This is a genomic window from Nocardia sp. NPDC004711, assembly GCF_053601595.1.
In genome coordinates, this window is the sequence record NZ_JBSGCB010000065.1 from 1 (window position 1) to 47,233 (window position 47,233).

The 47,233-nt window shown below is 66.7% G+C and carries 48 protein-coding genes; 17 read left to right on the forward strand and 31 right to left on the reverse strand.

Translation table 11 applies throughout. The features are described from left to right. Positions 1-110: 110 nt before the first annotated feature. Entirely contained in the window at positions 111-332 is a 222-nt protein-coding gene (locus ACWEKS_RS41215) for a DUF397 domain-containing protein (RefSeq protein WP_354851270.1), read from the reverse strand. A gap of 1,147 nt (positions 333-1,479) precedes the next feature. Beyond that, positions 1,480-3,471: an NAD-dependent DNA ligase LigA gene (ligA, locus tag ACWEKS_RS41220; protein ID WP_452345148.1), complete on the reverse strand. Its 1,992-nt coding sequence runs from the start codon at positions 3,469-3,471 to the stop codon at positions 1,480-1,482. A gap of 285 nt (positions 3,472-3,756) precedes the next feature. Between ligA and ACWEKS_RS41225 the strand changes: the two genes are divergently transcribed. Continuing rightward, a complete protein-coding gene (locus ACWEKS_RS41225) occupies positions 3,757-4,083 on the forward strand; it encodes a YciI family protein (protein ID WP_452345149.1) in 327 nt (108 codons plus the stop codon). 69 nt (positions 4,084-4,152) lie between these two features. Continuing rightward, positions 4,153-4,929: an SDR family oxidoreductase gene (locus ACWEKS_RS41230; protein WP_452345150.1), complete on the forward strand. Its 777-nt coding sequence runs from the start codon at positions 4,153-4,155 to the stop codon at positions 4,927-4,929. Positions 4,930-5,430: 501 nt separating this feature from the next. Here ACWEKS_RS41230 and ACWEKS_RS41235 read toward each other — a convergent pair. The 5 genes from ACWEKS_RS41235 to ACWEKS_RS41255 all read right to left on the reverse strand — a co-directional run bounded on the left by ACWEKS_RS41235 (position 5,431) and on the right by ACWEKS_RS41255 (position 10,454). Continuing rightward, positions 5,431-5,868: a GNAT family N-acetyltransferase gene (locus ACWEKS_RS41235; protein WP_452345151.1), complete on the reverse strand. Its 438-nt coding sequence runs from the start codon at positions 5,866-5,868 to the stop codon at positions 5,431-5,433. Between the two features lie 265 nt (positions 5,869-6,133). Continuing rightward, positions 6,134-7,597 (reverse strand): wax ester/triacylglycerol synthase family O-acyltransferase, encoded by a 1,464-nt coding sequence (locus tag ACWEKS_RS41240; RefSeq protein ID WP_452345152.1) that lies wholly within the window; start codon positions 7,595-7,597, stop codon positions 6,134-6,136. A 100-nt stretch (positions 7,598-7,697) separates the two neighbouring features. Continuing rightward, a complete protein-coding gene (locus ACWEKS_RS41245) occupies positions 7,698-7,988 on the reverse strand; it encodes a DUF4342 domain-containing protein (protein WP_452345153.1) in 291 nt (96 codons plus the stop codon). 481 nt (positions 7,989-8,469) lie between these two features. After that, on the reverse strand, positions 8,470-9,381 hold the full coding sequence (locus tag ACWEKS_RS41250) for an alpha/beta hydrolase (RefSeq protein WP_452345154.1): 912 nt from the start codon (positions 9,379-9,381) through the stop codon (positions 8,470-8,472). Continuing rightward, positions 9,378-10,454 carry a saccharopine dehydrogenase NADP-binding domain-containing protein gene (locus ACWEKS_RS41255; RefSeq protein WP_452345155.1) on the reverse strand — a complete coding sequence of 359 codons (1,077 nt, stop codon included), beginning with the start codon at positions 10,452-10,454 and terminating at the stop codon, positions 9,378-9,380. The genes ACWEKS_RS41250 and ACWEKS_RS41255 overlap by 4 nt, the downstream gene beginning before the upstream one ends. Positions 10,455-10,517: 63 nt before the next feature. Here ACWEKS_RS41255 and ACWEKS_RS41260 point away from each other — a divergent pair, with 63 nt between their 5' ends. Next, entirely contained in the window at positions 10,518-11,126 is a 609-nt protein-coding gene (locus ACWEKS_RS41260; protein WP_452345156.1) for a TetR/AcrR family transcriptional regulator, read from the forward strand. A 323-nt stretch (positions 11,127-11,449) separates the two neighbouring features. Here ACWEKS_RS41260 and ACWEKS_RS41265 read toward each other — a convergent pair whose 3' ends face one another. The 4 genes from ACWEKS_RS41265 to ACWEKS_RS41280 all read right to left on the reverse strand — a co-directional run bounded on the left by ACWEKS_RS41265 (position 11,450) and on the right by ACWEKS_RS41280 (position 15,150). Next, positions 11,450-12,181, reverse strand: coding sequence for a hypothetical protein (locus tag ACWEKS_RS41265; RefSeq protein ID WP_452345157.1), 732 nt, complete (start codon positions 12,179-12,181; stop codon positions 11,450-11,452). Positions 12,182-12,431: 250 nt separating this feature from the next. After that, entirely contained in the window at positions 12,432-12,677 is a 246-nt protein-coding gene (locus tag ACWEKS_RS41270; protein ID WP_452345158.1) for a hypothetical protein, read from the reverse strand. Positions 12,678-12,964: 287 nt separating this feature from the next. Further along, positions 12,965-13,408 (reverse strand): hypothetical protein, encoded by a 444-nt coding sequence (locus tag ACWEKS_RS41275; protein ID WP_452345159.1) that lies wholly within the window; start codon positions 13,406-13,408, stop codon positions 12,965-12,967. A gap of 257 nt (positions 13,409-13,665) precedes the next feature. Further along, positions 13,666-15,150 carry an FAD-dependent monooxygenase gene (locus ACWEKS_RS41280; protein WP_452345160.1) on the reverse strand — a complete coding sequence of 495 codons (1,485 nt, stop codon included), beginning with the start codon at positions 15,148-15,150 and terminating at the stop codon, positions 13,666-13,668. Positions 15,151-15,243: 93 nt separating this feature from the next. Between ACWEKS_RS41280 and ACWEKS_RS41285 the strand changes: the two genes are divergently transcribed. Continuing rightward, complete coding sequence (locus ACWEKS_RS41285; RefSeq protein WP_452345161.1) at positions 15,244-15,891, forward strand: TetR/AcrR family transcriptional regulator C-terminal domain-containing protein; 648 nt, start codon at positions 15,244-15,246, stop codon at positions 15,889-15,891. A 145-nt stretch (positions 15,892-16,036) separates the two neighbouring features. On the opposite strand, the gene ACWEKS_RS41290 is transcribed toward ACWEKS_RS41285, so the two are convergent. Next, complete coding sequence (locus ACWEKS_RS41290) at positions 16,037-16,480, reverse strand: MarR family winged helix-turn-helix transcriptional regulator (protein ID WP_452345162.1); 444 nt, start codon at positions 16,478-16,480, stop codon at positions 16,037-16,039. A gap of 115 nt (positions 16,481-16,595) precedes the next feature. Here ACWEKS_RS41290 and ACWEKS_RS41295 point away from each other — a divergent pair, with 115 nt between their 5' ends. Together ACWEKS_RS41295 and ACWEKS_RS41300 are read left to right on the forward strand one after the other, a co-directional pair. Beyond that, positions 16,596-17,723, forward strand: a complete 1,128-nt coding sequence (locus ACWEKS_RS41295) for an NADH:flavin oxidoreductase (protein WP_452345163.1) — start codon at positions 16,596-16,598, stop codon at positions 17,721-17,723. Between the two features lie 194 nt (positions 17,724-17,917). Then, entirely contained in the window at positions 17,918-18,160 is a 243-nt protein-coding gene (locus tag ACWEKS_RS41300; RefSeq protein ID WP_452345164.1) for a hypothetical protein, read from the forward strand. Positions 18,161-18,856: 696 nt separating this feature from the next. Here ACWEKS_RS41300 and ACWEKS_RS41305 read toward each other — a convergent pair. From ACWEKS_RS41305 to ACWEKS_RS41320, 4 genes are all read right to left on the reverse strand, one after another. Next, the gene (locus ACWEKS_RS41305) at positions 18,857-20,983 is read right to left on the reverse strand and encodes a serine/threonine-protein kinase (protein ID WP_452345165.1); all 2,127 of its coding nucleotides are present in this window, start codon (positions 20,981-20,983) and stop codon (positions 18,857-18,859) included. 631 nt (positions 20,984-21,614) lie between these two features. After that, positions 21,615-21,764, reverse strand: coding sequence for a hypothetical protein (locus tag ACWEKS_RS41310; protein WP_452345166.1), 150 nt, complete (start codon positions 21,762-21,764; stop codon positions 21,615-21,617). 396 nt (positions 21,765-22,160) lie between these two features. Beyond that, positions 22,161-22,580 (reverse strand): hypothetical protein, encoded by a 420-nt coding sequence (locus ACWEKS_RS41315; protein ID WP_452345167.1) that lies wholly within the window; start codon positions 22,578-22,580, stop codon positions 22,161-22,163. A 651-nt stretch (positions 22,581-23,231) separates the two neighbouring features. Further along, positions 23,232-23,438 carry a LysR family transcriptional regulator gene (locus tag ACWEKS_RS41320; RefSeq protein ID WP_452345168.1) on the reverse strand — a complete coding sequence of 69 codons (207 nt, stop codon included), beginning with the start codon at positions 23,436-23,438 and terminating at the stop codon, positions 23,232-23,234. Between the two features lie 105 nt (positions 23,439-23,543). Between ACWEKS_RS41320 and ACWEKS_RS41325 the strand changes: the two genes are divergently transcribed. Continuing rightward, the gene (locus ACWEKS_RS41325; protein ID WP_452345169.1) at positions 23,544-23,876 is read left to right on the forward strand and encodes a putative quinol monooxygenase; all 333 of its coding nucleotides are present in this window, start codon (positions 23,544-23,546) and stop codon (positions 23,874-23,876) included. Then, on the forward strand, positions 23,873-24,334 hold the full coding sequence (locus ACWEKS_RS41330; protein ID WP_452345170.1) for a nuclear transport factor 2 family protein: 462 nt from the start codon (positions 23,873-23,875) through the stop codon (positions 24,332-24,334). The genes ACWEKS_RS41325 and ACWEKS_RS41330 overlap by 4 nt, the downstream gene beginning before the upstream one ends. 739 nt (positions 24,335-25,073) lie before the next feature. On the opposite strand, the gene ACWEKS_RS41335 is transcribed toward ACWEKS_RS41330, so the two are convergent. Then, on the reverse strand, positions 25,074-25,910 hold the full coding sequence (locus ACWEKS_RS41335; RefSeq protein ID WP_452345171.1) for a MurR/RpiR family transcriptional regulator: 837 nt from the start codon (positions 25,908-25,910) through the stop codon (positions 25,074-25,076). A gap of 32 nt (positions 25,911-25,942) precedes the next feature. Continuing rightward, complete coding sequence (locus ACWEKS_RS41340) at positions 25,943-26,242, reverse strand: antibiotic biosynthesis monooxygenase (protein WP_452345172.1); 300 nt, start codon at positions 26,240-26,242, stop codon at positions 25,943-25,945. Positions 26,243-26,319: 77 nt separating this feature from the next. Here ACWEKS_RS41340 and ACWEKS_RS41345 point away from each other — a divergent pair, with 77 nt between their 5' ends. Both ACWEKS_RS41345 and ACWEKS_RS41350 read left to right on the forward strand, forming a co-directional pair. Further along, positions 26,320-27,555 carry an amidohydrolase family protein gene (locus tag ACWEKS_RS41345; RefSeq protein WP_452345173.1) on the forward strand — a complete coding sequence of 412 codons (1,236 nt, stop codon included), beginning with the start codon at positions 26,320-26,322 and terminating at the stop codon, positions 27,553-27,555. A 117-nt stretch (positions 27,556-27,672) separates the two neighbouring features. Then, the gene (locus ACWEKS_RS41350) at positions 27,673-29,025 is read left to right on the forward strand and encodes a threonine/serine ThrE exporter family protein (protein WP_452345174.1); all 1,353 of its coding nucleotides are present in this window, start codon (positions 27,673-27,675) and stop codon (positions 29,023-29,025) included. A gap of 289 nt (positions 29,026-29,314) precedes the next feature. Here ACWEKS_RS41350 and ACWEKS_RS41355 read toward each other — a convergent pair whose 3' ends face one another. After that, positions 29,315-29,506, reverse strand: a complete 192-nt coding sequence (locus tag ACWEKS_RS41355; RefSeq protein WP_452345175.1) for a DUF397 domain-containing protein — start codon at positions 29,504-29,506, stop codon at positions 29,315-29,317. After that, positions 29,503-30,408: a helix-turn-helix domain-containing protein gene (locus ACWEKS_RS41360; protein ID WP_452345176.1), complete on the reverse strand. Its 906-nt coding sequence runs from the start codon at positions 30,406-30,408 to the stop codon at positions 29,503-29,505. Before ACWEKS_RS41360 ends, ACWEKS_RS41355 begins: the two co-directional genes overlap by 4 nt. A 317-nt stretch (positions 30,409-30,725) precedes the next feature. Between ACWEKS_RS41360 and ACWEKS_RS41365 the strand changes: the two genes are divergently transcribed. After that, entirely contained in the window at positions 30,726-30,962 is a 237-nt protein-coding gene (locus tag ACWEKS_RS41365) for a hypothetical protein (protein ID WP_452345177.1), read from the forward strand. A gap of 245 nt (positions 30,963-31,207) precedes the next feature. Here ACWEKS_RS41365 and ACWEKS_RS41370 read toward each other — a convergent pair whose 3' ends face one another. Then, positions 31,208-32,956 (reverse strand): proline--tRNA ligase, encoded by a 1,749-nt coding sequence (locus ACWEKS_RS41370; protein WP_452345178.1) that lies wholly within the window; start codon positions 32,954-32,956, stop codon positions 31,208-31,210. 58 nt (positions 32,957-33,014) lie between these two features. Between ACWEKS_RS41370 and yaaA the strand changes: the two genes are divergently transcribed. Together yaaA and ACWEKS_RS41380 are read left to right on the forward strand one after the other, a co-directional pair. Next, entirely contained in the window at positions 33,015-33,761 is a 747-nt protein-coding gene (gene yaaA / locus ACWEKS_RS41375) for a peroxide stress protein YaaA (protein ID WP_452345179.1), read from the forward strand. A 62-nt stretch (positions 33,762-33,823) separates the two neighbouring features. After that, positions 33,824-34,216: an ankyrin repeat domain-containing protein gene (locus ACWEKS_RS41380; protein WP_354850838.1), complete on the forward strand. Its 393-nt coding sequence runs from the start codon at positions 33,824-33,826 to the stop codon at positions 34,214-34,216. 164 nt (positions 34,217-34,380) lie between these two features. Here ACWEKS_RS41380 and ACWEKS_RS41385 read toward each other — a convergent pair whose 3' ends face one another. The 3 genes from ACWEKS_RS41385 to ACWEKS_RS41395 all read right to left on the reverse strand — a co-directional run bounded on the left by ACWEKS_RS41385 (position 34,381) and on the right by ACWEKS_RS41395 (position 37,069). Then, a complete protein-coding gene (locus ACWEKS_RS41385; RefSeq protein ID WP_452345180.1) occupies positions 34,381-35,202 on the reverse strand; it encodes an ABC transporter permease in 822 nt (273 codons plus the stop codon). After that, entirely contained in the window at positions 35,199-36,221 is a 1,023-nt protein-coding gene (locus ACWEKS_RS41390) for an ABC transporter ATP-binding protein (RefSeq protein WP_452345181.1), read from the reverse strand. Before ACWEKS_RS41390 ends, ACWEKS_RS41385 begins: the two co-directional genes overlap by 4 nt. Positions 36,222-36,385: 164 nt before the next feature. Then, complete coding sequence (locus tag ACWEKS_RS41395; RefSeq protein ID WP_379384158.1) at positions 36,386-37,069, reverse strand: PadR family transcriptional regulator; 684 nt, start codon at positions 37,067-37,069, stop codon at positions 36,386-36,388. Positions 37,070-37,287: 218 nt separating this feature from the next. Here ACWEKS_RS41395 and ACWEKS_RS41400 point away from each other — a divergent pair, with 218 nt between their 5' ends. Further along, entirely contained in the window at positions 37,288-38,562 is a 1,275-nt protein-coding gene (locus ACWEKS_RS41400) for an alkaline phosphatase family protein (protein ID WP_452345182.1), read from the forward strand. Beyond that, positions 38,562-39,650 carry an alkaline phosphatase family protein gene (locus tag ACWEKS_RS41405; RefSeq protein ID WP_452345183.1) on the forward strand — a complete coding sequence of 363 codons (1,089 nt, stop codon included), beginning with the start codon at positions 38,562-38,564 and terminating at the stop codon, positions 39,648-39,650. Before ACWEKS_RS41400 ends, ACWEKS_RS41405 begins: the two co-directional genes overlap by 1 nt. 57 nt (positions 39,651-39,707) lie before the next feature. On the opposite strand, the gene ACWEKS_RS41410 is transcribed toward ACWEKS_RS41405, so the two are convergent. Together ACWEKS_RS41410 and ACWEKS_RS41415 are read right to left on the reverse strand one after the other, a co-directional pair. Beyond that, a complete protein-coding gene (locus tag ACWEKS_RS41410) occupies positions 39,708-40,199 on the reverse strand; it encodes a carboxymuconolactone decarboxylase family protein (RefSeq protein WP_452345184.1) in 492 nt (163 codons plus the stop codon). Further along, on the reverse strand, positions 40,196-41,272 hold the full coding sequence (locus ACWEKS_RS41415) for an NAD(P)H-dependent amine dehydrogenase family protein (RefSeq protein ID WP_452345185.1): 1,077 nt from the start codon (positions 41,270-41,272) through the stop codon (positions 40,196-40,198). Before ACWEKS_RS41415 ends, ACWEKS_RS41410 begins: the two co-directional genes overlap by 4 nt. Before the next feature lie 56 nt (positions 41,273-41,328). Between ACWEKS_RS41415 and ACWEKS_RS41420 the strand changes: the two genes are divergently transcribed. Continuing rightward, positions 41,329-41,817 (forward strand): nuclear transport factor 2 family protein, encoded by a 489-nt coding sequence (locus ACWEKS_RS41420; RefSeq protein ID WP_354850854.1) that lies wholly within the window; start codon positions 41,329-41,331, stop codon positions 41,815-41,817. Between the two features lie 64 nt (positions 41,818-41,881). Here ACWEKS_RS41420 and ACWEKS_RS41425 read toward each other — a convergent pair whose 3' ends face one another. The 4 genes from ACWEKS_RS41425 to ACWEKS_RS41440 all read right to left on the reverse strand — a co-directional run bounded on the left by ACWEKS_RS41425 (position 41,882) and on the right by ACWEKS_RS41440 (position 45,481). Continuing rightward, complete coding sequence (locus ACWEKS_RS41425) at positions 41,882-42,640, reverse strand: hypothetical protein (RefSeq protein WP_452345186.1); 759 nt, start codon at positions 42,638-42,640, stop codon at positions 41,882-41,884. Positions 42,641-42,648: 8 nt separating this feature from the next. Continuing rightward, positions 42,649-43,347, reverse strand: a complete 699-nt coding sequence (locus ACWEKS_RS41430; protein WP_452345187.1) for a hypothetical protein — start codon at positions 43,345-43,347, stop codon at positions 42,649-42,651. A gap of 86 nt (positions 43,348-43,433) precedes the next feature. Further along, positions 43,434-44,024 carry a hypothetical protein gene (locus tag ACWEKS_RS41435; RefSeq protein WP_452345188.1) on the reverse strand — a complete coding sequence of 197 codons (591 nt, stop codon included), beginning with the start codon at positions 44,022-44,024 and terminating at the stop codon, positions 43,434-43,436. Between the two features lie 38 nt (positions 44,025-44,062). Further along, a complete protein-coding gene (locus ACWEKS_RS41440) occupies positions 44,063-45,481 on the reverse strand; it encodes a DUF1254 domain-containing protein (RefSeq protein ID WP_452345189.1) in 1,419 nt (472 codons plus the stop codon). 228 nt (positions 45,482-45,709) lie between these two features. On the opposite strand from ACWEKS_RS41440, the gene ACWEKS_RS41445 reads away from it, so the two are divergent. Then, a complete protein-coding gene (locus ACWEKS_RS41445) occupies positions 45,710-46,954 on the forward strand; it encodes a PucR family transcriptional regulator (RefSeq protein WP_452345190.1) in 1,245 nt (414 codons plus the stop codon). Positions 46,955-47,003: 49 nt separating this feature from the next. Here the strand turns inward: ACWEKS_RS41445 and ACWEKS_RS41450 are convergent. Continuing rightward, positions 47,004-47,233 (reverse strand): hypothetical protein (locus tag ACWEKS_RS41450; protein ID WP_452345191.1); only part of this gene is annotated, 230 nt, incomplete at its 5' end.

A 47,233-nucleotide genomic window follows, 5' to 3' on the forward strand; every position in this document is an offset into this window, starting at 1 on the left:
TTGTCTTTTTTAGTTTAATTTTTGGAGTTGTCCCGGGGTCGGCGGGGGGGGGCGGGGGGGGGGGGTGGTGTTTGCTCCCCGCCCACCGCGCCCCCCCACCACCTTTCCCGTCAGAGGCCGAAATCGAATTCGCCGGCCCGCACACCTGACATGAACGCTCGCCATTCAGATTTCGTGAACCACAGTGTCGGGCTGTGCCGATCCTTGGAATCACGCAATGCGATCCGGCCTTCGTGGTACGCGACCTCGACGCAATCGCCGCCACCGTAACTGAAACTGCTCTTGGCGAACCTCGGGCCGCGATGCTCCCCGCGAATCATATTGCGGTTCATGGCATTCATTCCTTCCCCCGGAGGGCCACTCCCCATGGCCCTTCGTCCGAATCACTTACGACAAACACAGTGCTATCCGAACCACCGGCCGCGCAACCGAATTCGTCCCCGCCCGCGCCCCGGCACATCGAAATGCTCATGAACGCAACTCTACGGCGACCCACCGACAAACCACCGTGGCGCACGGATCGCAGGTACGAGATGCCTCTGCTGCAGGCGGGCCGCTCCGTGGCTACCAGCCGCCAGTTCAGGCTGATATCAGCGGAAGGCCGCAGGTCACGACCGCGTAGGTTCGAACCCACTCACCGAGACCCAACGCAGAACCGGCACCCGGCCACACCCGGATACCGCATCGACAAGACCCCCACCCTGGTAACAGCGCAGACCGACGCCGGCAAACAGCAGGCACGATCGGCCCCGTGCCACCAACCACCGGTCGGATACCCTCAGCGAGTCGATCCCGCGCGGACCCGACGGTCGGTCAGCGGTGCCAGCGGCCCTTCCGCCCGCTGCCGACAACCCAGCACCCGTCCGAGTTGCCCTCGGAGCGTTGACCTTCCGACCGAACCACGTGCCCGATTCCAACTGCGCAGCATGCGGCGGAATGGGGAGTTTCGTCGATTGAGGAACAGTTCGAACGCCGCAAAGATCAAGTGTGAGCAGGAGATCGACTGCCTCGCGGGTTCTACCCGTCGCCGGCCGACCCGGTCGGGACAGTGCAGCCGCCCTGCTGGCGGGTGCCCCAACTGTACGGCGGTTCCAGGTTCCGCCCGGCCTTCCGATGGGCGGGGACGGCCCGGACGCTGCGGAGACGGCGTCCGGGCCGTAGGGCCCTGGCACTGCATGCGCTGCCCAGCGCTACCGCTGGGCACCGGAGGTCCTACGGAGAGTCACCGGGGTGACGGGAGTCTGAGGTCCGCCACCGGTGACCCGAGGGGTGTGTATTTCCTGCGCGGTGCCGCGCGCGGTGCGCCGCACAGTGCCCGGGCGTTCCCGGCAGCACCGAAGTACGGCCGGTGCCAACGAGTTTCACGTATCCGATCCGGCCGTGCATTTCGGAAACCCTGGTAGGCACGGGAGGTCGCCAGTCTGGCACAACCGGTCGGCCTGCAATGCTGCGGCGCGCATCGCCCCGCAATTGGAGGGTCTAGACGACCTTCGCGGCGATGAGCAGATTCCAGATTTCTGCTTGGTCGACGACCGCGACACCGAGTTTCTCCGCCTTGGCCAGCTTGGCCTCACCGACTCCCCCACCGGTGATGAGCATGTCGGTGTTGGCCGAGACCGACGACGCGGCTGTCGCGCCGGCTTTCTCGCACAGGCGCTGGAATGTCGGGCGCGCGACTTTCTCTCCGGAGCGCGGGTCGCTGATGGCGCCGGTGATCACGACCGTTTTGCCTTCCAAGGGCGCGCCTGCCGCGACGACGGGGGGAAGGTCTTCCTCCCGAACGTCCAGGCTGACACCGGCTTCTCGGAGCCGCGCCAGTTCCGGGCGCAGGCGGGTGAGGTGCGCGGCCAGGGAGGCAGCGACTTTCGGGCCGATGTCCTCGACCGCCACCAGGCGTTCCTCGCCTGCGTCGGCGACCTCTTCCAGGGAGCCGAACCCGGCTCGGGCCAGGCGCGCGGCGGTGCCGTCGGAGGCCATGGGGATGGCCAGGCCGATCAGTGCGCGGCGCAGGCCAACCTGGCGGCTGGCGTCGATCGAGTCGATCATGCGCTGCGCCGAGATCTCGCCGACGCGGTCGAATTCGAGCAGGCGTTCCTTGGTCAGCGTGTAGAAGTCCGACGGGCGCTCCAGGATTCCGGCCTCGGCGAGACGTTCGATCCACACCTGCCCGATGGCGTCGATGTCGGCCGCCGCGCGCGACGCCCAGTGGATGAGCCTGCGCACCGCCTGCGCGGGACAGGAAACGTTGGTGCAAAACAGTTCTCGGCTATTGCCCTGCTCGGTCACCGGCTGCCCGCAGGACGGGCACACGGTGGGCGGCACGATCTCGCGCTCGGCGCCCGTGCGCTGGGAGGCGTCGAGTACGCCCGCCACGAACGGGATCACGTCGCCCGCGCGGCGCACCAGCACTGTGTCACCGATCTTGATGTCGCGGGCGCGGATCACCTCCTGGTTGGCCAGCGTGGCCTTGGTGACCGTGGTGCCGCCCACGAACACCGGCTCGAGCCAGGCGACCGGGACGATCTTGCCCGTCTTGCCGACGTCCCAGACCACGTCGTCGAGCACCGTGGTCTTCTCCTCGGCGGCGAACTTGAACGCCAGCGCGCCACGCGGGGAGTTCGACCGAGTCCCCGCCGCCGCGTAGGCGCCGCGGTCGGCCAGCCGCAGCACCGCGCCGTCGAGGTCGTAGTCCAGCTCGTTGCGGCTCTGCTCGATCGCGGTGATCGCTGTCTGCGCCTGTTCGGCATCGGCGCAGTGCCGCATCTGCGCGCCCGCGATGCCCAGCGCCCGCAACCCCTCCTCCAGATCGACCGCGGCGCTGTCGGGCGAGGTGTCCAAGTCGAAGCCGAAGAACTGCAGGCGCCGCTCGGCGACCGTGGCCGGGTCCTTCGCCCGCAGCGTGCCCGCAGCGGCGTTGCGCGGATTGATCAGCGGCTTGTCCGGATGCGCGGTGTTGTAGGCGGCGAAGGTCGACCGCAGCATCACCGCCTCGCCCCGCACCTCCACCCGCCCCGGGACGTCGATGCGCTCGGGAACACCATCGACCAGCGCACGGACCAGCACGGTCACATCGTCACCGGTGGTGCCGTCACCCCGGGTCACCGCACGCACCAGCCGCCCGTCCTCGAAGACAATGGCCAGTGACAACCCGTCGAGCTTGGGCATCACCACGACCGGCTGCCCGGGAAAGCGGGCGAAGAACGCCGCGACCTGGTCGGGCTTGGTCGCCTTCTCGAGTGACAGCATTGGACGCGAGTGCCGGATCGGGGCGTGCAGCACCGCGGGCGCGCCGACCTGCTCCAGCGGATTCGGGTCGGGCGTGAGGTCGGGATGCGCCTCGATCAGGCCACGCAGCTCGTCCTCGACCGCGTCGTACTCGGCGTCCGCGACCAGCGGCGCACCCTGGTAGTAGGCGTCGCGCAGCGCGACGATCCGGTCCGCGAGTTCTTGGATACGTTCCCCAGTTTCCACGACCCCCGACGCTACCGACACTCACCGACACCAGAGACTCGCAGTAGGTCACCACCATCCGGACGGCCGTCGTGGCTGAGCACAATATCTGCCGCAGAGGTTGGTTTCATGGTGGCGATCTCGAAGACGAGCAGTACCGCGAAGGCCTCCCGGCTCAACTTGTCCAGCTCGCTGGAGTCCGAGGGCTCTCCGGTGGTGACCCGGTACGGGAAGCGGGGGTTGTCTGCGGCGCGTGAATTGGCGCACCGTTGACAGGGGTCGCACCCGAGTACCGAGGAGGCTGAAATGTGGTACTTGACGTTGCACCGATGGCTTGGCGATCGAGACACGGCGACCGACAGCAGCCTCGACGATCACCTGGCCTGGATACGCGAGCAGCAACTGGCCGGCAAGGTGTTGTTTTCCGGCCCGAGCCTCGACGGCGAACTCGGAATCATCGTCTTCGGGCATATGTCCAGGGCCGAGCTCGATGACCTGTGCCGCAAAGAACCGTTCGTCGCCCGTGGATATCGCGGCTTCGAAGTAATCCCGTGGGAAGTCCACCAGATTCTTGGGATCGGCGGATTCGACGTCAAGACGCTTACGGCGATGACCCGTTCCGAGCGAGCGTAGGGATAGACATCGAACGTCCTGCTCTAGAGCCGAATCATTCGTCCGAACGATTTCGTTGAGGAGTGAACCATGAGCGATTCTCCACGTCTGGCCGGCAAGCGCGCACTGGTTACTGGTGGCGGGCGCGGCATCGGGGCCGCGATCGCGCGCCGGCTGGCCGCCGATGGTGCCGCGGTCGCGGTCAACTACGTCTCGAACCGGTCGTCCGCAGACACGCTCGTCGCCGAGCTGACCGACAAGGGCTACCAGGCAGTGGGATTGCGCGCCGACGTCAGCGACCCCGACCAGACCCGGGCGCTGGTCGATCAGGTGGTCGCGGCGTTCGGCGGGCTGGACATCTTGGCCAGCAACGCGGGTATCGAGCATTTCGGAGCGCTGGAGTCGATCACTCCCGCAGACTTCGAACGAGTGTTTCGCACCAATGTGGCCGGCCAGCTGTTTGCCACTCAGGCGGCAGCCGCGGCGATGACCGCCGGGGGGCGCATCCTGCTCACCTCGTCGATCAGCGCGCGCATCGGTGTCTACCAGCACACCTTGTATGCGGCCAGCAAGGCGGCGGTCTCGGCGATGGTACTCAACCTGGCGCCCGAACTCGCCGAGCGCGGCATCTCGATCAACGCGATCGCCCCGGGTGGCACCGCCACCGACATGGCTGCCGAAGTGGCGAGCCGCTACATCCCGCCGGCGCTGCGCGACGCGCCCGCCGAGGCGGTCATCAAATCGATGACCGCGCTCGGCCGCCTAGCCGAACCCCATGAAATCGCCGCGGTCGCTGCGTTCCTACTCTCCCCCGACGCCTCCTACCTCACCGGCACCACAGTCGAGGCCGCCGGCGGCCAGCGATAATCGCGCTCTCCGAGAAGCCGCATTCGCAGCACCGCCGCTCGGTAGCTCGCTTCCGGCGCAACGTAAGCCGTTGCGCCGGAAGCACATTCACCCGACCCGTTGAACCGAGAACACTCAGCCGTTTCGAAGCCTTCTCGCTCAATCGCCAAGGCGTATCGGCCTTCTCGTCGTATCGAGCAGGTCCACCGCGGCCCTGGCGGGGGCAGCCGAATAGCCGCCTGCCGCAGCGCACTTGCTCGCGTAGGAGGTCAGGCCCTCGTTCGCGAATACACCATCTCCCGCGCACCTGGGCCGTCAGCCGCGTCAGACGTATCTACTGCGGCGCCAACGAAAGCATGAAAGACATCATCGCCCGCACCCCTGTGACAGGGCTGCACTCGCCTCGGCAGTTGTGGAAGGTCTGCACCGCACCAGGTTCCGGCTGCCGACGCCCCGCGTTGGCTGGTTCGGTCAGGGCGCCATGTGGCTAGGTAGTGCGCTTGTCGAACTGCCCGCGCGGGATCAATCGGTCGGTGCGAAGCGATAGACCCGTGATTCGCGCGGTTGGAATCCGAGCCGCTCATAGAGGCGGTTGGCGGCCGAGCGCGAAGCTCGCGAAGTCAGATCCAGCGTCCGTGCACCGGCGGCACCAGCCCGCGTCTTGGCCTCCTCGATCAAGGCCGCAGCGATGCCTTGACCGCGGGCCGAGTCATCGACCACCACATCTTCCACTCGCGCTCGGATGCCCGACGGGATCGGGAACATCACCAAACTCAACGTCCCGACAATCTGTCCATCGCTCCGTGCGACCAGGACAGTGGTCGACTCCGCAGAGGCCAACTGCGCCAGCGCTTCTCGACTCAATCGTTTCGCCGTCGCCGACAGTTGAGGCAGCAGTCGGTCGAAAGCCTCCACGATCTCGTCGTCGACCTCGGTCAGTGTTTCCACAGTGACAGCCACCACGGCACTGTACTGCGGGCCCACACCTTCCGTCCTCTTCGAGCCCAGCGAGCGACACTTGCTTCGCGCACTATGCAACACGAGCGGATGTTCGCGCCGATCGCCGCTGGATCCTCGATGACCCCCGGTGCCGCGACAATGCACTCGGCCGACCACAGGTAACCGAGCAGCAACTCGGCGTCACCCTCTGACAGCGTGTCCGGTGCGGCGTCGAACCTTGCCCGTCGTTGCCGCTGGCATCGTTGATTCGATAAGGCGGGATCAGTCACCGCGGTGACCGACGCGGGGTAACCGGTGCGTCAGGTGTCGGTACCGACACCATGGCACCAGCCCGACCGCCCGTCTCAGACCCGAGGATCAGATGCTCGATGTCATCGAGTGCATCGCGCACTCCGCGGGCGAAGACCTCCACGTCCGGGCAGCTGTCCTGGTCAGCGGCGGCAGTGAAGTTGAGCTGGCCGGCGTACGACAGGGCGGCGACGACAAGCGTCAGGTTGCCCATGGGCGGCAGCACGGGGAACACCTCCAGCAGCGGCGCGCCGGCGAGATACAGCCGCATCGGCGGACCCGGGACGTTGCTCACAACCAGGTTCACTGACCGCTGCCGCGGAAACAGCCGGTACCAGACGCGCTGGCCGGCAACGAATCTGAAGATTCCGCTGCCCGCCTCGGGGCGAGCCTTGTCCCTCCGTGCGCTTGTCTCTGCGGCGATCAACGTGAGCCTGCACGACGAGTCCGGCTCACCGACCGGCAGCGGGACCATCATCCATCCGGGCGTGTTGCCTTGCGCTTCCCCGGGCCGCGCATCGTGGTGCGAGATGGTCACCATCGCGCGCTGAACGAGCCCGTGGACATCCTCGCCGCGGCTCGCCAGCAGCTGGCGCAGGCCACCGGCAACCGCGGTCAGCACCACGTCGTTGACCGTGGCGTGATGTACATGGGCGACGAGTTTGATGGCGTCGAGGCGGCCGCGGACAATGGCCAGTCGGCGCTCGTGGCCTACGGGGTGGTTGAGACTCGTTCGTGGGGCGGGCTTTTCGGTAAGCACCTCCCGCCAGGCCGGCAACGCGCGGCGTGCAAGGCGCAGTGTTCTGCTCGGATGGACAAGGCCCGACCACCCAAGCCCCAGTTCGTGTCTGCGGCGTCGCAGGTTGTCGCGAAGCAGTTCACCGGTGGACGGGGTGGGTGTCGGCGTCCACGGCGGTGCACCCTCGACGGGCGCGTCGGCGGTCCGGTCGAGCAGCGCCCCGAATGCGGCCATCGCGGCCGGGCCATCGGCGAGGACGTGATGCAGCTTCAAGAACGCGCCGACCCGTTGGTCCGGCAGGCCGGGCAGCAGCCACAGCTCCCACAGCGGCCGGGCGGGATCGAACGGTCGCCCGGCCAGTTGCTGGCATATCTGGAGCAACTGGCCCTGGTCGCCGGGCGCGGCAAGCGCATGGACGTGGATGTGCTCAGCGAGGTCGAAGTAGGGCGCGTCGATCCACAGCGGCCAGCCCAGCCCGAGCCGAGGCCGGCACAGCAGCTGCCTGAAGCGAGGCACCAAGTGCATTCTCGGCTCGAGGTGTCGCCGGACCACGTCGAGCCGGACGCTGCCGTCCTCGTCGAGGAGGCTTGTGCCGTCGAGGATGGCGAGCCCGCCGATGTCGGTGGACCAGTCGTAGTCGTCCCAGAGCAGCAGGAACAGGTCCGAAGCGGTCACCCGTTCCAGCAGACGGGTCTCGGCCATGACCTCACGTCCCTTCCTCGTGGCCTGGACAGCCGCCGCGGTTCCGAGACCTTGGAGGAACGAGTCGGCATCATCCACCTCCGGCCACCGCCCGCATTTCCTACGCCGGCGCAGTGATGCCGGTCTCTGTCGAGTCGGGAGTCTCTCGTTCGACTTCGATCGAGTAGTCCGCGGCCAGCGCGGCGAGCGCTCCGATCGCGGCCACTGTGGGCGCGAGCAGGAAGCCGACCACACCAACCGTCACGGGTATCTCCATCACGGTCTTGCCGTCGGAGTCCTTGATGATGATCCGACGAACGTTGCCCTCATGGACCAATTCCTTGACCCGCTCGACAAGGTGGCCGCCCTTCACGTCGATCTTCTCTGTCGATGTCGCCGCTTGCTGCGTCATTCCGTTCACCGCCTCCGCTGCGCTGTCCGGCGGACCGCGGCCTCTCCGTTCCCGCGGCTCAGCCTCGATGTCCGGCTCATGACCGGACCCCCTCTTTTCTTCACATCGTCGTCTTCGGGACCGCCTCGCGGCAGGGCCGAAGGTCCACCCCTGACCGGGCCGAACCGCCTGACTGCCGGGGTCCGATTTGCGACCCGTTGATCGGTACCGCGCCGAACATCACCCTCTGGCGCCTCGGGCTGGCCGGTTCGGTCAGCGCGGCATCGGCTACTTACCGTGCGTGTCCGGCGCGGGCAGAGAATCGACGGCGGTTTCGCGAGGCGCCGAGAGCCAAAATGGGTGCGCAGCGGACACTCCATAATCGTGGGCTACGACCGCGACCGATAATGACGCCCACATCATCCTCGACCGCCGCAAACCAGATGACCGGAACAGTCGCCACTGCGTCGGGCTGCAGCTATCGAGAGGAGGATCGGCGTGGTCATCGGGCGCGGTGGGCGGCGTGCCTCGTGAGGAATTCCAGCTCTACTCGGAGCACGTCGGAGTGGTCGATCCCGCCGTCATAGACGTCGTAATGCCCGCCGCGGCTGCGGTAGAGCTCGCCTCGGGGCGCTCGTGCGGCGGCCTGGGTGGCGGGTCCGGTGGGGGCCATGGTGTCGGATTCGGCGACGACCATCAGTAGAGGGCATTGGATTCGGTGGGCCGTTCGGACAGGGCGATGGACAGCGATGTCGAGCAGTGATCGTGCGGTGATGCGGTTGGGCCAGGGCTCGCCGTCGGTTGGGGTGAGTCGATGTAGTCCAGTCAGTGAGTCGTTTGTCGCGATCACGCCGAGGCTGTCGGGTCCGACACTGAGCGGCAGGTATTTCGGCGGGTTGCCGACGACGCCCGAGAGCGCGTCTGCCACTGCGGTAGCGGTCAGGCGCAGTGCGCGCAGTGGAGCCACATTCCCCATCCCGGCCAGGCCGTCGACGAGGGGGCATTGTGCGATGGCTCCGGCCAGTGCCGGATCGGTGGCGGCGATATCGAGGATGTGCATGCCGGCGAAGGATGTTCCCCAGATGAACAGGCGAACGTTGTCGAGCGAGTCGTGGCGACGTGCCCAGGCCAGGGCGGTGCGGTAGTCCTCTCGCTGGCGGCGGATCGAGAGGAGCTCGCGCGGTGTGCCGCCGGATCGACCCCAGTGGCGGTAGTCGAATACGAGGGCGGCAAAGCCGTTGTCGGCGAAGAACTCCGCGAACGGGGCCAAGCCGGCGGCTTTGACTCCGCCGATGCCGTGGGCCATCACCACCGTCGGGTGCGGCGCCGGTGACGACGGGAGGTAGAGCCAGCAGTCCAGTTCGGTGCCTGCACCTGCCGGGATACGCACGTGCTCTCGGGTGGTGTCGGTCATCGCAGGTCCTTCGCGGTCGAGTCGAGGGTGATGGTGGCGCCCGCCGATCGGGCAAGATCGGCGCCGAACAATGCGCCAGGGGTGAACGCACCGGGGCGGGCATCGCCTTCGGCCAGGCGGGCCGCGACCAGGGCCGCGACGCGGCTGGTGAACGCATAACCCTCACCGGTCTGCAGCCACGCCCGGCGTGTTTCCCCGCCCTCCCATTCCGCGCACGCGTATGCCCACGACACTTCACCGAGCGTGGCCGGTGGTGTCAGTTGCCAGCGGTCGATGAGTCGGATCACGATGCGCCGCAAGGCTTCTACCCTCAGTATCGCGCCCACGATCGGTAGGGCGGCCCGGGCCACCCGGCCGGTGGGGACCTCACTGGAGGTCGCGATCACGTCACCGGCATTCGAGGCGCGGAGCGCGGCTTCCAGCTCGCCGGTGGGTACCGCCACCGTGGCACGCGTCGTGCCGTCGGGCCGCGGAATGCGTTGCAAGTGAGCGCCGAGCCGGGTCCGCACGAGGCGGCCGTCTCGGTAGACCAGCCCGCCGGTCGCCGCCGCATCCACCACGCTGGCCAGCACCGCCGGTCCCAGGCCGTCCACGACGGGCATCGCCGCCACCCGGACGCGGATCGGGGACGGGCGCCCCGCGCACAGCTCGTACACCAGCGCCTCGTTGGCCAGGGTGCCGAATCCTGCGCCGGTGACCAGTGTCGACCCCGCGGCCCGGGCCGCGGAATCCATCTCCAGCAACGACCGCACGGGCTGGAATTCGTTGGCCAGATCCACGTAGTGACTGCCCGCGGCCACACAAGCCTGCGCGGTCGGGACCGTCGTCGCACCGAACGGCCCAACCGTGTTGACGACGACATCCGGTCTGCCCGCAGCGATTTCGGCGAGCGGATCATCGGTGACCAGCGTCCGTAGCGGCACCCCGCCCGACGCCTCGATCGTCGCGGCGGCCTCGGCCAGCCGCTGAGCATTGCGGCCGACCAGCACGATCCGATGCCCGCCGCCGCGTAGTTCGGCACTGATATTTCGCCCGGCGCGGCCGGTCGCGCCGACGATCCAGATTTCACCCATGCACATACGCTACGTTCTGTAGCGTATGTCTGGCAAGAGTCAATCCGATACAATCCGTAGCGTATGTCTGACAAAGGTAAATCCGCCGGGATGGGCCGCCCCCGCAATGCGGCCCTGGACACCGCCATCGCCACCGCCGTCGAACAGCTGTTGCTGACAGACGGTTACAGTGCAGTCACCATCGACCGCGTCGCTACCGTGGCCGGTACCACTCGCACCGCGCTGTACCGCCGCTTCCCGGGCCGCGTCGCCCTGATCGCCAGCGCCCTGGCCGAGCATTTCGGCACCGATCCAGCGCCCGACACCGGCACCCTGCGCGGCGACCTGATCGAGCTGCAACGCCTACAGGTCGAGTTCTTCCGCACCCCGGTCGTCGCCGCAGGCATCGCCGGCCTGCTCGGCGACCTCAGCGGCGACCCGCAATGGAGTGCGTTGTTCCACGAAGCCTTCATGGCGCCACGCCGCCGATCGACCCAAGCAATGTTCCAACGCGCCGTCGACCGCGGCGAGATCCCGCCGTTCACTCATCCCACCGTCGTCTCCGACATCCTGACCGGCCCCCTGCTGCTGCACGCAATGCTCCCAGCCACCGGCCCCCTCGATGACACCCTCGTCGCCGCCACCGTCGACGCAGCCCTGCACCTCCTCAACGTCGGCATTCGCGACGCGTAACCCGCCACACCCCGGAGCGTTCGGTCCCCGGCAGCCCAATACGCGAGCCGACTCGCCGCTGCCTACGCCTGTCGAGCAACTGAGCCGCGCGTGGCCTTGTATGCGGCGCGACAGGTCGAGCCGAACCAAAGGGGAACCGGCAGAAGAATGCGTTCGGACCGGCTTGCACCAGCCGGTGAGGCAGGTTCATCAGTCATGGCAGATTTCGCTGATGCCAAAGGGTCTCGGCCTTGTCTGGCGACGAGGGTGCAGGCAAGCACCGAGAAGTTTCCTGGTCAGTACACGGTCATCGCTGTTTCACACCCGGCGTGACCGGGGCAGCCTCAGGCAGGGCTGAGTTCTTGCTGGAGGACGAGAGTGGGGCTCCAGGGTGGGGTGTCGAGGCCGGCCCGGTGGGCCAGGACGAGCATTCCGGGGAGGTCGGATTCCAGGGTGAGGGTGGATCCCAGACGTGCTGTCGCTGTGACGAATTCGGTGAGGGCTGTCATGGAGAGGGTGCCGTGCTCGGCGTGGTGGACGAAGCGGTCACAAAGCGCCAGGGCCTCGGGGAAGGACTCGGTGCGGACTTCCAGATCGGCTGCCATGTCGTGGACGAGGTCGGTGCGGGTGACAAAACGAGAGACGCCGCAGTCGAGGCCGTCGTCGGTGAGGTCGTCAGGGTAGGGGGCGCGATGCCAGGCCGCGTTGTCCCACCAGTAGACGCAGCCGAGCATGTCATCGATCTCCTCGAGGTCCGCCCGCGGCAGCCAGTCGGGCGCTCCGGCGAGCATGTCGATCGCCGGGTGCTCGGACTTGTAGTTGTACGAGCGGATATCGCTGGATTCGTCCTCACCGAACAGCACCGCTCGACCCTCACCCAGCCAGGCGAGCGTCCACCAGGTGCATCCGCAGTCGTCCCAGTGCAACCCGGTGTCGTTGAGCCAGATGCCCGTTCGATCCGACTGCCGCTCCGTCTCCCGGTCGTACCCGGCCACGGCGAGAGCTGCCCACCGAGCCCACAACGTCCAGGCGTCCGGCAGATCCGCTGGCCGGCCTGGACGATGAAGGTCCCCCATGGTCGCTGTCCTCTCTGACTGTCGGCACACATCGTCCGAGCCTACGGCGCAGTGTAATACGGTGAAGCTGCATCCACTGCGATCGGCGAAGCGATGTCAGATCAGCGCGATCAGCGGTGCAGGATAGGTCGTTCTCCTAGACAGGCGGATGGAGCTCGCCGTCAACCTAGTCCGTACCGGTTGGAGCGAAGCTATCGCACTTTTGGACATATCACCGCTCCGTCCGTGCATCGATCAGGGACGAATACGCTCAAAAGTCGTTGAGTCGGAGAACTTTCGCACGGTAGACGAGGGCATCCATCAGCCAATGGAGGCTGGGCTGCGGCTCGATCGCGGGGCTGTCACGCACCATCTTGATTGCCTGCATCCGGTTTCCATGCTGAAGCAAACGATCGAACTCGCCACGTACCCCAGCGGGCAGCGCTGGCCACTCGGCAGGTACCGCACATACGCTGCAGATTTCAGAGAACTTGGCCTTGAGAGACGTTTGCAGCACACCGCATTCCGGGCAAGGGGACATGACCGTATCGCTAGCGTCGGCACATACTGGGCGCGAATGAGTTTGCTGTGCCTGGGTCTGAAACCTAAGGCTCGCAAGGCTCTTCGTCATTGGTGAGCACTACCAGTGGCTGTACGGCGCTGAGCCCGTATATCTTTCAACACACGCGCTCGCCGCTCCAGACAGCACGATCAGCGGCATTTCACGAATTGCCCGTAAAGACGATTGGCGGTGGCGACCATTCGCGATCGGACCGAATGGGTCTGATGCTCGGGACGAGGCGGCTAGGGATGGGCTCGGCGGAAGCCTTGGTGTTCGGATCTTTCGATGACCAGGCCAGGGTTTCTGCTGTGCAGTTCCGCGGCAGTGTCGTCCAGCGATGTCGGGCGCAGCCAGCGCTCCGAGATGGTCAGTGGGTAGCCGACCGCGATCTTGCCTATCGGGCCGTAGATCCATCTGAGCCAACGCCTTTCGGTGATCTTCGGGCTGGGCTCGACCAGTTCGATGGCCAGATACCTACTGCCATGGGCGGTTATCAGATGGATACGCGATATCGCAGCCCACGGAATTCGGCCGAAGGGGCTGAACGTCACGCCCTGATCGTCGACTGTCACCTCGAGTGAGGGACGGACGATGTGGTCCAGTCCGACAAGAAGAGAAAGGATTCCCGCGACGATCGGCGCCACCACGGGGAACGTCAGCCGCGAGCCGGTGGTCGTGGTCGTCACGAGTAGCAACCAGCCGCCCGCGATCCCTAACGGGCCCAGCGACAACATCTCTACCCAACGGACCCACGAAGATCGAAAGATCGCCGGTGGTGCTGAGACTTCCCGAGGCTGGTCCACAATCGTGGACTGTAGCGGTCAGCATGATAGGGCCCTCCCGTAGATCTCTCTGCTGAACCATTGCCAAGCGCCCGATTTCGTCGTGGCGTCGTCTACGTGCCTTCGTCCAGGAGGGCGCAACGCCGAGTTGTCGATTTGCCCTACACGCAGGCCGGTTCGCCGACCCAGGTTGTCAGAGCATCGATCAGACCGGCCGTGCTCGACTCATCGGTCGCCCACGCGACATAACCGTCGGGGCGAATGAGTACGGCGGCCGGGGCCGGGACGGTTCCGACTGCGGGGACGGCCCACTGCGCGGTGTGGGTTTCGGCGGTGACGATCTCGAGCCGGTTCTGCCACCGCGCCACGTCGGGGACGGCATTCCCGTTGAGCACGAACAGGACCGGGCGAGCCTGCTGAAGCAACCGGTGGAGCCGGGTTTCGCCGTCCGCGGTGGTGAGGCCGGCGTCGGGTACGCGGCGTCCGGCCAGCGGGTGGTCGCTCTTGGTGTCGTAGCGGATGTCCAATGCGGTGATCATGAGGCCGAGCCGCGTGCGGACCGCGTCCATGTCGATCAGATCGCTCACGGTGTCGCGCAGTGCGTCGGTGTGCGCACCCGGGCGCATGAGGGCCGTCTGGGCGCGGGTGTTGTGCAGGACGCGGGCCGCGATGGGGTGGCGCTCGGTCTCATAGGTGTCGAGCAGTTCGTCGGATGCGTTGCCGCGCAACACCGCTGCCAGCTTCCACCCGAGGTTGACCGCGTCCTGGATGCCCAGGTTCTGGCCCTGACCACCGGCCGGGTAGTGGATGTGGGCGGCGTCCCCGGCGAGGAATACCCGCCCGGCGCGGTACTGCTCGGCCTGGCGGGCGGCATCGCCGTAGTGCGTTACCCAGCGCGGGCTGTGCATGCCGAAATCGGTGCCCGCGAGCTCCATGAAGTGCTCGCGGAAGGCTTCGAAGGTCAGCTCGGCGCCACGTTCCAGCACCATGTCGTGCCGCTGGACGATCAACCGGTACCAGCCGGGCTGCAATTGCACCACCGAGAAGTCACCCGGGTCGCTGCGGTGGGCGAAGAAGGGCTGCGCCGGCGGATCCGCCAGCTCGACATCGGCAATCATTCCGGTCACGGTCGCATCCGTCCCGGTGAAGGCGATGCCCGCCAGCTTGCGCACCGCGCTGCGGCCACCGTCGCAACCGACGAGATAGGCCGCGCGAATCCGGCGGGGGTTGGCTCCGCCGATCTCGACCTCGACGCCCGCGCCGTCCTGGCTGAATCCGGTGATCGGCGAACCCCACTGTGTGTCCGCGCCCAATTCCGTAGCGTGCGTGTCGAGTTCGCGTTCGATAATGGACTGGAGGATGGCGAGCATGTAGGGGCGGCGGGTGGGGAAGTCGCTGAAGTCCAGCGACAGTCCCCCGAAGTGCCCGGCCTGCATGATGCGGCCCTGCGGCAGCAGCCGATCAATCAGTCCGCGCTGATCGAGGATCTCCATGCTGCGGGCGTGGATACCACCGGCCCGTGATTCGCCGGTGCGCGCCGGAAGTCCGTCGACCAGGACGACATCGACGCCCGCGAGCCTCAGTTCGGCGGCCAGCATGAGCCCGGTCGGCCCGGATCCGGCGATGACTACCTCGGTGGTTTCCATGACGCTCTCCTTAACAACGTTAAATCGCTTAACGATGTTAAGGAGAGCAGAACGTTGTTAAGCTGTCAAGGAATCGGACGAAAGGGGTGGTCGATGAAGAAGCTCGACGCCGACGTGATCGCCGAGGCTGCGCTCGGATTGCTCGACGAGCTGGGTCTCGACGGCCTGACCATGCGCAAGGTGGCCGCGGCGCTGGATGTGCAAGCGCCCGCGCTGTACTGGCATGTCAAGAACAAGCGCGAATTGCTCGATGTCATGGCGCGTTCCGTGTTCACCTCCGCCGTCACCGATGTCGAAGCACCACGGCAGGGAGAGAGTTGGCAGGACTGGGTGGCTGCGGTGGCCGGGCGGCTGCGGCGGTCGATGCTCCGCTACCGCGACGGGGCGAAGGTCCTAGCGGGCACCTATGTGAGCGACGAATCCATGTGGCGCACGGTCGAATTGACGCTGCGCACCTTGGAAGATGCCGGCTTCGCGCTGCCCGAAGCCGGCCGGGTCTTCCCGATCCTGCTGCACTACACCGTCGGTTTCGTCATCGAGGAACAGTCGCGCACCGGCGCGGAGTACGTCGACGGCAACCCCTACGAGCTCGAACATATCGGCCAGGGGATCGACTCCGACCGCTATCCGCGCACGGCGCGCATGGTGGCCGACACCTTCACCGCGGATCCGGACGCGGAGTTCGACCACGGGGTGCGCGTCATTCTCGCCGGAATCCTCGCCACCACACGAGCGGGGTGATTCGACCAGCTCGGCCGACCAGCACTACCTTTCACAGTTCATCGCCGCCGCCGGGCGGCGGGGTCGGTCTGGGCTCGCCACTGGATCAGCGCCTCCGCGGACGGCCGCGCGCACTTACCGAGAGACCGCACCGAGGTGTGCCCGCTCACTCCGGCCGGGCGGCGAGCTGGGAGACGAAGACCCGTTTCAGCAGGGCATACAGGTGGTCCTGATCTTCGGCGCTGAGGCTGTTCAGGCCCTCTTGAGTGGTGTGCATCTTCGCTCGGATGGCGTCGGTGACCTGCTCGCCCTCGACCGTGATGACGAGGTTCGTGACGCGCCGGTCGGATGCGCTGGCCTCGCGGCGCACGAGCCCGCGCTTCTCCAGCCGGTCGATGATCCCTGTCACGTTCGAGGCGTCGCAGACCATGATGTGAGCCAAGGCGCGCATCGCAATCGGGCCTCGGCGCAGCACGGTCAGCGCCTTGCCCTGAATCGCGGTGAGGTTCTCGCTCGCCGCCGCGAGCGTGAAGTCTCCGTAGTAGGCGCCGAGCGACACCGAGAGCAGCTCCATGAGCTGAGCGGTGTCGACGCGGGGAGCTGCTGCCATATGAACCAGCCTATCCACAGAAACTTGACTACCTCAAATATTTACCACTAGCGTTTGCCATATTGCTTGAAGTTCTCAACCATCTAGGTTGACAAGTAACCACGAGGAGTGCCCAGTGACCGTCACCGCGTCCGACGCCGTTCGCACGGCTCAGGTTCTGTCACGACCCGTCACGCTGAACGGACTGACCGTTCCGAACCGCATCGTGATGGCGCCGATGACGCGCATGTTCTCCCCCGGCGGCGTTCCCGGGGAGGACGTGCGCGCCTACTACGCCCGCCGCGCTGCAGCCGGCGTGGGGCTGATCGTCACCGAGGGGACCTACGTCGGCCACGATTCGGCCGGGCAGAGCGATCGGGTGCCTCGATTCCACGGTGAAGAGCAGCTGGCGGGATGGGCGAAGGTGGCGGCGGATGTGCACGCCGCAGGCGGCAGGATCGTGCCGCAGCTGTGGCACATCGGCATGGTCCGCAAGCATGGCGAGGAGCCCTACGCCGATGCCCCCGCCGTCGGCCCCTCCGGCATTCGCGTCGACGGCACCGAGGGCACCGGCAAGGCGATGACCCAGGGTGACCTGGACGACGTCATCGGCGCCTTCGCGGATGCCGCTGCGGCCGCCGAGCGCATCGGCTTCGACGGCGTCGAAGTGCACGGCGCCCACGGCTATCTCCTCGATCAGTTCCTGTGGGAACGGACGAACCGCCGAACCGATTCCTACGGTGGCGATTCCGTGGCCCGGACGAAGTTCGCGGCCGAGATCGTGGCGGCGATCCGGGCGGTCGTCTCACCCGGGTTCCCGGTGATCTTCCGCTACTCGCAGTGGAAGCAGGAGGCCTACGACGCGCGGCTCGTCGAGACCCCGCAGGAGTTGGAAGCGATCCTGGCCCCGCTCGCCGCGGCCGGCGTCGATGCCTTCCACGCCTCCACCCGCCGCTACTGGCGCCCGGAATTCGAGGGCTCGGACCTGAACCTGGCCGGCTGGACCAAGAAGCTCACCGGCAAGCCCACCATCACCGTCGGTTCGGTCGGCCTCGACGGCGACTTCCTGCGTGCGTTCACCGGCGAGGGCGCCGAACTCGGCAGCCTCGACAACCTCCTCGACCGGGTGGAGCGTGACGAATTCGATCTGGTCGCTGTCGGCCGAGCCCTGCTCCAGGACCCGGAGTGGGCGTCCAAGGTCCTGGCGGGGCGGATCGACGAACTGAAGCCGTACGACGCGGCCGCACTGAAGACACTGAGCTAGCCGTCGGCGGTAGCGACGCGTCACGAGCTGGTGGGCGACTCCGTGTCGTCGGCTGGTGCATCCGCCACGGATGCGTCACTTCGGCGGTGATCCACGTCGCCCTCTCCGCCCAGTCCTGAATCCTGTACTCGACGGCTGGAGCTGTGCCAGCCGAAGTTGTTGTCGGGAAGCAACTTACGGGCATTGTGGAGCGCGTGAACGCACTCGACTCGGCAGTAGCGTGCGCTCTGCCGACGTCGAAGACTCAGGGCCCGTTGATTTTCAATGGGGATGTCGATCGTGCGGGGTTCGACGTGACCATCGAATCGGTCACGGCAGGAGTGGCCCTGTTCCAATATCCGATCGGCCGGCTGGTCAGGGAAGGTGCGGGTTTTCACCCTGGGGTGGGTGTTGCGCGATCCGTTCACAGACGAGGATTGACCCTGTTCACGTCGTGAGCGATACCGGCCCCCAGGGAAGTGATGCAGATGCCTCTTGCTGTTCAGTTTCTGTCTTCTCGTCCCGGGACCCCCGGCAGGCGAATGCGCTTGCGTACCCGGCGCCGCGTCCTGCTCTCGATGGCCCTTACCGGCGGACTCATGCTGCTCGGCCCCAGCGTCTTGGGGATGTCGGGGTCGCTGGCGCTAGCGGCACCACCGGTGACATCCGTGTCGTCGTTCGATGCCGCCTCGCAAAGCTACTGGCATCCGCCGATACTTCGGTGCCCTCACTTCGACTGCTAACTCAGTTCCCCACCGGGCGGCGGGCTCTCCAGGACACGGAGGGGCGGAGGCTCCTGCCAGATCTATCCGGGGTGTTCCAGCCCCGGACCAGGGCGGACTGGCTGCGGCGCCCGGGCAGCCCACCTGTGACATGAACGAGCGGCTGGCGAAGCCGGACACGGTGGCCCCAGGGAGCAACCGAAGCCCAAGGATCCATGGCCAGAGCCACAGCCCCTGCCTCAGCCGGGGCTGTGCTGGTGCTGGTGCTGGTGAGGATCGCAAACGGAAAGCAACCACCGCCCGGACTTACCGAGTTCGCACGTCGCATCGGCATCGAAGACCAGTTGACTTCGTCAGTCGGCATGACGCGAGTTATCGACGAATCGACGTGCGGTCGACGCTGCTCAGCCGACGCGGCGGAGACATCGGCGCCTACAGCGGGTTCTTTTTGAACCAATCGATCAAACCCTGATCGGTCTTGGGACGGTTCGAGGGGGAATCGGGACCGACGGCTTTGACTCGAATGGCGATGTCGCTGCTCTGATCCAACGCAACGAGCGTCGGCACAGGATCGGTGGTGCAGGTGAACCGACCGACGGTAGCGCCATTTCGAATCGACGGTTGCTCGGGAACCGTTGCACCGGCGCACGCGCGCCCGCCGGACTTCCTCATGACACCATCGAAAAACTGGGTCGCGATCGGATGGTCGGGAAATTGGAAAAAGGTTGCTGTCGGCGCACCAGATTCGTTGCCCAAGCATACGACGACGGCGGTCGCATCGCTCTCGGGTGACTCGTGTCGACAGTATCGTGGGTTGTAGGTTTTGGGCAGTTTGGTGAGCAGATCGCGGTCGGCCTGAGTGGTGTAATCCGGGTCCTTCGGTTTGGTCCGGAATTGCGAATTCCCCTCTCCCGTGTCGCTCAGTGTCCAGAACAAGCCTGCGCTACCGCCCACCGACTCGGTGAAGTAGAAAACCGCCATGCTCATGGCCGCGTCGTCGGTTTGGATCACCCCCGACGTCGGTGGTGTCGTAGTGGCATCCATGAAGCAGGCCGTCCGCCCGACCTCCCTGCCGTCTCTCGTCGCGGGGCCGTCCGGGCCGGCTGGATAGCCCGGACAGCTGCTGGTCTGTACCGGTAAGCCGTGATAGGCCTTGCCTAGCGCGTCGGCGCTGGGAAACAGGTGGAACTCCGCTCTGGGCACGCGGATTTCGGGAATCTCGTCGCAGGCGAGACGGGCTTTCTCCCCCAGAATCGCCTCTGGCTTCCAGTGATGACAGATGCTGCGGTTGTACGGGCCTTGCGCGTTCATCAGCAGAGTGATGTCGTCGTCGGTGAACTCGGATTTCGCCGCCCCGGGGGCCGGTGGTGCGGGCTTGTAGAGCAGCGACCAGGCTCCGACGGCCACGACGGCCACGACGGCCACGGCAGCGGCGATCCAGAGGCGGCGTGGCCGGCGCCTGGGCCCAGGGACGGATCTCGCCTCGGGCGTGGAGGTCGCCCGGGATGCGGGATGCGCCGCCATGGTCGGATCGTATTCGAATACGGCAAGGGGACTATCGTCTGCGGCGTCGCCGGTTGACGGTGCAAGTGCGGCGTGAGCGGCGGCGGCCAGTTCGCCGGCGCTGGCGTAGCGTTCATCAGCCGACTTCGCCATGCCGCGCGCGACGACAGCGTCGATCGCGACCGGGATTCCCGGTGCGTAGCTGCTCGTTCGGGGTGGAAGTTCGTACATGTGGGCCCGCATGATGGCGGCGTCGCCCCCATCGGTCGCGTAAGGGCGGGTGCAGGTCAGGCATTCGTGCAACACGCACGCCAGGGCATACACGTCGACAGCCGGGGTGGCCGGGCCGGGTTGGAAACGTTCGGGTGCCATGTAGTTGAACGACCCGATCGCCGATCCGGTCTGGGTCAGGCGTTCGTCGGTGTTCGTGTTGGCCAGGCCGAAGTCGGCCAGGTAGGCGAACCCGTCGTGGGTGAGCAGGATATTGTCCGGCTTGACGTCACGATGGACCAGGCCGTCGTGGTGTGCCGCGTCGAGTCCGGCTGCGATCTGGCAGATCACCGAGACAGCTTGCTCGGGCGGCAGCGGGCCGCGGGTTCTCAGCACGGTGCGGAGGCTTTCGCCGTGCACGAGTCGCATGTCGATGTAGAGCAGCCCGTCGATCTCGCCGTAGTCGTGGATCGGGATGACGTGGGGCTCCTGCAGCAGCGCGGCGATGTGGGATTCGCGCCGGAACCGGGCCCGATAGACCGGGTCGTCGGCCAGCTGTTCGGGCAGCACTTTCACCGCGACTACCCGGCCCTTGGTGGTGTCGAGTGCCTCGAATACCCGGCCCATCCCGCCGGAACCGATCAGCCGCCGCAGGCTATATTTCCCGAACGTCGACCCTGGCATCAGTGGCGGCCGTAGGTTGTTCACGACTGCCTTGCCTGCGTTGTCGGCAACCTGCGCAGGTTGATCAGAATCGAGAATCGGCGCTTGAACATTGTCGACCTGCCAGCTGGACGACGATGCGGCCTCGGCCCCTTCGGCGAAAGTGCGACCCCACTGCCACACGATCTATGCCCCCTCACATTCTAGTCCGACGGTATGGGCCGGCGTGCTACGACTGCTCGGGGATCGACCGGCTCTCGCGCCGACACATCGAGCGAATGCTGATGACTCACTGCTGATGGGGGTGCCGTCTCGTTCCACAGACTCGTCTGGAGGATTGTGGTTCGCTGCATGCTGCGAGCAGCGTGCGGCACGCGGCCGGTACGGCGGCCGGCCCCCCACTGCCCGTGTGTCGGAGTCGAGTGCACGGTGGTTCACCGCCTCCGCGACCAGTTCGCGGCCCACCTCACGGAAAAAGGTGTAGCGCGGTAGGCATCGGCTCGGTCGCGAACATCCGCGACAAAGGTAAACGGCATTCGTGAACTCCTGGAGAGCTGGTTCGTGTATCGGCGCGGCGCGCGATGGGTGAGGTCTGCCGCTTCGTTGGTAACAGCCTTGACAAGAATCTTCGGCGTCGGCGCTCGTCCCGAATAGCCACCATAGGTGGCGATCGTTTTCACCCCTGGGCAATATCTCACGCCCTGGGTGCCGACACAGCACTGCTGGTCGGCCCCGATTCCACCGCGGTTGTACAAAGCCCATGGCCGCGACCGGGCGGTCATGGACCAGTCGGGACCGAGATCGGTCGCGGGCGTCACCGATAAGCCGGCCTGGAAACCGGGTCGATGCCCGGCACGCCGGTCATGCCGACATCCTCGCCGAACAGGTTCAGGCGAACGAGCAATCGGAGCGCGAGCAAACGAATAGCGCACAGGTCTCCTCCCGGCTCCTCGACGACGCCCACTGATCACGGGATCCAAGCGACCCCTGCACGGGATTCGGTCGACTACGCTGCACGCTTCGTGCCGCCGACCGGTCGGGGTGGCGAAGGCCGAGGCGGGTGGCGAGTTTCCCTTTGCTGACCCGCCACCCACGCCGGCAGACGACGGTTATGCCGAGGGGCTGGCGATAAAGCACCACAGGGCGAGAAGGGGGTCGGCGTTGCACAAGCCGCCGGCGACGGGTTCGGTTGTTGCCGGAGCGGGCGATTCGAGCGGGAGGGGGTTGGCTGTGGCGGTGCCGGCGGCGGACAGGGTTGCGGCGCCGATCAGGAGGGCGGCAGAGATTCCGCGGCGTGCGAGCATGTGTAACTCCTCAAAGCATCGGGGGTGGGGCGAGAAGAGGTCGGGTGGTGGCCGGATCAGATTGCTACGCAGGCGGATCCGAGGTTGATGCCGGTGCCGACATCGACGGGCTGCCTGATTTGAGCTGTCGCGTTCGGCTGGATGGCGTAGATGTAGGTGATTTTCGTCGAGGACGGGGTCCAGGTCGCCTTCGCTACGCCGTTGGAAGGCTTCGCCTCGGCGAATCCGCTGGGGCCCTGGCCCTCCTCGAAGAAGTAGACGGTCTGGCTGTTGTCGTCCACCGCGACGGTGACGGTGTACGAGCAGGTCGTTCCGTACGTGTGGGTGCCGAGGGTGAAGGCGGGCGCGATCGCGATGCTGGTGACGGTCGCCGAGGCCGACGGCGCGGTCAGTGCGGTCACGCTTGCGACGACGCCGAGTGCGGCAGCACCCGCAGCGATCCGTTTCGTCTTGGGCGAGTTCAGAATTCGCGTCATGGTGTATCGATCTCCTGTCAGGGTCGAAATCGGTTCGGCCGGACGGTCTGCCGCCGGCCGAGGGTGAGAGCCGCGGTGCCCTTGCCGGCGATCACGCCGTCCGTCGCATTGATGACGTAACAGCGGCGGGTCCGCCGGCCCCGACCAGCGTCGCGATCGCAACCGCCGCCAGGACACCGATCCGCGCCGAGAACTGTTGAACCTTGCGCTTTTTCGGACTCACAGTCCATTCGTCGGATGATCCTCGGACACCGTTAGCAACAGCGGCGGCCCCCAAAACTGGGGGCAGCGTTCGAGCAGCTCTATCGGAGCCATCCGAGTTCGTGGGCGAGTTCCTTGGCGGCGGACCGGATGCGGCGGTGTAAGGGTGACTGCTCGCGTGGAAGCACCGGATAGACCGTCAGGGCGGGTGCGCCGCGTAGGGCGCGCCAGGTGAGGCCGGCTACCTGGGTTGACAGGGCTGCCTCACCGGCGAGCGACAACGTGACTCGGTCGTGCAGGTCTCGCTGGGCGATGTCGAATGAGAGTGCCGGCGTGTGGAATCGAGGTTCTCGGCCGCCGGTGCGTAGCAGCGCCTTCAGTTGGTCGTGGACGGCCGGATTGGCGGCGCGATCGTGGATTCGGACGGGATATGCTGCGGCCGTGTCGATCTCACGCGGCGGGCGCCTCCTGCGCCAATGCCGTACCGGCCGTGGTCAATTCGTCACGACGAGTGCTCCTCAGCAACAGCGCCGTCCCGAGTTCCGCCTCCAACCGGCGTGTGCGGCCGCTGAGCGCCGGCTGGGCGATGCCGATCCGGTCGGCCGCTCGCGTGAAATGCAATTCCTGCGCGAGTACCAGAAAATACCGCAGGCTCACCGCGCCCGGAGCTATGCGTCCCCCTGCCGATTGATAACGATCCGTTCTGACTCTATCCCGAATCGATCTTTCGCTCGACCGTGCGCGTGACCCTAACCTGCACATATGACAATCCAGCTGACCGCGGTGCTGGACATCGCGCCCGCGCACACCGCCGCTTTCGAGTCCGCGATCACCACCCTCGCCAAGGCCGCGACCACCGAACCCGGTGTGCTCGTTTACGGCTTCTGGCGCGATCCGGCCCAGCCTGGCCGTTATCTCATCCGGGAGCGCTACGCCGACCAGGCGGCAGTCGACACCCATATGGCGCTTGCGGACGTCGTGGCCTTCACCGTCCTACTCCCGGAGTGGCTGACCGAGGACTCGCACGTGATCCTCGAAACCACGACCGACCTGACCCGAATCCCGTTGTCCCGCAACCAGGAAGGTGCACTGTGAACGACCGGGATTCGAAAGTCGCCGCCATCGCCGCCTTCTTCGACGCTTACGCCCGCTATGACCTGGACGGCATGCGCGCCGTTCTCACCGAGAACATCGCCTGGACCATTCCCGGCCGTCACGCCCTGTCCGGCACCAAACACGGCATCGACGAGGTCGTCGCCTTCTTCGATCAGCTGTCCAAGGCAGGTATGAAGGCGGAGACCTTCTTCCTGGAGGCCAACGACGAATACGTCGTGGACATCCACCGCGGCTACTCCACCGCCGGCGCGGGCAAAGTGGATACCATCTGGGCGCTGGTGTGGCACTTCAATATCGACGGCAAGGTCGACCGGGTGGTGAACCTCTCTGGTGACCAGCATCAAATGGACAGCTACGTCTGGCAGAACTACACGCTCGCACCACTACCCGAACGGCTCGCACTGGCTGCAAGGCAGTCTGTTCGGGTGCACGATTGAGCGGCTGCTGACGCCGACGCTACCTCTCGATCTCTTGGGACGTGGCCATGGTGGAGTGGATTCCGCGGGCTTCGGCGGCCGATGGTCCACCTCCGGTCCCACCGGTCTCGCCGTGGTCGCTGCAGCCGTCCCCGGTCTGGCTGGGGTCGGTGCAGGTGTTGTCGCCCCCACCGCTCTCCCCGCAGTTTTCGGTGTCGCAGCCGTGGGGCGGGACAGGCGGAGGCGGAACCGGCTCGGCGGCATTACCAATCCAGCCCCAGGTCCGATCGACCTGCACCACGCCGGGCGCTGCACTCGGCGCGGCGAGGGCCGGAACCGCCGCCGTCGCGGGAACTGCCATTGCCACCCCCGCCAGCACGAACGCGGTGAACAGCCGACGTGTGGTACTTCGGTAAGTCTCGTTGGTCATCATCATTGCCTTTCCCGGACTCGGTGAACCGGCTGCTGCGCCTGATCGATTTCGTCACCTCGCACGTCTCGTTCGAGTAACGACTACGCCGTCGTGACCATCCGGGGTGGCGGCGCGGTCGATGGTGTCGCTGTGAAAGCCGCTTCGGCGGGCAAATCCGAGTAGCCCGGTCTGCGCATGTCCGGGGACACCGTCCATGAGATGCCCCCATGTGCGATCGCCCTCAACCGAATTTTACTCAGGTGATCAACAGCGGAAAATGGCCATCTCCGGCACCGAGGCGAGGACCGGGTGCGTGCTCGTCGGCGGATCCAGATGCCATGGGCGGGTTCAGGGTTGGTCGTCCATGAGATCGAGGTCTTGCCACATTTGCTGGATCTGGCCCGAGGCGCGGATCGCGTCGTCGTCGGCGAGTTCGCTGAGAACGGCCTGGATTGCGGCGACCACGCCGGTGAGGGATGGTCCGGCATGGGTGGCCTCGATGGGGGTGAGGATGAGGTGGTCGGCATCCCCGGCGAGGGGCGAGGTGCGAAGGTCGGTGAGAACGCTGACGGTGGCGCCACGGTCGCGGGCGAGCCGGGTCAGGCCGCGCAGGGTTCGGGTCAGACGCCAGATGTTGATGGTGATGAGGCAGTCGCCCTTTTCGAGGCGAGCGACGTCGACGGCCTGCGTGGTGGAGGAGCCGAGGGAAAGCCGGATGTCGTGCCCGGCGATGGCACCGAGGTAGCCGAGGATGTGGGCCGGCCCGGCTCCGCTGCCGGAGCTGATGATGAGTGTGCGGCGGGCCGCCTTGATGGCCCGGGCGGTGGCACGGATGGCGGCGAGATTGTCGGAGGTGGCAAGTGCGACAACGTTGTTCGCGTCCAGCCGCAGCATCTGGGCTGCGGGGTCGGCGGCCGCGGGGCCGAGGGAGATGTCACCGGAGGAGACGGAGGCGAGGTAGAGGGCCCGGAGTTCCTCGCGGAGCTGAGGCCAGCCTTCGAAGCCGAGTTGCTGCGCGGTGCGGACCACGGTGGAGACATTGACGCCGGCTCGTTCGGCGATCTCGCGGGCCGAGGAGTAGCTGGCGAAGTGCGGCGCCCGGACGAGCACCTGCGCAACGCGTTCGGCTTGGGGACCGAGCGTGTCACGTGCGGTTTGCGCTGCCAGCCATGCCTCGATGCTCACGTGTCGTCTCCTCGTGGGGGTAGGTGCCCTCGTCACTGCGCCGTGTGATGAGCGACGTGGAAGCCGCGGGTGCTGATGGCATCGGCAGAGTCGAAGAAGGGCATCAAGGCCAGGGCGAACTCCTGGCGCTGGGGTGAATTCTGCCAGGCCGCACAGGCATCGGCGTCGGCCCACAGGGCGGTGACGACGATCGCGCCCGGCTCGTCCGTGGGAATCAGAACCTGCGCCGCGAGGGCGCCCGAGGCTTCGAGGATGCCCAGCGAGCGATAGCGCTCGACCAGCTCGTCACGACGGCCGGGCGAGGTGCGTAGCGACAGTGAGGTGAACTTCATGGAACAATCATTGCACACATCCATTCTGTGCATCTATTGTTGCATTCAACTTGGCTATTACCGGAAGGAAACCGAGCATGAGTGCCCCCAATCCCGATCGCCTGTTGATCACGAACGCTCATCTGCTGCATCCCGAAGACGGTGAGCTGAGCGATGTTTCATGGCTGGAGGTCGCCGACGGGCGCATCGCGGGCCATGGCACCGGGCGCCCGCCGACGGCGTCCGAGGACGAGCCGGTGCTCGATGTCGCCGGGGCGACAGTGCTGCCGGGTCTGATCGACGCACACGTGCATCTGCTGTTGACCACCTTCGACCCGAAGGAAGCGGCCGGCTGGACCCCCGGGTACGCCACTGTCCGGGCCTTGAAGGAAGCCGAGCGCATGCTCCGACGCGGATTCACCACCGTCCGCGACGTCGGCGGCGCCGATTACGGGATGGCCCGGGCCATCGAGGAAGGGCTCGCTGCGGGTCCGCGTTTGATCTACGGCGGGAAGGCCCTGTCACAAACGGGTGGGCATGGGGACATCCGCCCACTGGGTGACGACGCGATGCCCTGTTGCCAGAGTCGTCCCGCCTTCGCCCGCATCGCCGACGGTGCCGACGAGGTGCGCGCCGCCGCGCGTGACGAATTCCGCAAGGGCGCTTCGCATCTGAAGATACTGGTCAGCGGCGGCGTCGCCTCACCGCACGACGAGGTATCGGCGGTCCAGTACACCGAAGAGGAGATCCGTGCGGCAGTCATCGAGGCCGAGCAACACAATCGCTATGCCACCGCGCACGCTTACCACCCGCGCAGCGTCAACCGGGCGCTGCGGGCGGGCGTCCGCTGCGTGGAACACGGAAACCTGATCGACGACGAAACCATCAGCCTGCTGCTCGAACACGACGCCTTCCTGGTCCCCACGCTGGTGACCTACGACCAGATGGCCCAGTTCGGCAAGGCGGCCGGAATGCCCGAACAGTCGTACAAGAAGATCGCCGATGTCCACGCAGCGGCCATGTCCGCGCTCGAACGGGCCCACACCGCAGGGGTCAACCTGGTCTTCGGCACCGATCTGCTCGGCCCGCTGCACAGCGCACAGCTGCAGGAATTCGCCCTGCGCGCCGAAATTCAGCCGGCGGCCGACATTCTCCGCGCGGCCACCACCACCGCTGCCCGGCTGCTGCGCATGGAAGGCGACATCGGCACCCTCGACGTCGGAGCCCACGCCGACCTGCTCGTCGTCGACGGCGATCCGCTCGACGATATCCGCGTGCTCACCCGGCCTGAGCAGACCCTGCGCCATGTCATCAAGGCCGGGACCGTGATTTGAGTTGTCGCACAAGCCGGTAGAACCGTGAACACCCGGAAGAGAGAGCGGCTGCGCGGTGCAGATTCGAAAGCCGCGCGGTCCTTGCCGCGGGTGGCGGTGCGCGTGCGGAGGGGGCGGATGTGGCAACCCCGTGCCGCAGCCCCCTCTCCTCCGCGGGTACTCGACTTGGCGCTGCGCATCGGGACCGCACTGTTGGGCGGTGGGGCGAGTTGCAGGGAAGTCGAGGCCGCGATGCGCGCGGTCACCAGCGCATACCGCTTGAACGGCAGCGTCCCGAACGTCACCTTCTCCATGATCAGCCTGTCGTACCAGCCATCGGTGGACATGGCGCCGCTGGCGGCGGATCGATCGGTGCTGGATCGCGGCTCGCACTACACCCGGGTGGATGCCGTCGAGCGTCTCACCGCGCGCATTGTCGACGGTCTGCCACCGCACGCGGCAGCGGAGCAGCTGGCCGCGATCGAGTACGCGCCCGGCCCATACCGGCAGTGGGTGCTGTCCGTAGCGACCGCGCTGGTCTCGGCTTTCGCGGCGGTCATGGTGGGCGGCGGCTGGTGGGTGCTCCTCGGCGCGCTCGGCGGAGGTCTGGTCGGCGAGCGCGCCGCGGCCGCCGTAGCCCGGACCGGGGCTGCGCCGTTCTACCAGCTCGGCGCCGCGGCCGTAGCGGCAGCCGGAATCGGTGTCGCCGCGAGCACGGTGACCGACCCGTCTCACGCGGGCGCCATGATCACCGGCGCGCTCTTCGCGCAATTCCCCGGCCGCTCGCTCGTGCTGGCGATCAACGACGGCTTGGCCGGCTACTTCCTGACCGCCGGCGCACGCCTGCTCGAGGCATTCTTCCTGCTGACCGCCATCGTCTGCGGGGTGACCGCGACCCTGTACATCGGCCGCCTGGCCGGGGCCGGACCGACCGTGCAGGACACCATCTTCAGCCGGGCTCCCGCTGCCGGCTGGGCACTCGTGCTGACAGCCGGGGCGCTGACCGCAGCCTTCGCTGTCATTCACGAGGTTCCTCCGCGGGCGATAGCAGCGGCCACGACCACCGGTCTGGCGTGCTTCACGACCTACCATCTCCTCGTCGTCGCGCACCTGGCCCCCGTGGCCGCGACGGCCGTGGCGGCGATACTGATCGGGATCTTCAGCGGACTCGGAGCCCGCGTGCTGGGCAGCAGCACCCTGCTGCTACTGGTGCCCGCCCTCGCTCCCCTGCTCCCCGGCCGCTCGCTCTATCTCGGGCTGCTCGCTCTCAGCGAGGGGCGTTTCGCAAGCGGCGGACCACAATTGGCCCTGGCAATCGCCCTCGGCCTCACGCTGGCAGTGGGCACCGACATGGGCCTGCAGATCGTCGGCCGCCCCGACTCTGCCACCGGCACTCTCGAGCGACCAGCCGAACCGGTCCGAACGCGCACTACGACTGAGAAATTGGCGGGACACGGGCTGTTGCAAATTAGGCGCGGATTTCAGCCGTGACCTGAGTCACATGTCTACGTGGACCGCTGTCGACCGATCATGCAGGGCCGCAGGTCATTTGCCTCCCGACGTGACGTCACAATCGCCGACCCGGCGCATTTTGCAACAGCCCGGAAACTGCTGTTCAGCACTGGATCGGGCGGGAATGCACCGGTCGACCGGACCTCGGCATCTCGGCGTGTTCATGACACCGAAGTGATTTGAGCGCGTTGGCCTCGGATCCGCGCCGGACGAAAGCCGCCGACTGAATCGCGCACCCAGCCAGGGCTTTCGCCGTGCGGTCAGTTCGTCAGCGCTGCCAGATACCGCTGTCGATGAAATTCGTCCACACGTCGGCGGGGAACGCCAGGATCGGACCCCGGCCGTTGTCCTTCGTGTCGCGGACCAGCGTGACAGTTGAGTCGTGCCGAACCTCGACGCAGGCCGACCCATGCTCCGATCTGCTCGACTTGTACCACGCGCCGACTGCTGGTCCCCTCACGCCGCATACTCCTTCGCGTACCGCATCACCAGGTCCCTGGTCTCGTGCTCAGTCAACGCTACCTCTCGAAGGGCCAAAATGGTCCTGTCATAGTTGCGGACCACATCGTCGCGCTCGTGATAGACCCCACCCAAGCCGTGAGCACCCTCTACGTAGACGACCGGAGGATCCACAAAACCGTTCTGCAGCTTCGGAAATTCGAGCATCGTGAACGATTGCGCAGTCAGTCCTCGATGTGCGCCGGACTCGAACGTGACGACCCGTATGCTGATGTTCGGGCGTTGCCCCACCTCAGCCAACCAGCTCAACTGCGCCGACATGGCAGGCGCGCCAGCGGGCCGATGGCGTAGAACCGCCTCCGACAGTAGGACATTGAGCTGGAATTCGTCCTCGTCGATCCTGGCTTGACGCCGAGCGGTGAGCTCGATTCGACGTTCCAGATCGACAGCCGACAGGTCCGGTCCGTCGATCCGGATCACCCCCCTGCGGTAGTCGGATGTTTGCAGAAGTCCTGGCACCAGGATCATTTGGTGCGCCGTTATCCGTCGCGCCGATGTCTCGAGCCGCAGGTAGTGCGGAAAGTGGGCCTCGTACTGGTCGGCATACGGTCGCCAGAACCCCTTCGAATTGCCCTGCAGCTGCGCCGCCTTCGCCTGTTCCCTGACCTCGTCCCAGAGCGAGAGAGCCTCCGCCTGAATCTCTTCCGTCGCGCCGTAGAACGCCAGAAGGTCTCTGAGCTGGGATGTGGCGATCTTGGTCGCTAGGCCGTCCTCCATCCGCAGCAAGGTCTGCCGCGACACTTCGATCTCCAGACCCGCCGCCAATGCGGTCTTTCCAGCCCCTTCACGAATCCGACGAAGGAATCTGCCGAATGCCCTGCGGGAGACCGTAGCTCCGTTCATTTCGTTAGCCTCGCTATTCGGGTTGGCACCTTTTGGGCCTGCACAAATTGAGCTTCCACAAGTCTTCGCGACATGGCTATTGTGCGCGTTCCAAACGCGCAAGACTAGGTGTGCACAGAAAGCGTCCAGCGAGAACTAGGAGCCATAATGCCTTGGGATGCTTGGGCTTTGATGCTCTTGACACTGGCTGAGGCAATGGTCTTCATTGCGTGCCTCGCCGGGGATAATAGAAATTCCGGTCGGTACGGAAAAAGAGATCGTGGCCGACATCGGCGTGGGCGAAAGGGAAATGGCGGGCGTCGGGAGGTGGATGGGTCGTGGATATGTACGAACGGCTGGAAGGCTGCGACGTCAGGGACGGGGAACCGGCGATGACGTCAACCGAGGCAATGGAATCGCTTGTGTTGCATCAGGATTGCCTCACCGCGATGTGTGAGCGAAAGATGGCGGCGCGGCAGATCATCAAGACCGACGCGGAAAAGATCGAGTCCGCGAAGGTCATTCGGTTTCCGGCGAGTCGAATGGAGCCGGGTTGTGGCACGTGTGATCCGTAATCGGCATCGGGCACCCTATCGGCGGCCCGCCACGCTCGCCGAGGCGAAGAGCGGACTCGATCGGCATCGGGCGTGCGTGGACGACTGTGCGGCGAAAAGGTCCTATGAGCGCGCCGTCCAGGAGATGGTTCGCGGGCCTGGTCTCGGCTGGAACATCTGGCGAGCGGACGCCGGCCAGGCTCGGTGAAAAAAAGTGGCGCATCACCGGACGGTGATGCGCCACTTACAGTTTCGCGACAGCGATGTCAGCCGCGGATCTTGGCCGCGACCGAGGCCACGGCGGTCTCGGCCGGGAGTTCCTCGGCGGTGCCGGCGAAGCGGTCGCGGAGTTCGATCTTGCCCTCGGCCCAGCCGCGACCGACGACCACGATGTAGGGCATGCCGAGGAGCTCGGCATCCTTGAACTTCACGCCCGGGGAGGCGGTGCGGTCGTCGAGCAGGACCTCGAAGCCGAGGGAATCGAGTTCGGCGGCAACCTGTTCGGCGCCGGCGCGGGCGCCCTCGTCCTTGTTCGCGATGACGACGTGGACGTCGAACGGGGCGACCTCGCGAGGCCAGCGCAGGCCCTTGTCGTCGTGCATCTGCTCGGCGAGCACGGCGACCATGCGGGACACGCCGACGCCGTAGGAGCCCATGGTGAGACGGACCGGCTTGCCGTTCTCGCCCAGCACGTCGACCGCGAAGGCGTCGGTGTACTTCTGGCCGAGCTGGAAGATGTGGCCGATCTCGATGCCGCGGGCAGCCTCCAGGACACCGCGGCCGTCGGGCGAGGGATCGCCGTCGCGAACCTCGGCGGCCTCGATGGTGCCGTCGGGGGTGAAGTCGCGTCCGGAGACCAGGCCGACGTAGTGCTTGCCCTGCTCGTCGGCGCCGGTGATCCAGGCGGTGCCGGAGACCACGCGCGGGTCGACAAGGTAGCGGACGCCGTTGGCCTGCAGCGCCTTCGGGCCGATGTAGCCCTTCACCAGGAACGGGTTGGCCTTGAAGTCGGTCTCGTCGAGCAATTCCACCTCGGCCGGCTCGACGGACGCCCCGAGGCGCTTGTCGTCGACCTCACGGTCGCCGGGGATGCCGACGCCGAGGATCTCGGTCTTGCCGTCGGGGTAGCGCAGCTTGACCATGACGTTCTTGAGGGTGTCGGCGGCGGTCGCCTCGCGGCCCAGCACGTTGGCGGTGTTGGCCCAGTCGACCAGCGTCGCGATGGTCGGCGTGTTGGGGGTGTCGTGGACGACGGCGTCGGACTGGCCCTCGAGCGGGATCGCCGGGGGCGCGGTGGTGATCACGGCCTCCACGTTTGCGGCGTAACCGGATTCGCGGCAGATGACGTAGGTGTCCTCGCCGACGGGGCTGTCGGCCAGGAACTCCTCCGACGCCGAGCCGCCCATGGCGCCGGAGGTGGCGGCCACGATGACGTACTTGACGCCGAGGCGGTCGAAGATCTTCTGGTAGGCCTCGCGGTGGGCGTTGTAGCTGTTCTTCAGCCCGTCCTCGTCGAGGTCGAAGGAGTACGAGTCCTTCATGATGAACTCGCGCCCGCGCAGGATGCCCGCGCGCGGGCGGCCTTCGTCGCGGTACTTGGTCTGGATCTGGTACAGCGTGACCGGCAGATCCTTGTAGGAGCTGTACTCGCCCTTCACGGTGAGGGCGAACAGCTCCTCGTGGGTGGGGCCGAGCAGGTAGTCCTGGCCCTTGCGGTCCTTGAGCCGGAACAGGCCGTCGCCGTACTCGGTCCAGCGGTTGGTGGTTTCGTACGGTTCGCGCGGCAGCAGCGCCGGCAGCGAGATCTCCTGGGCCCCGATGGCGTTCATCTCCGACCGGACGACATCCTCGACCTTGCGCAGCGTGCGCAGGCCGAGCGGCAGCCACGAGTAGACGCCTGGCGCGATGCGACGCACGTAACCGGCACGCACCAGCAGCTTGTGGCTGGGTACCTCGGCGTCGGCGGGGTCGTCGCGCAGGGTGCGCAGGAACAGGTGGGAGAGACGGGTGATCACGGCTCAACACAGTAGCCGCTGCTCGCGCACAGTTCACAAGGCATTACCGTGTTGGCTCGTGCTGGTGCTGCTGCCTCCCTCAGAAACCAAGTCCGACGGTGGTTCGGGCGGTCCTCTGGACCTGGATTCCCTCGCGATGCCGCAGCTCACAGCGGTGCGCGACAAACTCGTCACCGAGTTGATCGCGCTGGCCGCCGATCCCGATGCCGCGCGTGCCGCGCTGGCACTGGGTAAGGGGGCTGACGCGGAGATCGCGCGCAATGCCGCGCTGCGCACCTCCGCCACCCGCCCGGCCCTGGACCGATACACAGGTGTGCTGTACGACGCACTCGACGCGGCCCGGTTCACCAAGGCCCAGCGCGCCAAGGCCGAGGCCCGCCTGGGCATCGGCTCGGCGCTGTTCGGGGTGATCCGCGCGGGCGATCCGATTCCGGCCTACCGGCTTTCGGGCGGGTCGAAGCTGCCGGGTCTGCCGACGTTGCAGTCGCTGTGGAAGGCGGTGCTGCCGGCGGCGCTGCGCGCGGAGGCGGCCGGGCACCTGGTGGTGGATCTGCGGTCGGGCACCTACCAGAATCTGGGCCGGGTTCCGGGAGCGGTCACCGCGACGGTGCTGACCGAGCGTCCGGACGGGAAGCGAACCGTGGTGAGCCACTTCAACAAACACCACAAGGGACTGCTGGCGCGGGCGCTGGTGCTGTCGCGGTCGGAGCCGTCGGATATCGATGGGCTGGCCCGGGTGGCCGAGAAGTCCGGACTGCGCACCGAGGTCGCCTCGCCGACCGAGCTGCTCATCATCACCTCCTGAGCACACCGATCCCGTAGGGAACTTGGCTCGGCCGCGGCGGTCCCGCTGGCTAGAGTGGCCTGGTGGAACCCAAAGACCTGGATCCGGAAGTGCTCGAACTGGCGAGCAAGATCTTCGATCTGGCCCGCAGCGGCGATGCCGCCACCCTGGGCGCGTACCTCGACGCCGGGGTGCCCGTGAACCTGACCAACGACAATGGCGACACGCTGCTCATGCTGGCCGCCTACTATTCACACCCGGAGGCGGTGAACGCCCTGCTGGAACGCAAGGCGGACCCCAACTTCGGCAACGACAAGGGCCAGACCCCGCTCTCGGGCGCGGTGTTCAAGGGCTCGGACGAGATCGTCCACGCCCTGCTCGCGGCCGGGGCCGATCCGAACGCGGGCAGCCCGTCCGCGCGCGACGCGGCCGAGATGTTCGGGCAGACCAAGTATCTGGCGCTGTTCGACAAGTAGGGTGAGCCGGCCAACTCTCGTAACTCTCGAGGGTTTCGCCCCCGAACCCCCTGAGAGGCTCTCGTAGCTCTCAGAGGCTTCGGCCCCGAACCTCCTGAGAGGCACTAGGTCCGGCCTGCGGACGAGATCGCCACGCAGGCCGGACTTTTCGCGTGTCCGGCCGGTTACTGCGTCCGCTGGTAGGTGCGGAAGGCCGACAGCGCCCAGCGGAAGGCGAGCGCTGCCAGGGCGGTCAGGTAGCCGAGGTGGGCGGCGACGAAGCCCGCATCGGCGGTGCCCGCGAGGCCGGTACGGCCGATGTCTACCGCCCAGGTCACCGGGTTGAACTTGGAGATGCCCTGGACCCAGCCCGGCATGAGGGAGGTGGCCATCATGCCCGAGGACAGGAAGGTCAGGGGCAGGATGATGAGCTGGGACATGCCGATCAGGGCGATCTGGCTGCGGGAGATCAGGGCCAGGGCCACCGAGCCCGCGCAGAAGACGGCCGCCAGCAGGGTGGCCGCGATCAGCGCCAGCGCGATGCCGGTCACGCCGCCGGGATAGCGTGCGCCGCCGGCGAATCCGATGAGCAGGACCAGCGCGGACTGGACCAGGCCGATGGTGAGCTGCACGCCGAGCTGGCCGGCCACCACCGCGCTGCGCGAGATCGGTGCGGTGAGCACCTGATTCATCACGCCGTTGTCGATGTCCTCGATGTATCCGGTGCCCGCCCAGACGCCCGAGTAGAGCACGGTCATCATGAGCACGCCGGGCGCCAGGAAGGTGATGTAGTTGGCCGCCCCGAATCCCGGGATGTCGCCGACGGATTTGAAGACCTGCCCGAACAGCAGGATCCACACGATCGGCTGCAGCAGCGCCGCGAACACGCCCCAGGATTCCCGCAGGGTGTTCACCATCCAGCGCCGGAAGATCTGCCCGGCCGCCACCGGCCAAGTGGCCGTGTGGTTTTCGCGGGTGAGGGGCAGGTCGTAGGTGAGCGTGGTCATGCCGCCACCTCCGCCCGGTCGCGGTTGTTGTCGGCCCGGTAGGAGCGGCCCGCATAGTGCAGGTACACATCGTCGAGTGAAGGCCTGGAGATGGAGACCGCGCCGAAACCGATGGCGGCGGCGTCGAATTCGGAGATGACCCGGCCGACGATGCCGGAGGGGTCGTCGGTGCGGGCGATGAGCCTGCCGTTGGGCCCGTCCTGCTCGACGACGATATCCCGCAGTGCCGGAATGGATTCCCCGACCGCGCGCACGGCGGCCACATCCGGTGCGATGAGTTCGACGGTGAGGGTGTCGCCGTCGAGGGTCGACTTCAGTTGCGCCGGTGTGCCTTCGATCACCGCGCGCCCGTGATCGATGATGACCAGGCGATCGGCCAGCTCATCGGCCTCCTCCAGATAGTGGGTGGTGAGCACCACGGTGAGGGCCGCCTCGGTGGACAATCGCCGGATCTCCGACCACATCTCGGCCCGGGCCTGCGGGTCCAGGCCGGTGGTCGGCTCGTCCAGGAACAGCACCGACGGCGTGTGCACCAGTCCGACGGCGACGTCGAGCTTGCGCCGCATGCCACCGGAGAGCTTGGACACCTTGCGGTTTCGCGCCTCGGTGAGCTGGAATTGATCGAGCAGGCCGTCGGCCCGGGTCACCGCGTCGTGGCGGGTCAGGCCGTGCAGACGCGCGGCCATGACCAGATTCTCGAAGGGCGTCTGGCGCGGGTCGGCGCCCGAGCCCTGTGAGACGTAGCCGATGCGATGCCGGATGGCGGCCGCGTCGGTGGTGACATCGAATCCGGCCACCCGCGCGGTCCCGGAATCGGCCCGCGACAGGGTGGTGCAGATCTTGGTGGTGGTGGACTTGCCCGCCCCGTTGGGGCCGAGCATGCCGTAGACGGTGCCGGCGGCAATGCCGAAGCTCAGGCCGTCGAGGGCCCGTACATCGGGCTTGCGGCGGCCGCCGGGATAGGTTTTGACCAGGTCGTGCACCTCGACCGCGGCCGAGGGCATGGGTGTGACGGACATGGCTGTTCGTTCCTCGTCAGGTGTGGGGAACGACCACGGGACCGGTGGATATGCTGGAAATGCGGTTCGAGCATCCGGCGGTTTGCCGTCGGTCGTTCGGATTCGGCGACGGCTCGGGTGTTGGCGCACCCGGGCCGTCGTTGTTGCCGGGCCGATTGCCCGGCTCAGGTCGGCGGTGTCGGCAACCCCCATTCCTCGAGCAGCTTGTCGCCGATGTCCGGGGGCACCCGGCCGGCGGGGTATCGGGCGACCAGGTCGGCCATGGTGCGCCAGCCTTCGATGCCGCCCAGGTCATCGGACTCGATGCGGGCGGCCAGGGCGGCGGTGAAGTCGCGGTCGGCGGTGAGCATGTGCATCTCGTAGTTGCCCTCGATGAGCAGCACCTCGGGCAGCCAGGAGACGACGGCGTCGGTGGCGGCGCGGATCTCGGCAATCTGCTTGTCCAGCACCGTGACTCGCCGCCGCAGCAGGGCCGCGGCCTCGTCGGGTCCGAGCGCGGGCAGGAACGACAGCGCGGCCATGAACCGCGGGTATTCCTTCTCGGGTTCGGATATCCAGGCGCGCAACCAGTCCCGCATCTCGACGACGCCGTCGGGGGTGATGCGGTACACGGTCCGCGCGGGCCGGTTGCCGTCCTGTTCAGCGCCGACGACCTCGATGAAACCCTGGTTCAGCAGTGATTCGACCACCGGGTACAACGCGCCGTAATTGATCCGCACGCTGCCGTCCTTGCCGCGCTGCTTGAGGGTCTGCGAGATCTGATACGGGTGCATCGGCCGCTCCCAGAGCTGCACGAGTACGGCCAGCGCCAGCGGATTGACCCGGCGGAACGCCCGCTTCCCGGCCATACTCACCCCCGGCTACTCTGGTCAGAGTATTTGCTTACTCTGGCCAGAGTACTCCCCTGCCGACGGCCCAGCAAGGACGAAATGCGGGGCGAGCAGGAAATGCCGGACATGCCGTGCTAAATTGGTCGCACGTCCAATAGTTGACGCGTTCATCTATTTCTCATTCAATTTCGCCTCACCGGTTACTCGCCGGTAATCCCCCGCGCGATGCATAACCCGTGACGGATTTTCTTCGAAGTACCACTACCACCCGCCGAACGGTCCTCGCCGGAGCGGGAGCCCTCGCGGTCGGCGCGGCCCTCGGATCGACGGCCCCACGTGCCTCCGCCGCCCCGCTGCCCGCGCCCGCGGATTCCGGGATCGACCACATCGTCGTGGTGATGATGGAGAATCGCTCGTTCGACCACTACCTGGGCTGGCTGCCCGGAGCGAACGGCAGGCAGGCCGGGTTGACCTTCACCGACCGTAATGGATTGGCACACAACACCTTCCACCTGGCGACCACGCAGGGCTGCCAATACAACGATCCCGACCACTCCTTCGAGGGCGGCCGCGTCGAGTACAACGACGGCAAGTGCGACGGCTGGCTGCGCGCCGGAACCAACGACGAATTCTCGATCGGCTATTACGAGCAGGGCGATCTCGGCTTCTACGGAAATGCCGCGCCGACGTGGACCGTGTGCGACAACTACTTCTCGGCGATCATGGCCGAAACCTATCCGAATCGCTTCTATCAGCATGCCGCGCAAACGGACCGCATTCACAATTCGACGACCATTTCGACCCTGCCGACCATCTGGGATCGCCTGGCGGCGGCCGGTATTCAGGGCCGCTACTACTTCTACGACACACCGTTCCTGGCGCTGTGGGGCAGCAAGTACCTGTCCATCTCGCGCCCGTTCGCGACCTTCCTGTCCGATTGCGCGGCCGGGACGCTGCCCGCGGTCTCCTTCGTCGATCCCAAGTTCCTCGACGAGGACACCGGCACCTCGGCCGACGATCATCCGCACGCCGATATCCGTGCCGGACAGGCGTTCCTGAACCAGGTCTATCAGGCCGTCACCAACAGCCCCGCCTGGTCGCGCACCCTGCTGATCATCAACTACGACGAATGGGGCGGCTTCTTCGACCACGTGCCGCCGCAGGTCGCGCCGGATGCCAGCCCGGACTGGGGGCTGCGCGGATTCCGGGTGCCGTGCCTGGTGATCTCCCCGCTGGCGCGGCGCGGGCACGTGGCCCACGAGGTCTACGACCACACCTCGGTGCTCAAGGCGATCGAATGGCGATGGGGGCTCCCGTCCCTCACCCCGCGCGACGCCGCCGCCCGCAATATCGCCGAGGTGCTCGACTTCGGCAGCGCCCCGAATCTCGCTGTGCCGCAATGGAATGTGCCGCCCGCGCCGCCGGGGGTGTGCGCCCCGGCCGTGGTCGCCGACTTCGAGCAGTGGAATACCCTGCGCGCCGTGGCCGCATCGACGGGATGGAGTCTGTGATGCGCCGGCTCGGCCAACTCATCGTGGTGCTGGTGTTCACGATCGCCGCGCTGGCCGTCGGCTACGGCCCGCATGCGACCGCGGATCCCGGCGCGCCGCACATCTTCGTGATCCAGCTGGAGAACAAGGGGTACGACGAGACCTGGGGACCGGCGTCGGCCGCACCGTATCTGAGCCAGACCCTGCGGTCGGAGGGGGTGCTGCTGAGCCAGTACTACGGCATCGGGCACAACAGTCTGGACAACTACATCGCCCAGCTGTCCGGTCAGGGACCGAATGCCGAGACGCAGGCCGACTGCCAGATCTACAGCGACTTCGCGGGCGCCGGAACGGTTCCGCCCGGCCAGGCGGTCGGTCAGGGCTGCGTGTACCCCGCGTCGGTGCCGACGCTCGCCGGGCAGCTGACGGGGGCCGGCCGCAGCTGGAAGGGCTATATGGAGGATATGGGCACGCCCTGCCGCCATCCCGCCCTGAACAGCCAGGACACCACCCAGAAGGCGACCGTCGCGAGCCAGTACGCGGCCCGGCACAACCCGTTCGTCTACTTCCACCAGATCATCGACTCGCCCGCCTGCCAGCAGCAGGTGGTCGATCTCGGTGCGCTGAAGAGTGATCTGGCACAGGCGGATACGACGCCGAACTTCGCCTACATCACCCCGAATCTGTGCGACGACGGGCACGACTCCCCCTGTGTCACGGGCGCCCCGGGCGGGCTGGTGTCGGCGGATCTCTGGCTGCGCGAATGGGTTCCGGTGATCAGCTCGGCCCCGGCCTTCCAGCAGAACGGGATACTGATCATCACCTTCGACGAATCCGATGGGCCGCAACAGGATTCCTCGGCGTGCTGTGGCGAGGGCCCCGGCCCGAACAGTCCTCTGCCGGGTATCGCCGGCCTGGGCGGCGGCCGGGTCGGCGCCCTGGTCATCTCACCCAAGTCGGTGACGCCGGGCACCTTCAGTGACACGCCGTACAACCACTATTCGCTGCTGGCGAGCATCGAGGATCGATTCGGCCTGCCGTATCTGGGCTATGCCGCCGCACCGGGTCTGCCGCGCTTCGGAACCGACGTGTTCAACCGGAGGAACTGACGCGGCCGCCGGCCGGGGTGCTGCCGAGCAGGGGCGGGCAGCACCCCGGCCGTTGCGCTACTGCTGCGCGGTATGTCCCGGCAGCACGCAGACCGCATCGAGGCCGAGCACGTGGTTGAGGCGGCCGAAGGCCAGCCAGGAGCCGAGACACATGGACAATTCGACGATCTCGGCGTCGGAGTAGAGCGTCTTCATCCGCTCGAAGAACTCGTCGTCGAGGTTGTGGTGGTCGAGGGCGTAGCGCTCGGCGTACTCGGCGGCCATCCGGGTGCGGTCGTCGAAGGATTCGGTGGTGCGCCACTGGGTCACGTCGTCGGCGAAGGACTCCTCGACCTTCTCGCCATTGCGATCGGTGCGCCAGTCCAAGCAGAACAGGCAGCCGTTGATCTGGGCGATGCGCAACCGCGCGGCCTCGAATTCGCGCAGGCCCAGGGTGCTGTGCGAGTAGACGGCGAGGGAGAAGTTGGAGGCCGCCACGCCGATGCCGGGCACCATTTCGCCCCACACGTAGCCGATGGGGTCCTTGCCCGCGGGAATGTCGATGATCATGCCGATGGGTTCCTTCCGAGAGTGCCGAACGGCAGCGGGACGTCGAGGGCGTCGTAGAGGCCGGGCTCGGCGTCGGCCAGCCACGGGATGGCGTTCACCAATCTGCCGACGGCGGTGGCGTTTCCGCCCGCGGAGTGATTGCCGTCCTCGTCGGTGGCCTGCACGGTGATCTCGATGCGCGGGCGGCCCTCGATGAGCACGCGGTGCGCACCGGCGCCGCTGGGCGGGTGCGGCCAGTCGGGGGCGCAGCTGGCGTGGATGCGGGTGATGTGCTCGATGACGATGCGCGGGCTGCCGTCGACGATGCCCTGCACCTCGAAGCGCACCGCGCCCTGGGTGCCCGCCTCGAATTTGCCCATGCGCTCGGTCTCGACGGTCTCGTCCAGCGCGCGCCGCTCGACTACCTCGCGAATGTCGGTGAGCGCCACGCCCAGTCCGCGCGCGATCATCCGAATCTGCCCGCCCCAGACCATGGTCGGGATGGTGGGCGCGAGCATGGGCGGCTGATAATCCAGGGGCTGGCCCATGCCGACCAGGTAGCGCACCGAGTCGGGCTGGTCGTAGGTGGAGTAGTCGAAGATCTCCTGGCACCGCAGCACATCCACGCTGCTGCCGAGGCCGCTCATGAGCAGCGGCAGGACGTCGTTGCCCCAGCCGGGGTCGATGCCGGAGACGAACAGGGCGCCGCCGCCCTCCGCGATGGCCGCAGATACCCGGTCCTGCAGTTCGATCGGGGCGCTGCGGTGGTCGTAGAGCGCGTAGAGCGCGGGCGTGACCACCACGGCCCCGGTGCGCAGGGCGCGTTCGATGTCGGCGAGGGCATCGTCGGGACGGATGTCGCCGGACGCGGCGTAGACGATGGCGCGGGGTCCGGCCGCGAGCGCGGCGTCGACATCGGCGGTCGCCGCGACCCCCACCGCGGTGTCCAGCCCGGCCAGGTCACCGGCGTCGCGGCCGACCTTGGCCGGGTTGTGGACCAGAACGCCGGTCAGCTCCAGACCCGGATGTGCCGCGACGGCCCGGATGGCGGCACGGCCGACATTGCCCGTACCCCAGACCAGGGTGGAAATCATGCCCGAAACGTAGCAAATGCTTGCTAGGTAGATGTCCGATTCGGCTACATTGCGGTATGGATTTTGCAGCTCTCGAATCGATTCGCGCACTCAAGTATCGCTACCTGCGCACGCTGGATCTGAAGCAGTGGGACGAGTTCGGGGACACGCTCTGCGCGGACATCGTCGGGTCCTACGGATCGCCGTCGGGCGGACTGCCGGCCCAGTTCACCAGCCGCGACCAGATCGTGGATTTCATGCGCGGCGCGCTCAGCGGGAACATCATCACCGTGCACGTCGCCAACCATCCGGAAATCACGGTCGACGGCGATACCGCTTCCGGCAGTTGGTGTCTGGAGGACACCGTGATCGCCGCGGACTACGGCCTGCTGATCCGCGGAGCGGCCTACTACCACGACACCTACCGCCGCGAGGACGGCGTCTGGCGCATCGCGAGCACCGGCTACCAGCGCATCTACGAATCCAAGATGTCCACCGACGCGCTGCCCGGCTACGCCCTCACCGCCAACCGCTGGGCCCCGGCCGCCGAGCCCCAGCAGGGCTGACGTAGTCCGCGCCGGGCGAGCGCGCGGCATCGTCCCGAGCCGGGGCATCGTCTGCCGGAGGCGATCAGTGTCCGGCCGACAGGCTCGAGGAGCCGCTCGGCAGGGCGATCTTCGGCAGCCGGAGATTCGCGTCCGGAACGCCGGTGCCGTTCGGGTCGAGCAGGCCGCCCTGCTCGGCGTAGGCGCTCTCACCCGGCGCCGCCTGCAGGGTGCTGAGGTACTTCCACAGGCCGCCCGCGAGCGTGCCGCCACCTACCAGCAGGGTCCCGGCCAGACCGCCTGCACCCGCGAAGGCCGCGAGCGCGGCGGGCGCGGTGGCCAGGCAGACGGGGCCGACCACCAGGCAGGAACCGAAGCCGATCACCGCCCCGACCAGCAGGCCGATAACAGTGCCGCCAACGGTTCCGGCCAGCGTGGCCGTCGTCATCTTCCCGGCCAGCTCGCCGAGCGCGAGTTGGTTCTCCAACGGGGAAGCCACCGGCTGGGCCGCGGCCCGGACCGCTGGATCGGGGGTGAGTGTCAGCCGGTGTCCGTCCGCCGAGATCTGTTGGCCGAGGGCGTATTCGCGACCGTCGAGCTCGAATGTCAGTGGCAGATCGGCCAACTGCCGGCCGGTGCCGTCCTGGACCGTCACCGACCGCTGGTCCGATGACAGTACGAAGCCGCCGACCTCGATGGTCGAGATCACGGATTCGGGGGTGACGCTCGCCCGCCACTGCGGATCTGTGCCGGTTCCCGCGGCCGCCGGAACCGCCGCCACGCTCACGGCGACCACCGCGAGCGATGCGAAGGCGGTGGCGAATACTGTTGTGCTGATTCGCATCTGGTTCTTCACCCTCCGTAATTCGCGCCGGTCGCGTACTGGCCGTACTGGCTGCTGCCCGGTGCCGCGTTGAGGGTGGTGACGTAGTTGTAGGCGGCGACGGCGGCACTGGGCCCGCCCGCGAGCACCAGCCCGGTCAGTCCCCCGACCGCACCGGCCACTGTGACGATGGGCAGCACCGCCACGACACAGCCGAGGCTGAGCACCAGACACGACGCACCCGCGACCGCGAGCCCGATCCCGACGCCGGCCACTGCCCCGACGGCGGTGCCGATCAGACTGCCGACCGAGGTGCTGATGCTGACCGCGTTGATGAGATCGTTCATCGCCAACTGGTTCTCGACCGGCGAGGCCACCGGCCGCACCGATGCCCGGACCAGCCCGGTGACATCCGGGACCAGGGTCAGAGTGCGCGCGTCGACCGAGATCTCCGGCCGGATCGGTAGCTGTCGGCCGTCGACTTCGGCGGCCAGCGGCAGGGCGTCGAGCGCCTGTCCGAGCCCATCGCGCACAGTCACCGACCGTTGATCGGCGGCGAGCCCGAAAGTGCCGTCCTGTAGCGTTACGACCACCGAATCTCCCACCGCGGCAGCGTGATAGGAGATGACCGGAGCGGTCGTGTCCGGCGCTGCCGCTGCGGTCGCGGCGCTGACGGCGACGCTCGCGGCAGCGGAAAACGCTGTCAGCGCCAGGGTGTGAAATTTCATGGCGAGTTCCTCATCGCAAAGCAAGTTGTCACGTGTGCTCGGCTTCCGGGCGACCACCGGGTTCGATGCGCCGGAAGTCCGATGGATCAGAAGGGGCGGGGCGGCAGCGGCTTGATGAGCGGAGCGAGCAGCTCCCCCGAACGCTCGACAGTGAGGACCTCCACGGGATCCAGCGCGATGATCTCGCGCTGGGATTCGTCGATCTCCCACACGTCCTCGCCGACCAGCCGGCCCTGGTCGTCGTAGGGCCAGATCATGTGCTCTACGTTCTTGACGAGATAGGTCGCGTCCGGGTCGACATCGGCTCCGCCCGCAGCGAGGATCGCACCGGGTGTCTGCTGGTAGATCGCCGCGGTCGAGCAGATCATGTTGTCGCCCACCGCAAGCTTCTCGTCCTCGGCATAGAAGATGCACTGGCCGGTACCGCTCCACTCGCTGTAGACGGCCTGCACCGCCTCGGCGCCATCGAGGACGGTGTTGATTCCGAAAACGTTGAAGTGGTAGACGGGATGCCCGACAGTCATGTCCGGGGTGAAGATGTCCTTCCATCGTCCGGCCATCTCCAGATTGCGATGCCGGTCGTAGGCCTGCAGCAGGTATCGGTGCCGCGGGTTGTCCGTGGTCTCGATCAAGCGCCGCACGGCGATGTTGGTCATGGTGATGTCGAATCGGTTCACGATGGTTCCTTCTCTTTCTGTCAACGCGGGGCGGATTGTCAGTGCGTGGCCGTGATTCCGGGTGGGTTCCAGGTGCCGTCGACGATCGTCGTGTCGGGCCAGTACAAGCGCAGTACCAGGTTGAAGTCGCCCGAAACCGGAGCCGGCAGCCAGTTGGATTCCCTTGCCGCGCCGGGATTTTCGCGCTGGATGTAGAGGTCCAGCGAGCCGTCGGGGTTCTTGTGCAGCTGCTCGCCACGTACCGCGTACCGATTGATGGGGTTGGCGATGAAGAAACCCTTGTCGTTGTACATGGTCAGCGACCAGAACGCGCGCACCGGCGGAATCTGATCGGGGGGGAAATGCAGAACGTAGTTCCGGTCGGAGTTCAGCTGTGCGGCGGTCGCATCGGTGCGGGTGTTCGGGTAGATCGCATCCTCGGGCAGGTTCGCGCCGAGCCCGCCGTGCGCGATATTGGAGCGCCGCTCGTAATCGGTCCCGTAGGTGCCCATCCCCGTGCGTGCGACGTTCCAGCCGTTGACCGGTTTACCGACAAGATCGATCTCGATCTTCGACAGCGCCTTCGGCCACGCGTCCTGCCACGCTCCGCGGTCGGGCTCCGGCAGTTGGCTCAGGTCCAGCTTCTTGTCCGGTGTCCACCCGGCTTCGGCCAACCGGTCGAGCAGGCCCTTGTCCTCCGGCCGCGGCTGATTGTGCGACAGGCTCGAGTAGTACAGGTCCCAGTACTGCTGCGGGGTGAGGTGGTGAATGTAGGCGGCGACCTCCTGACCGGTGGGCCAGTCCGGGTGCAGGTCGGTGTTGTCCGGTGGTGTGTAGGCGGTGCCGTAGGCACTCAGAGGCACGGCCGTCAGCTGCCGTTGGATCGCGGCGACCGCGGGAAGGTCATCGGGTCCATTGACCTGAATCCGGCCGATGACCCAGCCGCCGTCGGTCGGCATCTTGTACTCGCGCACCCCTGCCGGGAGGGTGCCGTGCCAGCTCGGGCCGGTGATCGCGAACTGATATCCATGGCCCGCGCCGAGAGTGCGGGTGCCCGGCGACGCCTGCACATTGGTCCACATGTCCAGGATCGGGAACAGGTGGTAGCGATCACCCATGTCCGGAACGCTGACCACCAGCGGCTCCTTGGACACGTCGTAGAACATCGACGAATACAGGGTGTCGACATTCGGGCGCACGACGGCGGTGAACGATGCGTCGGGCAGAAACGCCATATTGGCGAACTGGTTCATCGGTGCCGCGGTGCGCCCGTTCGGGCGTGGCAGGTTTGTCAGCTGCCGGCGCGTGACCTCCATCGTCACCAGCGGATAGGTGTAGACGTAGGCGTTGACCGCCGCGTCCTCCTTCGCGGCTTCGCTCGGCGATGAACTCTTCGAACACGCCGTCAGCGCGACCGCGAGCATCAGCGCTGCGGCAAGTGCCGCCGCGACCTTGCCTCGACGGGATCTGGAACTCAAGGATCCTCCTGGATAGACACGAACAAGAGCGGACGGGCCTTGTACGGATCGCACAACATGCCTCCGCCGCTCAACGGATCCCCAATTCACCGCGAATATGGGTGTGAACTGGCCTTATTCCGCTTCGGTGAAGAAACTACCAACCGTGGTGTGACGGCAACCACTGTCAAATGGTCAATGTCGATTCGAATAATTGACCATTTGGATAGTTCTTGGCACCATCTGGCCATGCACACACTCCCGGGCGGCGACGAGATCCAGGCGACGGTCCAAGCCGTCGCCGGCGAAATGCTCCCCCGGTGCCCCGCACTCGCCGAAGACGCCGCACACCTCATTGCGGACCGTGTCGGTGAAATTCGCCGGGCCGGCGTCGAGGACATCGTGCTCGCGACATGCCGGGCGAACACCCTGGTCGCGTTCGACTATCTGGCCCGGGGCGTGCCGCTGGAGATGTTCATGCCCTCGGCGGAGGTCATCGAACGCACTCGCATGCTGGTGCAGCGTGGGCTGCCGTTGACCGCGGTGATCCGCGGCTACCGCATCGGTGCGAACCTGATGACCGAACAGTGGTCGGATGCGGTCTATGCCTACGGGCCCAATGATCGCCGATCAGTGGAGGTCGCCAAAGCGGGCACCTCGTACATCCTGTCGTGCCTCGATCTGATGACCGAACGGATATCGGAGGAGTACCGCAACAAAGACGAGCGGCTCGCACGTGAACGCTCGCTCTCCCATCTCGAAGATGTGCGCCGCGTGCTCTCCGGCTCGGACACCGACGTCGACAATGCGACATACCGACTGGGATACCGGCTTTCGGGACGGCACACGGCAATCGTGTTGCGCGCCTTGACCAACGATGCGGACGCGGGCGCGTCGCTCGACGTGGCAGTCCGGGAACTGGGCCGGGCGACCCGGACACCGGGGCTGACCGTTCGTGTCGACATCCGCACCATGTGGTGCTGGCTGCCGAGCCCTGCGGATGATCACCTGCGCATCCCGTCGCCCTCGGTGCCGGTCCTGGTCGCAATAGGCAATCCGGCCAACGGTCTCAACGGGTTCCGCCACAGCCACAGAGAAGCCCTCGACGCACTGCGTGTCTCGGAGATGATCGCCCCTTCCACCGCCACGGTCACCAACTACCGCGACGTCGACATCGCAGCCATGTGCTCGATCGTCCCGGAGCGATGCCACGAGTTCGTCAGCTCCGAACTCGGCACATTGGCGAGCAACGACCGCACGACCCGGCGCATCCGCGAAACCCTGAGGGCGTTCTACGCCGCCAACAGCAACTTTCGTGCGACTGCCGCAAATCTCGGCATCCACCACAACACCGTCCGATACCGCCTCGAACAAGCGGAACTCGCCATCGGCAGACCGGTTGGCGAGCGCCGCTTGGCCCTCGAGCTCGCACTCCACCTCGCACATGCCATCGGGATCGTCGACGACGAAATCCCCCGGACCGGCATCCGATGACGTAGCGGTCGGACCCTCTCCAGAGCAACCTATCGCGCGTAGCCTCCGTCTATTGTGGCGGCGAATCGGCAATGACGAGACGGCGTCGCCGCGGCAATATCAGCGCGGGGACGACCGCGACGGCACCGATAGCGAGTGTCCACCAGTATGTTTGGGCGAACGCGTGGGTCAATTCCCGGGTTAATACTGCAACTGCACTCGCGTGATTCGTTGCTGGTAGACCTGTCGGGTGGTGTTGGATCATGCTGTGGCCGAACTGGATTCGTTGATCGCGAGGAT

Coding starts and splice junctions, on each gene's coding strand:
- ACWEKS_RS41230 (WP_452345150.1), top strand. CDS start 4,153: ATGAGCGATTCTCCACGTCTGGCCGGCAAGCGCGCACTGGTTACTGGT.
- ACWEKS_RS41250 (WP_452345154.1), bottom strand. CDS start 9,381: ATGACCGACACCACCCGAGAGCACGTGCGTATCCCGGCAGGTGCAGGC.
- ACWEKS_RS41240 (WP_452345152.1), bottom strand. CDS start 7,597: ATGGCCGAGACCCGTCTGCTGGAACGGGTGACCGCTTCGGACCTGTTC.
- ACWEKS_RS41340 (WP_452345172.1), bottom strand. CDS start 26,242: ATGAAGTTCACCTCACTGTCGCTACGCACCTCGCCCGGCCGTCGTGAC.
- ACWEKS_RS41385 (WP_452345180.1), bottom strand. CDS start 35,202: ATGACCACGCTCACCTACGACCTGCCCCTCACCCGCGAAAACCACACG.
- ACWEKS_RS41360 (WP_452345176.1), bottom strand. CDS start 30,408: ATGAACGGAGCTACGGTCTCCCGCAGGGCATTCGGCAGATTCCTTCGT.
- ACWEKS_RS41315 (WP_452345167.1), bottom strand. CDS start 22,580: ATGACGCGAATTCTGAACTCGCCCAAGACGAAACGGATCGCTGCGGGT.
- ACWEKS_RS41255 (WP_452345155.1), bottom strand. CDS start 10,454: ATGGGTGAAATCTGGATCGTCGGCGCGACCGGCCGCGCCGGGCGAAAT.
- ACWEKS_RS41410 (WP_452345184.1), bottom strand. CDS start 40,199: ATGATCATCGACATTCCCGCGGGCAAGGACCCCATCGGCTACGTGTGG.
- ACWEKS_RS41445 (WP_452345190.1), top strand. CDS start 45,710: ATGCACACACTCCCGGGCGGCGACGAGATCCAGGCGACGGTCCAAGCC.
- ACWEKS_RS41350 (WP_452345174.1), top strand. CDS start 27,673: ATGTGGCAACCCCGTGCCGCAGCCCCCTCTCCTCCGCGGGTACTCGAC.
- ACWEKS_RS41395 (WP_379384158.1), bottom strand. CDS start 37,069: ATGGCCGGGAAGCGGGCGTTCCGCCGGGTCAATCCGCTGGCGCTGGCC.
- ACWEKS_RS41420 (WP_354850854.1), top strand. CDS start 41,329: ATGGATTTTGCAGCTCTCGAATCGATTCGCGCACTCAAGTATCGCTAC.
- ACWEKS_RS41265 (WP_452345157.1), bottom strand. CDS start 12,181: ATGGGGGACCTTCATCGTCCAGGCCGGCCAGCGGATCTGCCGGACGCC.
- ACWEKS_RS41345 (WP_452345173.1), top strand. CDS start 26,320: ATGAGTGCCCCCAATCCCGATCGCCTGTTGATCACGAACGCTCATCTG.
- ACWEKS_RS41285 (WP_452345161.1), top strand. CDS start 15,244: ATGAAGAAGCTCGACGCCGACGTGATCGCCGAGGCTGCGCTCGGATTG.
- ACWEKS_RS41260 (WP_452345156.1), top strand. CDS start 10,518: ATGTCTGACAAAGGTAAATCCGCCGGGATGGGCCGCCCCCGCAATGCG.
- ACWEKS_RS41280 (WP_452345160.1), bottom strand. CDS start 15,150: ATGGAAACCACCGAGGTAGTCATCGCCGGATCCGGGCCGACCGGGCTC.
- ACWEKS_RS41430 (WP_452345187.1), bottom strand. CDS start 43,347: ATGAAATTTCACACCCTGGCGCTGACAGCGTTTTCCGCTGCCGCGAGC.
- ACWEKS_RS41215 (WP_354851270.1), bottom strand. CDS start 332: ATGAACCGCAATATGATTCGCGGGGAGCATCGCGGCCCGAGGTTCGCC.
- ACWEKS_RS41405 (WP_452345183.1), top strand. CDS start 38,562: ATGCGCCGGCTCGGCCAACTCATCGTGGTGCTGGTGTTCACGATCGCC.
- ACWEKS_RS41290 (WP_452345162.1), bottom strand. CDS start 16,480: ATGGCAGCAGCTCCCCGCGTCGACACCGCTCAGCTCATGGAGCTGCTC.
- ACWEKS_RS41325 (WP_452345169.1), top strand. CDS start 23,544: ATGACAATCCAGCTGACCGCGGTGCTGGACATCGCGCCCGCGCACACC.
- ACWEKS_RS41415 (WP_452345185.1), bottom strand. CDS start 41,272: ATGATTTCCACCCTGGTCTGGGGTACGGGCAATGTCGGCCGTGCCGCC.
- ACWEKS_RS41225 (WP_452345149.1), top strand. CDS start 3,757: ATGTGGTACTTGACGTTGCACCGATGGCTTGGCGATCGAGACACGGCG.
- ACWEKS_RS41245 (WP_452345153.1), bottom strand. CDS start 7,988: ATGACGCAGCAAGCGGCGACATCGACAGAGAAGATCGACGTGAAGGGC.
- ACWEKS_RS41390 (WP_452345181.1), bottom strand. CDS start 36,221: ATGTCCGTCACACCCATGCCCTCGGCCGCGGTCGAGGTGCACGACCTG.
- ACWEKS_RS41425 (WP_452345186.1), bottom strand. CDS start 42,640: ATGCGAATCAGCACAACAGTATTCGCCACCGCCTTCGCATCGCTCGCG.